Raw genomic sequence first — 56,569 nt, forward strand, 5'->3', positions numbered from 1 at the left:
GCGACGGTGAGCGAAGTCGCGCTACGCCGAGCGAGGTGGCGCGCCGACCGCCGTCGTCGGCGTCCGCGAGCCGGGCGTTGTCCACAGGTTCGGAGCTTCCCGAAGCTCTGTCCACAGATTTCGCGGCGGGCGGCACGATCGGGGGTCGGCTCCGGAGTGTGTGGCTGTGCGAAGACGAACGATCCTCATCGCCGCCGTGCTGGCCACGGTCGTGCTGCTCGGCGGCGGACCTCCAGCCGCCGCGGAGCCTCGGCTGCCCTCACCGGCGCAGTGGCCGCTGGCGGGCGCGGTGCGCCTGCTGGCCGGATTCGACCCGCCAGGTCAGACCTGGGGTGCGGGCCATCGCGGCATCGACCTCGCGGCGAGCCCCGGGCAGCCGGTGCTGGCCGCGGCGGACGGCTCGGTGAGCTACGCCGGGCGGCTGGCGGGCCGGGGCGTGGTGGTGGTCGACCACGGCGGCGTCCGGACGACGTACGAGCCGGTCGATCCGCTGGTCGCGGTCGGTGAGCGGGTCGCTGCGGGTGCGGTGCTCGGCCGGATCGGGCGCGGCGGACACTGCGCACAGACCTGCCTGCACTGGGGCCTCAAGGACGGCGAGCGCTATCTCGATCCGTTGCTGCTGATTCCCGGCGGAGGTGGCGGGACACTGCGGCTGCTGCCCGCCGACCAGGTCGCGGTCGCTCGGAAGCGGGCCGCCGAGCGCAAGCGGGAGGCCGCGGAGGCGGGCGCCGCGGTCGCCCGCATCGCCGACGTCGCGCCCGGAAAGCACAGCTTCGGCCGGCCGGTCCCGGGCGGCATCACCTCCCCGTTCGGGATGCGCCTGCACCCGGTGCTGCACGTCTGGAAGCTGCACGACGGCACCGACTTCGGCGCGGCCTGCGGCACGCCGATCCGGGCGCCATATCCCGGGCGGGTTGCATCGGTGGGCTTCAACCGCGGCTACGGCAACCGGCTGATGCTCGATCACGGCGTCGTCGACGGGCACCGGGTGCGCACCGGGTACAACCACGCCATCCGGTACGTCGTCACGCCCGGCACCGAGGTCCGGCGCGGCCAGTTGCTGGGTTACGTCGGCAGCACCGGCTATGCCACCGGTTGTCACCTGCACCTGATGCTCTGGCTGGACGAGCGGCTGGCGAACCCGATGGTCTGGTTCTGAGCGCCGATGGTCTGGTTATCAGCGGCGATGACCGGCTCAGGCGCGCGGGTGGGCCTGCTCGAAGGCCGCCTGGATCCGTTCGGCGGTGACGTGGGTGTAGATCTGGGTGGTCGCGAGCGAGGCATGCCCGAGCAGCTCCTGGACGCTGCGCAGGTCGGCTCCCCCCTCGAGCAGGTGGGTGGCCATCGCGTGCCGGAGCCCATGCGGGCCGAGGTCCGGCGCGCCGTCGACCAACCGCAGCGACCGGTGCACGACCCGCCGGACGACCCGCGGGTCGATCCGGGCGCCGCGCTCCCCGAGGAAGACCGCGGTTCCCGATGCCGGCCCGGCGATGCCGGGGCGGCCCGTGACCAGCCACGCGTCGACCGCGCGAATCGCCGGCTCGCCCAGCGGGACGGTTCGCTCCTTGCTGCCCTTGCCGAGCACCCGCACCGTCCGGCGGTCCCGGTCGAGGTCGTCGATGTCGAGCCCGCACAGTTCCGAGACCCGGACCCCGGCGCCGTAGAGCACCTCGAGGATCGCCACATCGCGCAGCCCGAGCGGGCCGCCCTGCTCGCGCGCCAGTGCGGCCGCCTCGGCGAACAGGCGGTCGGCGTCGCGCCGGTGCAGGGTGTCCGGCAGGGTGCGAACCGACTTCGGCGAGCGCAGGCTCGCAGCCGGGTTCGAGCCGGCCCGACCGGTCTCGTACGCCCATGCGCAGAACACCCGCGCGGCCGCGGCCCGCCGCTGCAACGTCGACCGTGAGGCGCCGCGGGTCTGCTGATTGGCCAGCCAGCTGCGCAGGTCGCGCACGGTCGCCGCGTCGAGGTCGGCCCGGCCGAGCCGCTGGAGGTGCAGCAGCAGCGAGGTCACGTCGGCGAGGTAGGCCCGGACGGTGTGCCCGGACAGGGCGCGCTCGTGGGCGAGGTGCTGCTCGTACGCGGTGAGCAGCGCGGCGTTCTGGGCACTCAGCTCGTCGACCGGCTCGGTTCCCACCCGACCACTGTGCGGGTGAGGGCCCGAGCGACCAAGCCGACGCGCGGTGATATCCAGGACGCTATGAGTGTCTTCGACCGCCTCGATCGACTGGTGATCGGCGGTTACACCGCCGAGCTCGACGGTGACGCGCCCGGCCTCGTGGTCCTGTCACCGCCGGAGCCGGGCGCCGGGCCGGGTGCTCGGCCGGACGTGACCGACGTGGCCCGGATCGCCGCGCCCAGCTACGTCATCGCGCACCCGGCCGAGCCGTGGGTGTTCAGCGCCGGGGAGACTGCACCGGCCGCGGTGCACAGCTTCGCCGTGGACGACGCGGGCAGGCTGACCGCACTGTCCGCACTGCCGACCGGCGGCGACTTCGCGTGTCACCTCGCCCTGAGCACAGACGCCGGCCACCTGCTGGTGTCCAACTACGGCTCCGGCTCGGTGAGCAGCTTCGCGATCGGCGACGACGGCACCCTCTCCGGTCCGCTCGACGTGCTCCGCTTCACCGGTACCGGGCCGGATCCCGACCGGCAGGAGGGCCCGCACGCCCACCAGGTCCTGGTCACCGGTCGCGGCCCGGCCGGTGACGAGCTGCTGGTCTGCGACCTCGGCACCGACCGGATCCACCGGCTCGGGCTGGACGCTGCGGGCCGGTTCCATCGCGCCGGCGGCCCGATCGAGCTGCCGGCCGGCACCGGTCCCCGGCACGCGGTGATCGTCGCCGACCTGCTGCTCGTCGCCTGCGAGCTGAGCTCGGAGCTGTGGGTGGGCCGCCGGACCGGCGACGGCTGGGAACAGGTGCAGCTCGTCGCGACCACGGCGTCGACGTCCAACCCGCGGCAGCCGTCCGGGATCGTGACGGACGGACGTACCGTCGCGGTGGCGACCCGCGGGCCGGACACGATCACGACGTTCGCGATCGGTCCCGACGGCGTACGTCGGCTGGCCGAGGTTCCCTCCGGCGGCGCGTGGCCGCGGGCCATCGAGCTGCGCGATCGACAGCTGTGGGTCGCGAACCAGAACGACGGGAACGTCACGGTCCTCGACTTCGCCGAGCCAGCGGATCCTCGCCCGCTCGCCACGTTCGCCGCCGCGTCCGCGACGTGCGTCCTGCTGCTGCCGGCCGATCCCACGTAGCGGCGGATCCCTTCCCGGTCGAGATAGGTTGAGCGCCGTGAGCGACGCCTCGACCGATGCCGATCCCGTGACCAGCGCGGACGATCTCCGCACCGGTGGCACCGTGCTGCCGATCACCCGCTGGGGAACGCCCGTGATGCACGCCCGCACCCGGCCGGTCACGACGTACGACGACGCGCTGCGGGCGCTGTGCCGGGACATGTTCGCCACCATGTACGCCGCCGAGGGCGTCGGCCTGGCCGCGACCCAGGTCGGCCTGGACATCGCCCTGTTCGTCTTCGACTGCCCCGACGACGACCAGGTCCGCCACGTCGGCGTGGTCTGCAACCCCCAGGTGACCCTGCCCGAGGGCAAGGACCGCAAGCTCGAAGCGGCGGACGAGGGATGCCTCTCGCTCCCGGGCGCGTACGCCGAGCTGGCCCGCCCGGACACGGCGGTCTGCCGCGGCGAGGACGCGTACGGCAACCCGGTCGAGATCGTCGGCACCGGTCTGCTGGCCCGCTGCCTGCAGCACGAGACCGATCACCTGAACGGGACCGTGTTCGGCGACCGGCTGGCCGGTCGGGCGCGCAAGAAGCTGTACGCCAAGCACGCCGAGCTCGCCGACCGCTACCCAGCCGACTGGCCGGTCAGCGGCATCATCGGCCCGCGCGGCGAGGACCACCCGCCCACCGACTGACCTCCCGCCCACCGACTGACCACCCGGGGCCCGCCGCCCTTGCCGCAACCCCGCACCGGAAACTGTGCGGCTGTTGCAGCGACGCGCCGGCGCCGGCTGCGAGAGCTGCACAGTTCCCGGGCGGGGGACGAACCGGGGGTAGCCCGCTGAGGACTCGAACGGCTCAGGGGTTCAGGGCATAGCAGGCGACGGCAGCCGCGGCGGCGACGTTCAGCGAGTCGATGCCGGCGTGCATCCCGATCCTCACCCGTACGTCCGCGGCCGCCGTCCAGCGCGCCGACAGGCCGGCACCCTCGGTGCCGAGCAGGATGGCGAGCCGGCGCGGCTCGGCCCGGACCTCGGCCGCGAACCGGGTCAGGTCGACGGCTCCGTCGGCAAGGGTCAGCGCGACCGTCTGCAGGCCCGCCTCGCGCAGCAGGTCGATCGCGCCCGACCAGTCGGCCAGCCTCGCCCAGGGCAGGCTGAAGACCGCACCCATGCTCACCTTGATCGAGCGCCGGTAGAGCGGGTCGGCCGCTCGCGGCGCAAGCAGAGCACCGTCCCAGCCAAGGCCTGCGGCGGCACGGATGATCGCGCCGACGTTGGTGTGGTCGACGACGTCTTCGAGCACCACCAGCCGGCGCGCCCCGAGCAGGGCGCCGACCGTGTGCCGCTCGACCCGGTGCAGCGACGCCAGCGCGCCGCGGTGGACGTGGAAGCCGGTGACCTGCTCCGCCAGGGCCTCGTCCGCGACGTACACCGGGACCTCGGGCCACCGCTCGAGCACCTCAGCGAGCCCCGGCAGCCACCGCTTCGCCAGCAGGAAGGACCGGGGCCGGTAGCCCGCCTCGACCGCGCGCCGGATCACCTTCTCGCCCTCGGCGATGAACAGCCCGTGCTCGCTCTCCAGCGACCGGCGCAGCGACGTCTCCCGCAACCGGACGTAGTCGCCGAGCCGCGGGTCGTCGGGATCGTCTACCGCGATGCGTCTCATGGCACCCGCGTCCCGCGATCAGCCCTGCTCGTCGCGGACCCAGGCGTCCATCCCGGGCCGGGAGAACGCCACCGATCCGCGCTGCGGCACCCGAACCGCGCCGCGGTCCTTGAGCATCTTCAGCGTCATGGTCAGCTCGCTCGGCCGCCGGCCCAGCGCGTCGGCCACCGCGGCCGTCCTCGCCTCCCCGCCGACCGCCGCCAGCGCGGTCAGATAGTCGCGGCCGGCCGGCGTCACCGATCGCCAGACGGAGCGATACTGCCGGGCCACGTTGAGCCGCGCCTGCTCCGCCCCGGCCCGGGCGAGGTCCAGGTCGATCTCCCGGCGCGAGCCCAACGCCTCCCAGATCGCGAAGCCGTACTCCTGGACGAAGCTCGGATAGCCCTCGGACAACTCGATCACGAAGTCCACCGCGTCGTCGGTCCAGCCCACGCCGTGCACGGCGGCCGGCTCCAGCAGGGCCTCCCGGGTCGCGTCGCGATCGAGGTTGCCCAGCTCGCGATACTCGAACAGCCGGTCGGAGTGGGTGATCGCCTCATCGATCGCGTCCTCGAGCTCCGGCAGCCCGGCCAGCACCAGCTGGAACGCCGGCCTGCGGAGCTGGTGCTGCACCCGGCACAGGCTGACCAGGCTCGGCAGGTCGCAGTCCTGCGCCTCGTCGACCAGGACGACCAGGCCCCGGCGCCGGGCTGCGAACGCGCTCGCCGTGGCCGAGATCAGGTTGAAGAACGCGATCTCGAGCGGTGGCCCGGGCGGCTCGTCCGGCAGGTCGCGCGCGGCACCGACCTCGACCGGGCCCACCCGGACGCCGAGTTCGACGATCTGGCCGTGCTTGTCGGTGAAGCTGGGCTCGGGCCGCTGCAGTCCCGAGATGACGTCGGTGAGATATGCCCGTACGGAGTCGGCACCTCCCGCCTGGACACTCGCCACCCCGAAGCCGCGGGTGCCCGCCTCCCGCTCGAAGTAGCGCAGCAGCGCGGTCTTGCCGACCCCGCGTACGCCGGTGAACGCCCGGCCGCGCATCGTGGTGTGGCCGAGGCCCTCGATGTCTGTCAGGCACCGCCGCCACCAGACCTGTGCCTCGGCTCGGCCGGGCAGCCGATACGGTTCGGTTCCCGCGCCGGGAGCGTACGGATTTTCCACGTCGCTCACCATAGCCCGCTTTATAGAGCCGATCGCTCTATAAGGGCGACCGCGACACCGGGACCGGATCGGGTGCTGGCTCCGCCGGGCAACCGGATCGGGTGCCGGCTCCGCCGGGCAACCGGATCGGGTGCCGGCTCCGCCGGGCAACCGGATCGGGTGCCGGCTCCGCCGGGCAACGCGCCGGGCTACGGTGAACGCTTGTGACGTCTCCACGGATGGGAACCCTGGGCTGGACGCCGGCCCGGGAGCGCGCCGAGCTTCTGGCCACGCCGACCGCCGCAGCGGTGAGCGCGCTCGGGCTCGAGTGCTGGGTCGCCGAGATCGACCCGGAGCTGGCCGACACGGCGGCGTTCTGCGCGGCGTACCAGGTTCCGCCGGAGAATTCGGCCAACTGCGTGGTCGTCGCCGGCCGGCGCGCCGAGGAGACCCGGACGGCCGCCTGCATGGTGCTCGCGACGGACCGGGCCGACGTGAACAAGACCGTCCGCAAGCACCTCGACGTCCGCAAGATCTCCTTCGCACCGATGGCCGACGCCGTGTCGCTGACCCGCATGGAGTACGGCGGCATCACCCCGGTCGGCCTGCCCGCCGACTGGCCGGTGCTGGTCGACGCCGCGGTCGCGGCGACCGACCTGGTGGTGATCGGCAGCGGCATCCGCGGCAGCAAGATCCTCATCCCCGGCGCCTCGCTCGCCGCCCTGCCCGCTGCCGAGACCCTCGCCCTCGCCCTCGGCTAGCGCCCTCACTCTCCGTCACCCATCCTCGCCCTCAACCTCACCCTCGCCACCCGGGACCGGAAACTGTGCTGCTGTTGCAGTCGCCACCGGCGTGTCGGTGCAGGATCTGCACAGTTTCCGGGGACGGGGCGGGGCGGCGGGCCGGGGCGGGGACGCGGGGCGGCGGGCCGGGGACGGGGCGGGGCGGCGGGCCCGGAGACGGGAAAGACCGGGCGCCGTCAGCGGAGCAGGTTGACGATGGCGACGACGCCGACGACAACTATGACCACGCGGTAGACGATCGGGGGCAGCTTCTTGCCGACCCGGCCGCCGACCTGGGCGCCGATCACCGAGCCGACGGCGATGGCGCCGGCGGCCCACCAGTTGACGTCGTACAAGAACACGAAGATCAGGCCGGCGACGCCGTTGACCAGCCCGGCCAGCACGTTCTTGATCGCGTTGATCCGCTGCAGGTGCTCGGCCAGCCCGATGCCGAGCACGCCGATCAGCAGTACGCCCTGGGCGGCCCCGAAATAGCCGCCGTAGACGCCGGTCAGCATCACCGCCAGCCAGAGCCAGATCGAGCCGTGCGGTGCGCTCTCGGTGATCCCGAGCCGTTCCCGGCGTGCCGCGATCCGGCGCGACAGGGCCGGCTGGACGATCACCAGCACGCAGCCGATCCCGATCAGGATGGGCACGATCGCGTCGAACGCCGACGACGGCAGCTTCAGCAGCAGCAGCGCGCCCACGACGCCGCCGACCAGGGACGCCGCGCCCAGCCGGATCAGCCGGGAGCGCTGCCCGCCGAGCTCACCTCGGGTCGCCAGCGCGCCCGAGACCGAGCCGGGCACCAGGCCGATCGTGTTGGAGACGTTGGCTGTGACCGGCGGTACGCCCAGCGCCAGCAGGGTCGGGAACGTCACCAACGTGCCCGACCCGACGACGGTGTTGATCAAGCCCGCAGCCGCCCCCGCCGCCAGCAGGGCAAGCAGGTCCAGCCAGCTCACCGCGGGCTACGCACCGGCCCTTCTTGCCCCGCCGCCGGCGTGGGCTGGGGTTCCGGCTGGACGTACCACGGCTGGCCGGGGCCGCCGTTCGCCGTCGGCGAGGCGCCGCCCGCCGGCCCGGCGTCCGACGCGTCCTCGCTGCCGACCGGCTCGGTCGCGGCCGGTCCGGGCTGACCGGTGCCGATCGCCGGCGATTCCCCCAGCCGCACGCCCGGCCGCGGCGCCTCCAACTCCTGGGCCGCCTCGATCGCTTCCTGCACGGTCTTGGCCGACTTGGCCTCTTCCTCGGCGAACTGCCGCTCGATCTCGGCCTGCACATCGATCCTGGGCGGTGCGGTGAACGAACCCGTGACCGCCTGCGGGATCGCCGAGCCGGCGACCTGTCCGACCGCGCTGCCGAGTCCCTCCAGCGCCTTGTTCAGCTCGCTCGGCACGATCCAGACCTTGTTGGCATCGCCGCGGGCGATGGTCGGCAGCATCTGCATGTACTGATACGCCAGCAACGCCTGGTCGGGCTGGCCGGCGTGGATGGCCTCGAATACCGTGGTGATGGCCTGCGCCTCGCCCTCCGCGCGCAGCATCTTGGCCTGCCGGTCGGCCTGGGCGCGCAGCACCGCCGCCTCCCGATCGCCCTGGGCTCGCAGGATCGCGGACTCCTTCTCACCGCCGGCGGCGAGGATTTGGGACTGCCGCTGGCCCTCCGCGGTCAACACGGCGGCTCGCTTGTCGCGCTCGGCCCGCGCGCCCTTCTCCATCGCGTCCCGGATGGTGGCCGGCGGCTCGATCGCCCGCAGCTCGACCCGGTTCACCTTGATGCCCCACTTGCCGGTCGCTTCGTCGAGCACCATCCGGAGCTGCTGGTTGATCTCCTCGCGGCTGGTCAGGGCCTGCTCCAGGTCGAGCCCGCCGATGATGTTCCGCAACGTCGTCATGGTCAGCTGCTCGATGGCCTGGACGTAGTTCTGCGCCTCGTACGCCGCCCGCACCGGGTCGATGATCTGGAAGTAGATCACCGAGTCGATGCTCACCATCAGGTTGTCCTCGGTGATCACGCCCTGCGGCGGGAACGGAACCACCGCCTCGCGCATGTCGATGTTGTAGCGGACCCGGTCCACGATCGGCACCACCAGGTGCGGACCGGGCTCCAGCACCCGGTTGAACTTGCCCAGCCGCTCCACCACGCCGACCCGCTGCTGGCGAATCACGCGCACGGAGCTGAACAGGATGTAGGCCAGGAAGACCAGCGCGGCTAGAGCGATGATCAGGCCGAAGACGGTGTCCACGATGTCTCCTCAGTCACAACGGTGGAGCTCGAGTGCATCACGGCAGGGGTTCGTTCGCCGGATAGACGACGGCGATCGGGCCGTCGATCTCGTACACCTCGATCTCGGTGCCCTTCTCGATGATCAGGCTGCGGTCGTACGGCCGGGCCGACCAGGTCTGCCCGTCGACCTTGATCTCTCCGTGGTCGCGGGTGATCTCGGCCGTGGCGACCCCGGTGCTGCCGACCATCTTGGCGGTCGACGAGCGGTAGCCCGGCATGGCGCGAACCCGCCTCATCAGCGTCGGCCGGAGCAGCAGCAGGCTCCCGATCGAGACGATGATGGCGACCAGGAACTGGAGCCACCACAGCCCGGGGGCGATCGCCGCGGTCGCCGCTCCGGCCAGCGCGCCGGCGGCCAGCATGATCAGCACCAGGTCGAGCGACATGATCTCGGCCACCGCAAGCAAAAACGCGAGGCTGAGCCAGATCGCCCAGGCGTGATCGCCCAGCCAGTCGGTCAAGTTCACTCCTCCATCGTGCCACCCCGGCCGCACGGCGCCAGGTCCAGCGCGCTCACGGCTCGATGACGGAGCAGCCCGGACGACGGCTCAGACCGCGCGAGCCGCCCATCGTCCGCCGTTTCGGGTCAGCGCGAGCCGCAGATCGAAGGTGGCTTCCAGGTTCTCGGCGGTCAGCGTCTCCTCCAGCGGTCCCTCGGCGACCACCTTGCCGTCGCGGAGCAGCAACGCATGGGTGATGCCGACGGGGATCTCCTCCACGTGGTGGGTGACCAGCACGCTGGCCGGCGCATACGGGTCGCGGGCCAGGTCGCCGAGCGTGCGCACCAGTGTCTCCCGGCCACTCAGGTCCAGGCCGGCGGCCGGCTCGTCGAGCAGCAGCAGCTCGGGGTCGGTCATCAGCGCACGGGCGATCTGGACCCGCTTGCGCTCACCCTCGCTGAGGGTCCCGAACGTGCGATCGGCCAGGTTGCCGATGCCCAGCGAGGCGAGCAGCTCGTCGGCGCGGGCATGGTCGAGCTCGTCGTAGGACTCACGCCAGCGCCCGATCACCGCGTAGGAAGCGGAGACGACGACGTCGTGCACGCGCTCGCTGCGCGGGATCCGCTCGGCCAGCGCGGCGGAGGTGATGCCGATCCGCGGCCGCAGCTCGAACACGTCGACCGTGCCGAGCACCTCACCGAGCAGCCCGGCGACCCCGCTGCTCGGGTGGATCTGTGCGGCCACGATCTGCAGCAGCGTGGTCTTGCCCGCGCCGTTCGGCCCGATCACGACCCACCGGTCGGCCTCCTCCACCCGCCAGCTGAGGTTGTCGATCAAGGTCGCGCCGCCCCGCACGATGCTCACGTCAGCCAGATCCACCACCGCCGCCATGGGAGAGAACCTATCGCCCGGCCCGACCCGCTCCTCGCGCCACACCGGCACAGGAGCCGGACGCCGGCTCGCGACAATGACCACCATGACCGCCCGCTTGACCAGCTTCGGCAACGACGGACTGCAGTTCGACGTACGCGACGACGGCCCGGCGGACGGCGAGGTGATCCTCGCGCTGCACGGCTTCCCGCAGACCTCGGCCAGCTGGCGGCTGGTGACCCCGTTCCTGACCGCGGCCGGTTTTCGGGTGCTGGCTCCCGATCAGCGGGGCTACTCCCCCGGTGCCCGGCCGCGGCGCGTAGGCGACTACGGGCTCGACCGGTTGGCCGGCGACGTGCTGGCCCTGGCCGACGCCGCCGGGGTCGAGAGATTCCACCTGCTCGGCCATGACTGGGGCGGCGGCGTGGCCTGGCAGCTGGCGGCCACCCATCCGGACCGGGTGCGTACGTTGTCGGTGGCCTCCACCCCGCATCCCCGGGCCATGATCGCGGCCATGAAGGGCCGCCAGGCGGTGCGCTTGTGGTACGTGGCGCTCTTCCAGCTGCCGCGGATCCCGGAACGCCTGCTGACCAGGCACGGCGGGGCTCGGGCGCGGGAGCTCGCGCGGCGCTCGGGGATGCCGGACCCTCAGCGGGTCGCCGACCTGTTCGCGCAGCCCGGGGCGGCCACCGCGACCATCAACTGGTACCGCGCGATGCGCACACCCGGCGTGCCGGCGCCCGGCGAGGTGCACATCCCGGTCCTGTACGTGTGGAGCGACGGCGACACGGCGCTCGGCCGGCGGGCGGCGGACCTCACCGCACGCTGGGTGACCGGGGACTACCGGTTCGTGGTGCTGACCGGTGTGTCGCACTGGATCCCGGATGAGCGCCCGCGCGAGCTCGCCGAGCTCGTCCTCGCCCGCATCGCCGGCTCCGCGGCCTAGGAAGCTCGTCCTCGTCGGAGGGGGCTCAGACCGCGGTGGCCAGCCGATCGGCAGCCGGGGCGATCGCGAGCGGGCAGCGCGCCAGCGTCAGCACGGCGGCGGCCACCGAGCGGCTCCAGCCGCCGCCGGCCGCGGCGTGCGGTCGACCGATCACCATCAGCGCAGCGTCGCGGGACGCCTGCACGATCAGCTCGGTCGGCTCCGCGGGGCAGATCAGCGTCCGGACCACGACATCTGGATGGTCGGCCTTCCAACCGGCCAGGATCTCGACCACGTCGCGTTCCTCGGCGGCGCGCCGAGCCGGCAGCGCGGTCAGCGGCCCGGCATGCAGGGCGAGGATCATCCGCCGGCGTCGTTCGGCCTCGTCGAACGCGAGCTCGAGCGCCTCGACCGCGGCCGTCTCGCCGTCCAGCGCCACCACGACCGGTGATCGAGCGGCGGACTCCCGGCCCGCGTCGGCGGGCACGACCACGACCGGGCACCGGACCCGGTCGACCAATCGCGAGCCCAGGCTCGGGTCCTGGACCCGCTCGCGCATTCCCAGGTGGTGCCGGCCGAGCACGATCAGGTCGGCGTTCCTGCCCAGTCGGGTGAGCAGGCCCAGCGGCGGTGCGTCCTCGACGACCGTCTCGATCGACATCGCCGCGGGCGCGACCAGCCCCGCGGCCGCGTCGAGCACCGCCTTCGTCGCCCGGCGGCGCCGGTCGAGCTCGGGCCCGCCGGGCGCCGCGGGCCGGACCGGCAGAGGTGCGTAGCCGTAGGCCAGGACCAGCGCCAGCCCACGGTCGGCGGCCTCCCGCAGCCCGAACCGGGCGGCGGCCACCGCGTCGGGCCGGTCGTCGACACCGACCAGGACATACGGGTCGGTCATCGGACTCACCGCACCACGGTGACCGGGCACCGCGCGTGGGTGACCGCGTGCAGGCTGACCGAACCGAGCAGCATGCCCGCGAACGCACCGTGGCCCCGCGACCCGACCACCAGCAGATCGGCACCCTCGGCCGCCTCGATCAATGCCGCGGCGATCGGGCTGGCATCGACGACCCGCGTTCGGACCCCGGCGACCCCCTCGCCCAGCACCGAGCGGACCGAGGAGTCCAGCACGGTCTGGGTGTCGTCGTTGGTGACGACGTCGGCGTTCCAGCCGAATCCACCCCACGGTGACGGGCTCACGGGCAGCATCACCCGGATGCCGACGACCAGCAGCTCCGCGCCGTGCGCGCGGGCCTCGTCGTGGGCCCAGCGCAGCGCCTTCTCACTCTCGGCGGATCCGTCGACTCCGACCACGACCCGCATCCAGTCCGCCATCTCGCACCGTCCTTTTCGTCGCTTCTCCTTCATGCTCGCCGCGTGGCCGCGGCCGGTGTAGGACCGAAGGTCACCGCTCGGGCCGCGAATGGTCGCGACTGTGCGCGTCTCGACGCCGACCCGGCATAAGGTGGCGCGGTGCAGACACTTGCCGTCCTCCCCGCGCTCCGGCTGACCGCCGCGCTGAACGCCCTGGTGGGCGATGCGGTGGTGTCGGGCGAGATGTGGATCCGCAGCGTGGTCGGACCGGAGGTCGCCCACCACGTCGTGGACCTCGACGACCTGCTTGCACTCGGTGGCGCCGGCTCGACCGCCCTGTCCGACGCGCTGCCCCAGCTGATCGCGGTCGAGCCGGAGCAGTGGATGCTGTCCCTGCCCGCGCCGGGTGCGCTCGGCGGTCTTCGCGGGCCGGCCGATCTCAACGTCGCCGCACTGGAGCAGGGCTCCGCGGTGGTGGCCGGCACCGCCGGGGTGGCCCTGGTCCCGTTCCGGGTCGGTCCGGCGATCCAGTGGCGGGTGTTCGAGGCCGAGCGGCCGCTGCTGCCGCCGAGCCCGTACGACGCCGAGCGCGAGCTGAGCGAGACCGTGCTGCGCGCGGCGGCCACATTGCAACGGCTCGACGTGGCGGCGGGCGACCGGCCGACCGATCACGGGCTCCGGCTGCCGACCGCGTACCCGAACCGGCAGCGGCTGGCCGCCGACCGCGCGGCCCGGTTGTATGCCGCCTGCGAGGTCGCGCTGGCCGACGACGGGGCGAGTCTCAGCTCGTACGAGGCGGACGTCCGCGCTCGCGAGCTGCGCGCCGTTCGCGACGCCGCGCGGACCGCCCTGTGTGCGGCCGTGACCTGGCGCCGCACGCCGGACGACACTGGCTCGGCAGCGGTCAGATCGCCGGCGCGCTCCGGCGAGCGGCGGATCTGACACCGTCCCGGCGACGGCGGTCCGCGGGCTGTCGCCGATCGACCTCGTACGCCGATCGTCGGCGCGGGAAACCGCTCTCCGCCGCGCCCGAGGTCGATCAGCGACACGGCGACGCACTGCGCGTCCGGCAGCACGCTGCGTCCGGGTTCCGTACAGTGTCCGCATGCAGGCGGCGGGCGCAGTCATCGCAATCGGCGGCGCGGAGTCCAAGCTCCGCCGGCGCAGCGTGTTGCAGGCGTTCGTGGAGGAGTGCGGCGGCCAGGGCGCGCGGATCGCGGTGATCCCGTCGGCGTCCTCGCTCGGACCCGAGGTCGTCGAGGTCTACCGGGCCGTCTTCACCTCCCTCGGTGCCGCCGAGGTGATCGAGCTCCGGCCGCGCAGCCGGGCCGAGGCCACCGCCGAGCTCGCGGCGCCGCTGGCCGACGTCTCCGGGGTGTTCATGACCGGCGGCAACCAACTGAAGCTGAGTGCGTTCATCGCCGGCACCCAGTTCGGCGACGCGATCGTCGCCGCCCATGCCCGCGGCGCGGTCGTCGGCGGTACGTCCGCCGGAGCCTCGATCCTGGCCGAGCACATGATCGCGTTCGGCTCGGGCGGCAGCACGCCGAAGCAGCGGATGAGCCAGCTCGCCGTGGGCCTCGGGCTGGTGCCCGGGGCCGTCATCGACCAGCACTTCGAGCAGCGCAACCGGTACGGCCGGCTGCTCTCCTTGGTGGCTCAGTCGCCGTCCCTGCTGGGCATCGGGATCGACGAGGACACCTCGGCGGTGATCAGGGACGGCGTCCTGCGGGTGGTCGGCAAGGGGTCGGTGACGATCGTCGACGGGCGGCACCTGGTCTCGAACGCGTACGAGGCCAAGCGGACCGCCCCGCTGCTCGTCTCCGGCGCGGTGCTGCACGTGCTGCCGGCCGGTTGCGCCTTCGACCTGGCCGGCCGGACCCTCGCGGTGATCTCCACCCCGGAGAAGGACGAGGAGGTCGCCGACCTGCGGGCGGCCGAGGCCGACCTGCGCGAGATGGCACGGGAGATCGCCGCCGAGGGCGTCTCCCCCACCGACTACGCCCGCCGCCTCCGCCGGTCCCGCCGCGCCTGAGACTCCCGCTCGCCGGCGGCCTCCCCCGAACCGCTGTCCCCTCCCCTCCCCGGAAACTGTGCAGCTGTTGCAGCGACACGCCGGCGGCGCCTGCAACAGCCGCACAGTTTTCCGGAGGTTCCGGAGGTTCCGGAGGTTCCGGAGGTTCCGGAGGAGGTGACCTTCGATTTCTCCACCGTCTCGGCGAGCGCCGGCGTCTTCGAGGGATACTCGGCTGGTGGGCGAACCTGCGCTGCTCCGGCGGATCCGGGAGTCGGTGATCGGGGACGACCAGGTGATGCACGGGCCGTACGGGCCTCGCCGGGTCACCTATGCCGACTACACCGCGAGCGGCCGGGCGCTGACCTTCGTCGAGGACTTCATCCGGCACGAGGTGCTGCCCCGCTATGCGAACACCCATACCGAGTCCAGCGGCACCGGCCTGCAGACCACCCGGCTGCGCGAGGACGCCCGGCAGCTGATCAGAACCGGCCTCGGCGCCGGCGACGATGTCGCGGTGATCTTCTGCGGCTCCGGCTCGACGGCCGCGATCGACAAGGCGATCGGGCTATTGAACCTGAGAATCCCGGCTGGTCTGGACGACCGTTACCACTTCTCCGACCAGATCCCGGCCAGCGAACGGCCGGTGGTCTTCATCGGGCCGTTCGAGCACCACTCCAACGAGCTCGGCTGGCGCGAGTCGATCTGCGACGTGATCACCATCCACGAGGACGCCGACGGCCACATCCATCTCGCCGCCCTCGAGCACGCGCTGGAGGAGTTCGCGGATCGCCCGCTCAAGATCGGCTCCTTCTCCGCGGCCTCGAACGTGACCGGCATCGTCACCGACACCCACGCGATCGCCGATCTGCTGCACCGGCACCGGGCGCTCTCCTTCTGGGACTTCGCCGCCGCCGCGCCGTACGTCGGCATCGAGATGGACCGGCACTGCCCCGCGCACGTCGACTGCTCGATGGATGCGGTCTTCCTCTCCCCGCACAAGTTCGTCGGCGGTCCCGGCACGCCGGGTGTGCTCGCGATCCGGAAGAGCCTGCTGCACAACCGGGTGCCGGTGGTGCCGGGCGGCGGCACCGTGGCGTACGTCAACCCGACCGACCACGACTACCTCACCGATCCCGAGCACCGGGAGGAGGGCGGTACGCCCGCGATCGTGGAGTCGATCCGGGCGGGCCTGGTGTTCCAGCTCAAGGCCGCCGTCGGGGTCGAGGTGATCCGCGCGCACGAGGAGGCCCTGCTGCGGCGGGCGGTCGAGGCCTGGCAACGGGTGCCCGAGATCGAGATCCTCGGCAACCTGGCCGCCGAGCGGCTCTCGATCGTCTCGTTCGTGGTCCGCCGGCTCGACCCGTCGGGACGGCCCGGGCCGTACCTGCACCACAACTTCGTGGTCGCCCTGCTGAACGATCTGTTCGGCGTCCAGTCCCGCGGCGGATGCTCGTGCGCCGGACCGTACGGCCATCGCCTGCTCGGCATCGACCTCGAGCGCTCGCACGCGTTCGAGCGGGAGATCAGCGGCGGCTGCGAGGGGATCAAGCCCGGCTGGGTGCGGGTGAACCTGAACTACTTCGTGTCCGACGCGGTGGTCGACTACCTGATCGCGGCGGTGACCTTCGTCGCCCGGCACGGCTGGCGGCTGCTGGGCGACTACACCTTCGATCCGGCCACCGGGCTGTGGCGGCACCGTCGCGGTCCGGTCGAGCCGCCGCTGCGACTGGGCCAGATCCGCTACGACTCCGAGACCGGCGAGATGGTCTATCCACACCACGACGAACCCGCGCCGGAGAGCGCCCTGGCCGGCTATCTCGCCGCCGCCGAGCAGATCGTTGCCGCCGCCGGTCAGCCGGCAGCCGATGCCGGCGGGCCGCTGGTCGAGCTGTCCGCCGACTTCGAGCAGCTGCGCTGGTTCGAGCTGCCGGCGATCTGCCTGCACCGCTGATCCCGCTCGGCACCCGGCGCCGAGGCGCCCGCTCGATTTTGCCATCCGTCGGCAGAATCTGGGCCACAATGGTGCCGACCACACAGTCGTCGTCTCCCCCGAAGGCCGACTCATGCTCTCGTTCCGCCGTCTCGTCGGCTCGATCACCGCGATCACGCTCGTCGCCGCAGGGCTGTCCGCACCCGCCTCATCCGCCGCCCCGGCGGGCACGGAGCATCGACCGGACCTGCAGACGATCATCCCGACCGATTCGTTCTCGGTGGTCGGCTCCGGGGCCGATCGGGAATTCCGCTACACCCATCTGATCTACGACGCCGGGCCCGGGCCGCTGGAGATCCAGCCGAGTTACGACCAGTCGATCGGCGGCTACCGGGGCCGGCAACGACTGTTCACCCACGACTCCGCCGGCACCTGGTCCCAGCTGCGGGAGGTTCGGGTTCCGGACGTGTTCGTGTACCACGCCGAACACGGGCACTTCCATTTCCCGCTCGCGAGCTTCGGTCTGTACGCGCTCGCGCCGGGCGGCGGTCCGGGCGCGGCCGTTGCCTTGTCGCCGAAGGTCGGCTTCTGCATCGACGACTCCTACATCTACAACGCCACCATCGAGCACAGCGGCACCTTCATCGGCTCGCGGAGCAGCTGCGCCGATCCGAGCGGGCTGCGCGGCATCTCCGTCGGAGGCGCCGACGAGTACGACTACCGCGACCCGGGCCAGGCCATCCCGATCGACGGCGTGCCGGACGGGACGTACTGGTTCAAGGCGATGAGCGACCCGAACAACGACATCATCGAAGCCGACGAGAGCAACAACGAGACCGACGTAAAGGTCACGATCCGGAACGGCTCGGTGACCGTCGGCCAGGTCGTCCACCCCGACACGACGCCACCGACCGGGGCGTTCACGACGCCGGCGAACGGTGCCGTGCTGTCGGGGACCGTCCGGCTCGGCGTGACCAGCCCGACGGCGAACGTCCGCCGGGTGGACTTCGTCGCCGACGGCGAGGTGATCGGCAGCTCGACCGCCTCGTCCGGACCGTGGACATTCGGCTGGAACACCGCGCACGTCGTCGACGGCGAGCACTGGCTGTCGGCGCGCATCATCGACAGCTCGGGGCGCACCGGGAACACCGGAGTCGCCGCGGTCTCGGTGTCCAACGCCGCGCCGCAGCCGGGGGCGGGCCTGTCGGTGATCCGCAGCGTGAGCGCGGACGGGCGCGACGCGCAGACCGCGGAGCTCGGCAGCGGCCTGGCCGCCGGCGACCAGCTGCTGGCGTTGGTCAGCTCCGACGGGCCGGCGGACGTAGCCCAGACCTCGGTCGTGTCCGGTGCCGGTCTGTCCTGGTCGCTGGTCCGCCGGGCGAACGGGCAGCCGGGAACCAGCGAGGTGTGGCGGGCGGGTGTCCCGGCCGGTGCCGGGGCGATCACCGTCACCGCCACCCCGCAACAGGGCGGCTACGACCAGTCACTGACCGTGCTGGCCTTCCACGGCGCGGCCGGCACCGGCAGCTCGGCCGGCGCCGGAGCGGCGTCCGGCACGCCCGGCGTCGCACTGAAGACCAGCCGGGCCGGGTCGTGGACGTTCGGTGCCGGCAACGACTGGAACCAGGCCGCGGGCCGCACGGCCGGCAGCGGCCAGGAGATTCGTCACCAGTGGCTCGACACCGGGGTGGGCGACACCTTCTGGGCCCAGTCGCGCACCGGGCCCTCCGGCGCGGCCGGCAGCGTCGTCACCCTCGACGACCCCGCACCGGCGGGAGCGCGCTGGAACCTCTCGGCCGTCGAGGTCGTGCCGGCCTCGGTGGACACGACGAAACCGGTCGTGAAGGTGACCGACCCCGAGCCCGGCGCCAGGGTCCGCGGGACGGTCAACATCGGCGCCACGGCGGCCGACAACACCGCGGTCAGCGCCGTACGTTTCTATCTCGACGGCAAGCAGATCGGTTCGCCTGACACCAGACCGCCGTACGCGCTCGCCTGGCGGACCACGACGGCAAGCAAGGGGCGGCACACGATCACCGCCCGGGCGACCGACAGCGCGGGCAACATCGGCGTCTCTCGGGGCGTCGCCGTCACGGTCGACAACTCCGGGCCGCCGCCGGCCAAGATCGTGATCGACAAGAAGTCCAGCAAGCACGGCCGGAGCAAGATCACCACCGGCACGATCACGACCAGGCACCGCGGTGAGCTGTTGCTCGCATTCGTGGCCTTCGACGGGCCGTCCCGGGCCACCCAGTCCGCGCGGGTGTCCGGCGCGCGGCTGCACTGGACCCTGGTCAAGCGGTCGAACACCCAGCACGGGGTGTCGGAGATCTGGTCGGCGCGGGTCACCAAGACGCTGAAGAAGAAGCGGATCACGGTCAAGGCCGCGCAGTCCGGCTACGACGGCATGCTCACCGTGATCGCCCTCCGCAACACCAGCGGCACCGGCGTCGCCGGCGCCGCCGGTGCTCCGAGCAGCGCGCCGTCGATCTATCTGCCGGCGGTCGCGGATGCGTCCTGGGTGTTCGCCGTGGGAAACGACTGGGATCGGGCGGTGGCCCGGGTCCCGGTCGCGGGCCAGCTGCTCCAGCACCAATGGCGGGACACCGGCGCGCGGAGCACGTTCTGGGTGCAGTCGCTGGCCAAGCCGACGAACCGCGCCGGACTGGTCACCATCGCCGACAAGGCGCCCACGACGGACCGCTGGAACTACACCGCCGTGGAGGTGCGCGCCGCCCCGGGCAAGCGTTGAGGGTCCTCCCGACTCGTCCCTGCGCCGCGGCGAGCGCCGGCGCCGACCACCTCCTCGACCGGGCGACCCGGGTGGAAGGATCGCTCCCAGACCGCGACCAGACTGCGAGCACTCGTGAGGAGCCCCAGGTGAGCGACAGCGCCGCACCGATCGATGAGTCCCCGGCCCCCCGTCCCGACCTGAAGATCGTCTCCAGCCGGGTCTATCGCGGACCGAACGTGTGGCACTACGAGCCGGCGATCCACCTGGTGGTCGATCTGGGCATTCTCGAGGACTTCCCCACCGACCAGATCCCGGGCTTCACCGAAGGCCTGCTGGAGCGGCTGCCCGGGCTGCGGAACCACACCTGCAGCCGGGGACGTACCGGCGGGTTCGTCGAGCGGCTGAACGAGGGCACCTGGCTGGGCCACGTCGCCGAGCACGTCGCGCTGCAGCTCCAGCAGGAGGTCGGCCACGACATGCGGCGGGGCAAGACCCGCCAGGTCAAGGGCGAGCGCGGCCGCTACAACGTGATCTACGCCTACTTCGACGAGGGCGTCGGGCAGGCTGCCGGCGAGCTGGCCGTCCGGCTGGTGAACGACCTGGTCGAGCACGATCCCGAGTTCGACTTCGACGCCGAGCTGGAGCGGTTCATCGTCCGCGGCGAGCGGTCGGCCTTCGGCCCCTCCACCCAGGCGCTGGTCGACGAGGCGGTCAGCCGGGACATCCCCTACATCCGGCTGAACACGTCGTCGCTGGTCCAGCTCGGCCAGGGCGTTCACCAGAAGCGGATCCGCGCCACCATGACGTCGAACACGTCCTCGGTCGCCGTGGACATCGCCAGCAACAAGGAGCTGACGCTCACCCTGCTGTCGGCAGCCGGCCTCCCGGTGCCGCGGTCGCAGTCGGTCCGCCGGGTCGACGACGCGGTCCGGCTGGCGAACCGGATCGGCTATCCCGTCGTGGTCAAGCCGCTGGACGGCAACCACGGCCGCGGGGTGATGCTGGACCTGCGCGACGACGACGCGGTGCGCTCCGCCTACCAGGTCGCCTACGACGAGTCCCGCAACGGCTGGGTGATCGTCGAGACGTTCGTCACCGGCAAGGACTACCGCTGCCTGGTGATCGACGGCAAGATCGCGGCCATCGCCGAGCGGGTGCCGGCGCACGTGATCGGCGACGGTACGTCCACGGTCACCGAGCTGGTCGAGCGCACCAATGCCGATCCCCGCCGCGGCGTCGGTCACGAGAAGGTGCTGACCAGGATCAAGGTCGACCAGGCCGCGATCGACCTGGTCGCCGACCAGGGCTATGCGATGGACGACGTCCCGCCGAAGGACACGCAGGTGTTGCTCACCCTGACCGGCAACATGTCCACCGGCGGCATCTCGATCGACCGCACGTTCGAGGCGCACCCCGAGAACATCGAGATCGCCGAGGAGGCGGCCCGGGTGGTCGGCCTCGACATCGCCGGCATCGACTTCATCGCGCCCGACATCACCCAGCCGGTGCGCGAGACCGGCGGCGGCATCGTCGAGGTGAACGCCGCGCCGGGCTTCCGGATGCACACCCACCCCACAATCGGCGATCCGCAGTACATCGCCAAGCCGGTGATCGACATGCTGTTCCCGCCGGGCGCGCCGAGCCGGATCCCGATCGTCGCGGTCACCGGCACGAACGGCAAGACCACCACCTCGCGGATGATCGCCCATATCTTCAAGGGGATCGGCAAGAAGGTCGGGATGACCTCCACCGACGGCGTCGTGGTCGACGAGCGCTTGATCATCCGCGCGGACGCCTCCGGCCCACGCTCGGCCAAGATGGTGCTGCAGAACCCGCGGGTCGACTTCGCGGTGTTCGAGGTCGCGCGCGGCGGCATCCTGCGCGAGGGCCTGGGCTATGAGCGCAACGACGTCGGCGTGGTGCTGAACGTGCAGCCCGACCATCTCGGCCTGCGCGGGATCGACACCCTCGAACAGCTCGCCGACGTCAAGGCCGTGATCGTGGAAGCCGTTCCCCGCAACGGGTTCGGCGTGCTCAACGCCGACGACCCGCTGGTCCGCGCGATGCGCCGGCGCTGCTCCGGCCGGATCATCTGGTTCACCATGTCCGAGCCGGGAAGCGAGATCAGGACGTCCGTCGACGATCACTGCCGGCGCGGCGGCACCGCGGTGGTGCTCGAGCACAGCGACAAGGGCGACATGATCATCGTCAAGCAGGGCCGCCGCTCGATGCAGCTGGCCTGGACCCATCTGCTGCCGGCCACATTCGGCGGCCGGGCGACGATGAACGTTCAGAACGCGATGGCCGCCGCCGCCGCAGCCTTCGCCGCCGGCGCCTCGCTGCACGACATCCGGCAGGGACTGCGGACCTTCTCCACCAACTACTACCTGGCACCGGGCCGGCTGAACGAGGTGCAGGTCGAGGGACGGACGGTCATCGTCGACTACGCGCACAACGCGCCGGGTCTGCGGATGCTCGGCGACTTCGTGGACAAGACCGGCGACGCGCTGGACGCGACCACCGAGCTCGGCCACATCACCCGGATCGGGGTGATCGCCACGGCCGGCGACCGGCGGGACTCCGACATGATCGAGCTCGGCGAGGTGGCCGCTCGCCACTTCGACGTGGTGATCGTCCGCGAGGACAACAACCCGCGCGGCCGGGCCCGCGGCAGGGTCGCCGAGCTGGTCGCCGAGGGGGTTCGCGGGGCGCTGGGCGACGGCGTCCGGTGCAAGCAGCTGGAGATCGTGCTGGACGAGCTGGAGGCCACCCGGCACGCGATCACCGTCTCCAACCCGGGCGACCTGATCGTGATCTGCGTGGATCAGACGGCCGCGGTGATGAGCGTGCTGGAGTCGTACGGCAAGCAGGCGCAGCCGGGCGCCCGGCCGCAGCGGGAAGGCGATCTGGACAACGCAGTCGCCGATCCCGACTTCATCCCGTCCAACCCCTGACCGCCCGCGCCACCCCCTCGGCCCCGCCACTCTCCTCGGAGGCGCGGCCCCTTCGGCTGCGCCAGTCCCCTCGGCCGCGCCACCCCCTCGAGGCGCGGACTCACCCGCTCACCCACTCCGGAAACTGTGCAGTTCTCGCAGCGACACGCCGACGCGCACTGCAACCACCGCACAGTTTTCCGGAGTGGGAGGGCCTGGCCACGGGGCGGGATCAGCCCGGCGGAGCCCCGGGCAAGGTCCGGTCCGAAGTCGCGCGGGTCAGGGACGATCGGCCCTGCCCGAGCGCGGCTGGGTGCGGAAGAGTCGAGGGTAGGAGAAGAGTCGCCGGATCGACTCAGGGGTCCCCGACGACGTACCCGGAACCGAGAGGGACCGGAAGGAGGATCTGAGATGACCAGCACAGCACGCGCGACGAGCGCCCGCGTCACCGACGTCGAGGAGAGCCCGCGCATCCTGGTCGGGGTCGACGACTCCGCGGAGTCCCGGGCGGCGGTGACCTACGTCACCGAGCTCGCCCAGCACACCCCGATCACCGAGATCGTGCTCGCCCATGCCTACGAGGGCTGGCCCACGGGCACCCACGACCCGACCGTCGACCGGCTCCATGCCGAGGCGGTGGAGCGCGCCCGGGGCCTGGTCGACGACCTGGCCGGGCGGATCCGCGCCGCCACGACGGTGCCCGTCCGGACGGTGCTCAGCACCGCGCGCCCGGCCCGGATGCTCGGCGTGATGTCCGACGAGGCCGATCTGGTGGTGGTCGGGCAGGACACCGCGGGCCTGATCGAGCGGATGACCCTCGGCTCGATCGCGGCCCGGTTAGCGTCCTCGGCGCACTGCCCGGTGGTGGTCGTTCCGGCACCGTGGCACGCCCGGCAGTTCGGACGGCCGCCGGTGGTGGTGGCCGTCAGCGGTGACGACACGTCACCGGCCCCGCTGGCCGAGGCGATCGCCGAGGCCAGGCGCAGCCGGACCGGCGTGCTCGCCCTGCACGCGATCCCGTACTTCGCCGACGCCGACGAGGTAGCTGAGCACGAGTCCGACCTCGACACGATCGTGACCACCGCCCGACAGGCCCACCCCGACGTCGAGATCACCTCCCTGGTGGTCCGCGGCGCGCCCGAGGAGCATCTCGTCCGGCTGTCCATCAACGCGTGCGCAACGGTGGTCGGCCGGACACATCAAGGCGGGCCGACCGCCTGGACGCGCTCGGTCGCCCATGCGGTGATGAAGCGGACACACTGCCCGCTGATCATCGTCCCGACCGCCTGACCACGCCCGAGGCATCGGGCCGAGACATCCGGGCGGGCCGGGGCTCAGGCGTGGTGCGCCGCCTCGTGGGCGGAATGACCCTCCGGCTCGATCTGGAAGGTGCAATGAGCGACGTCGAAGTGGTCCGACAGGCACTCGCCCAGCCGGTCCAGCACCTCCCCGGTCCGGCCGGCGGCCAGGCACGTCGCGTCGACCACGACATGAGCCGAGAGCACGGGCACGCCGCTGGTGATCGTCCAGGCGTGCAGGTCGTGTACGTCGACGACACCGTCGACCTCACAGATGTGCGTCCGGATCACCGCCAGGTCGATGCCGCGCGGGGTCGCCTCCAGCAGCACGTCGACCACGTCGCGCAGCAGCCCGAACGCGCGCGGCACGATCAGCGCGAAGATGAGCATCGAGGCGACGGAGTCGGCCCGGGTCCACCCGGTCAGCATGATCACGATGGCGGCGGCGACCACGGTCAGCGACCCGAGCAGATCGCCCAGCACCTCCAGATATGCCCCGCGCAGGTTCAGGCTCTCGTCCTTGCCGCCGCGCAGGATGAGCAGTCCGATCGTGTTGGCCACCGCGCCGACCACGGCGACGCCGAGCATCAGCCCGGTCGAAATGTCCTCGGGCTGGCTCCAGCGGTCGATGGCGCGGACCAGCACCCAGACGGCGACCGCGATCAGCAGGCACGCGTTGGCCAGTGCCGCGAGCACCTCCACCCGCTGCAGCCCGTACGTCCGGGCGGCCGTCGCCGGCCGGGCTGCGAGCACGCTGGCGACCAGCGCGATGATCAGGCCGGTCGAGTCGGTGAGCATGTGACCGGCGTCGGCGAGCAGCGCCAGCGAGCCCGACAGCAGGCCGCCGATGACCTGGATGACGAAGACCGCGGCGGTGATGGCGACCACCACGATCAACCGCTTGCGGTGGCGCCCGGTCGCCGTGGCCGGCCCGTGTGAGTGGCCGTGCGAGTGGCCGCCCGTCACGAGGCTTCAACCTCCGGCGCACGATGAGTCCGGCAGAGCGTCACCGCATCGCCGGTGGCGCCGAGCAGGCGTTCGGCCGCTCCGAGGAGCTCCAACAGCTCGTCGGGCACCGTCAGGTAGTACATCGACGAACGGCCGACGGTCCGGGATGCCACCAGCCCGCAGTCGCGTAGGCAGGCCAGGTGCGCGGAGGTGGTGCTCTGCGCCAGGCCGAGGTGCGCCGTCAGGTCGACCACCCGGTGCTCGCCGAGCACGAGGTGGCGCAGGATGGTGAGGCGAGCCGGGTCGGCCAGACTGCGGAACAGATACACCGCCGCGGACGGCGCCTCGGCGGACGCGTCCGCCGCCGACCCCAGGTCCGCCACCGCTCGATCCATCGTCATAGAACGATGAAATCGCTCCGCGTCGTTCCCGTCAAGGTGTTCTCGGCCACTCTCCCCACGACTGCTCCCCACGTGTTGACGCGAAAGTGCCGCTCGATCGCGGAATCGGGCTTGTTCGGGCCGGTTCCGGCCATCGAGCGGCAGATTCGCGTCAAAACCCGGTCAGATGCGGGCCGCGCGGACCTTCGCCCGGAGCGCGTCGGCGTCGTCGCGCACCCCGCCGTGCTCGGCGAGCCACCGGTCCAGCTGCTCGCGCTGCTCGTGCGCCATCAGGCCGACCACGTCTCCAGGTCGGGCCTGCGCCACCAGCCAGGCACAACCCTCGACCTCGCTGCCGAACTCGGGTACGTCCTCGATGCCCGCGTGGGCGAGCCCCTCGCCGATCAGCTCCGCCACCCGCGCTGTCGAGCGGCCGCGCAGGTACTCCGGTTTCTGCACGATCGCGACCACGTCGGCTCCGACCCCGGCCATCTCGCCGAGCCGGACGAAGACGTCGTCGCCCCGATCGCCCGCGGTGCCGACCCCGAGCAGGATCCGAGCACCCTGCGGGCGGATCCCGTTCAGGATCTCCAGCAGCGCCTCCAGGCCGGCCTCGTTGTGGGCCAGGTCGATCACCACCGACACGCTGGCGCCTCCACCCGCGGCCGAGCCGTCCAGCGGCACCGTCCAGATGTTCATCCGGCCCGGGTTCTCGGCCGGGGTGAACGAGGACAGCCCGTCGGCCACCTGCGCCACCGAGAAGCTCAGCGCCAGTGCCGCCGACGTCGCCGCGAGCGCGTTCTCGACGTTGACCCGGCTGAGCCCGGCCAGCGTCATCGGTACGTCGGCGACCTCGATCACCGGCAGCGGGTCGTTGCCCGGCCGCAGCACGGCGATCCAGCCGTCCAGCACCGTGGTCACCCGGCCACCGGCGTCGATCACCGCGCGCCCGTTCGGCGAGTCGGGGTCGCGGGTGAACACCCAGACCTGCGCCTTGGTGCCGAGCCGCATCGCGAACGTCCGCGGATCGTCGCCGTTCAGCACGCACCAGCCGGTCGGCTTGGTGATCTTGGTGACCACTGCCTTCACCTCGGCCAGCTGGTCGAGGGTGTCGATCCCGCCCAGCCCGAGATGGTCGGCGGAGATGTTGGTGACCACCGAGACGTCGTTGTAGGCGACGCCGATGCCCCGCCGCAGGATGCCGCCGCGCGCGGTCTCGGTGACGGCCAGCTCGATTCCCGGATAGGACAGCACCCGGCCCGCGCCGCTCGGCCCGGAGTAGTCCCCCGCCTCGACCAGCTCGCCGTTGATGTACACCCCGTCGGTGCTGGACCAGCCGACCGACTTCCCCGCTCGCCGGGCGATGTGGCCCAGCATCCGCGACGTGGTGGTCTTGCCGTTGGTGCCGGTGATCGCGACCACCGGGATCTTCGGCCAGAGCAGCCTCGGTGCGCCGCCGCGCGGTGCGGCGGCCAGCAACTCACCCGCCGCGGCCACGAGTTCCGGCACCGGCCGGTCGGCGCCGACGCCGTCGAGCACCAGGGCCACCGCCTGCGCCAGGGCCTCCGCCTTGCCCTCGTTCCGCCACGGATAGGCGACCACCAGCTCGCTGGTGGTCGAGCCCGGCCGGGAACGTACCGCCAGCCGGGTCACCCCGCCCGACCGGGCGATGCTGCGGACCAGGTGGGCGACGGCCCGGGCGGCGAAGCGCTGCCGGAAGGCGGAGTCGGCGGGACCGGGCCGGGCCCGGGACATCCCGACGTCCTCGGCGAACGCCCGACCCTGGGTCTCGGGCAGCCCGAGCAGGCCGGTCAGGTCGAAGGTGGCCTTCGCCGCCGGTCGCGGGAAATAGAGGTTCGGTCCGTCCAGCAGCCGGACCTCGAGCAGCGAGCCGGCCATCCTCGTACGCCGCAGGTCTGCTCAGGCGCCGGTGGAGTGCAGGCCGCCGTCGACGTGGATCATCTCGCCGGTCGTCTTCGGGAACCAGTCGCTGAGCAGCGCGACGACCGCCTTCGCCGTCGGCTCCATGTCCCTCGGCTCCCAGCCGATCGGCGCCCGCTCGCCCCAGACCTGGTTGAACTCCTCAGCCCCGCCGATCGCCTTCTTGGCCAGCGTCTCCAGCGGCCCGGCGGCCACGATGTTGACCCGGATCCCCTCCGGCCCGAGGTAGCGGGCGAGATAGCGGCTGGTGCTCTCCAGCGCCGACTTGGCCACGCCCATCCAGTCGTACACCGGCCAGGACACCCGCGCGTCGAAGGTCAGCCCGACGACCGACGCCGGACCGGTGATCAGCGGCTTGCAGGCCATGGTGAGCGACGCGAGCGAGTACGCCGAGACGTGCAGCGCGGTCGACACGTCCGACCACGGTGTGGACAAGAACTTCCCGCCGAGAGCGGTCTCCGGGTTGGCGAAGGCGAGGGAGTGCACGATCCCGTCGAGGGAGTCCACGTGCTTGCCCAACTCGTCGGCCAGTCCGGCGAGGTGGTCGGCGTTGGTGACGTCGATCTCCAGCAACGGCGGCACCGGATCGAGCTTCTTGATCACCCGGCCGGTCAGGCTCATCGCCCGGCCGAAGTTGGACACCACCACCGTGGCACCCTCCGCCTGGGCGATCCGCGCCACGTGGAAGCCGATCGAGGTGTCCAGCGTCACCCCGCTGACGAGGATCTTCTTGCCCTCCAGGATTCCCACTACTGTCCTCTCTCCTCGCTACCGCATCCAGATCCGCTTCGGCGGACGAAACTACTCAGTGACCCATCCCCAGCCCGCCGTCCACCGGAATCACCGCTCCGGTGACGTACGACGCCGCGTCGCTGATCAGGAAGTCCACCACGCCCGCGATGTCGTCGGTGCTGCCCATCCGGCCGAGCGGGATCTGCTCGGAGTATTTCTTCACCAGGTCCTCGCCGAGCTCGGCGGTCATGTCGGTGACGATGAAGCCGGGCGCGACCACGTTGGCGGTGACCCCGCGCGAGCCGAGCTCGCGGGCGAGCGACCGGGCCATCCCGACCAGCCCGGCCTTGGACGAGGCGTAGTTGACCTGTCCGGCCGAGCCGAGCAGGCCGACCACCGAGGAGATGAAGATCAGCCGGCCGAACCGGGCCCGCATCATCCCCCGGGTCGCCCGCTTGGCCACCCGGAACGAGCCGGTCAGGTTGGTCGAGATGACCGCGTCCCAGTCCTCGTCGCTCATCCGCAGGACGAGGGTGTCGCGGGTGATGCCGGCGTTGGCGACCACCACCTCGACCGGGCCGAGTGCGGACTCGACCTGGGTGAACGCGGCGTCCACCTGGGCGGCGTCGGTCACGTCGCACTCGACGCCGAGCACCCCGGCCGGTACGTCCCCGCTCCGGTAGGTCGCCGCCACCCGATGACCGGCCGCATGCAGCGTCTCGGCAATCGCACGGCCGATGCCCTTGCTGCCGCCGGTCACCAGGACCGTGCGGGACGAGGCGGACTCTGCGGATCGGGGCGTCGTCGTCACGGGCTTCAACCTACCGACCCAGTATCGCGTGTGGCGAGCAGGCGTAGGGTGAAACGGTGACGGGCAGAGGCGGTCAGTCCGCGGCTCACTCGGCCTGGCCGGTGACCGTGATCACCGACGCGCGCCCGGGCGCCAGCGAGGAGCAGTGGCGCCGGCAGAAGCGCTACATGATCACGATGGGCTTCCGGACCGCATGCTTCCTGGCGATGCTGTTCGTGCCTGGCGTGTGGCGCTGGGTGCTGTTCGCCGGCGCGGTCCTGCTGCCGTACGTCGCGGTCGTCTTCGCCAACCAGGTCGACAGCCGCGGCCGGTCGAGCCAGCCGGTCGAGCAGGGCGAGCCGGAGGATCTGCCGCAGCTGACCGCCGGCGACGAGCGGATCGTGCCGGGCGAGCAGGACGTCGAGGGCGAGGCCGCCGACGGGTCCGCCGGCTCGGCGCAGGACCGGTCGGGGCCGGCCGGGGCGGACTCGCCGCCGACGCCCGGCGACCGGCGGGTGGCGTGACCGACGCCCTGGAGGGTGTCGACCCGCTGCCGGCGGGACCGGACGGGCTGATCTGCTCGGCGAAGGGCTGCCGGGCCGAGGCGAAGCTCGATCTGCGCTGGAACAACCCGAAGATCCACACCCCGTCGCGGCGCAAGCACTGGCTCGCCTGCGCCGAGCACCAGGAGTCGCTGTCGGCCTTCCTCAGTGCCCGCGGCTTCCTCTGCGAGGTCGTACCGCTAGAAGGGTGACGCCGCCCCAACGCGGCGGCCTCGCCGGGTGATCCGCTCCCCGACCGCAGCCCGGAGCTTCTCGACTGACGACTTCGCGCGAGTTACTGCTACTTCGCGCGCCGTCGAGGGCGGGCGAAGTAGCGGTGGCCCGAGCGAAGTGGAGTCCGGGCGGCGGCGGAAGCACCGGCGAGTGGCAGGTCAGGGAGCAACCGGCCGCCGGTCAGGACAGGCGGATCAGCCGCCGATCGCCGACATCGGCCGGTCGGGTTGCAGGAAGCTGGGGTCGTCGATGCCGTGACCGGGCCGCTTGCCGCGGACGGCGAGCACCCAGCGGTCGGCGATCTCTTCGTCGGAGGCGCCCTCGCGCAGCGGCGCCCGCAGATCGGACTCGGTCCGGGCGAACAGGCAGTTGCGAATCTGCCCGTCGGCGGTCAGCCGGACCCGGTCGCAGGCGCCGCAGAACGGCCTGGTGACCGACGCGATGATGCCGACCCGGTGCTCGGTGCCCGCGACCCGGAACAGCTCGGCCGGGGCGCTGCCGCGACGGCGGGCGTCGTCCTCGTCCTCGACCAGGTCGACGGCGGTCGACAGCCGCTCCCGGATCTCGTCTGCGGTGACCATGTTCTCCCGCTGCCAGGCGTGCTGGGCGTCCAGCGGCATCTGTTCGATGAACCGGAGCTGGACGCCCTCCGCCATCGCCCAGCGCAGCAGGTCGGGTGCCTCGTGGTCGTTCACGCCGCGCATCAGGACTGCGTTGATCTTGACCGGCGTCAGCCCGGCCGCGCGAGCCGCGTTGACGCCCGCGAGCACGTCGGTCAGCCGGTCCCGCCGGGCGAGCCGCCGGAATGTCTCCCGCTGCAACGTGTCCAGCGAGATGTTGATCCGGTCCAGGCCGGCGCCGGCCAGCCCGCCGGCTCGCTCGGCCAGCCCGATCCCGTTCGTGGTCAGCGCGATCGTCGGTCGCGGCCGGAGCTCAGCGATCCGCTCGACGAGGTGTTCCAGCCCGCGCCGCAGCAGCGGCTCGCCGCCGGTCAGCCGGACGGTCTCGATGCCGAGCAGGCGGACCCCGATGTCGACCAGCCGCAGCGTCTCATCGTCGGTGAGCAGCTCGTCGCGGGCGAGCCACGGCAGACCCTCGGCCGGCATGCAGTACGTGCAGCGCAGGTTGCAGCGATCGGTCAGCGAGACCCGGAGGTCGGTCGCCACCCGGCCGTATCCGTCCGACAGCGCGCGCACCTTCGCGGTCGGCGACGCGTGCTCCCCGGTCGCCGCCGCGCTACGCACGCGAGGGAACGGCAGCAGGGCGGTCATTCCTTCACTCTAGGCGCCGATGGCGACACCCGCGACTCAGCGGACGAGATGGCCGGGCATCCGGGCCACGATCCGGTCCGGGTGGGTATAGACGTTCATGCTCGCGCCGCGGACGAACCCGACCAGGGTCAGCCCGGCGGCCGCGGCCAGCTCGACGGCCAGCGAGCTGGGGGCCGAGACGGCGACCATGATGCCGATGCCGGCGAGCACCGCCTTCTGGGTCAGCTCGTACGACGCCCGTCCCGACACCACCAACACGGTCTCGGTGAGCGGCAGCCGGCCCTGCCGGATCGCCCAGCCGACGACCTTGTCCACGGCGTTGTGCCGTCCCACGTCCTCGCGGACGCAAGCCATCGCACCGTCGGCGCTCATCAGGCCGGCGGCGTGCAGGCCACCGGTCTGGACGAACGCCCGCTGCGCCTCGCGCAGCCGTTCGGGGCCCGCCTCGACGACCTCCTGCGGCACTGGCTCGGCCGGTCCGAGAACGTACCGGCTGCGGCGCTGGAGCTGCTCGATGCTGTCGGTGCCGCAGATCCCGCACGCGCTGCTGGTCACCACCGGTCGCGCGCTGACCGCCTCCGGCGTCGCGGTCGCGGCCAGCCGGACGTCCAACACGTTGTAGGTGTTCCGCCCGTCGGCGTCGGCGCCGGCGCAGTAGCGGGCCGTGCTCACGTCCGCCGCGGTCGCGATGACTCCCTCCGCGTGCAGCAGGCCGTGGACCAGGTCCACGTCGTCGCCGGGTGTGCGCATGGTCACGACGAACCGCGAGCCGTCCAGCCGGATCTCGAGCGGCTCCTCGACGGCCAGCACCTCGATCCGCTGACGCGCGGAGTCCGGCCCGAGGTGCAGCACCGGATGTCTGGTTGTGACCCGCCCCATAGGATCATCCTGTCAGCCCGGACCAAGCGGCCGGGCACGGAAGCACGCGGGCAGCGCGATCGCGGAGGGCGAGACGATGGACATCGACACCTGGATCGAGCGGCTCTCCGCCGAACTCGGAGTCGCCGACATCCAGTTCGACAACGACGCCCTGCACACCGTGCTGGACCTTGCCCGCGACGCCGCGCACGAGGTCGAACGGATGGCGGCGCCGCTGACCACGTTCCTGATCGGGGTGGCGGTGGGTCGCGGCGAGACGCTCGGCGCCTCAGCGGCGAAGGCCACCGGGCTCCTGCTCGGCCTGAACGGGCCGGCGACACAGATCGACGGCGAGGCCGATGGCGACCCTGACCAAGCCGGCTGACGGGCCCGGCGCGGGAGCCGACGAGCCGAAGTCACCGCCGACACTGCGGCGACTGTGGCTGCGCTGGGTCCTGCTCGTGGTCTTCGTGGCCGTGCTCGGCACGGTGTTCGTCAACCTCGGCGAGTGGCAGCTGGACCGGCTGCACCAGCGCCAGGCCCGCAACGCCACGACGGTGGCGAACGAGCACGCCGCGGTGCGGCCGTACGCGGAGGTCTTCGACCATCCGATCGCCGACGCGGACACCTGGCAGCGGGTCCAGGCCACCGGCACGTTCGACGCCGGGCACCAGTTCGTCGTCCGCTATCGCAACAACGGCGACGACAGCGGGTACGAGATCCTCACCCCGTTGCAGACATCGACCGGAGCGGTGCTGGTCAGCCGCGGCTTCGTCACGCTGCCGGGCGGCCAGCAGATCCCGACCGCCGCACCGGCGCCGCCCAGCGGCCAGGTGCACGTCGTGGGGTACGTCCAGCGCAGCGAGAACGGCCGCAAGGGCGCGATCGTGCCGAACGGCAACCAGGTCCGGCTGATCAACTCGGCCGCACTGCAGCCGGCGATCCCCTATCCGATCGCCGACGGCTACATCAGCGCGATCACCGTCGATCCGCCGCAGAGCGGGGACTTCCAGCCGCTGGTGCTGCCCGAGATCTCCAACGGCCCGCACTTCTGGTACGCCGTCCAGTGGTTCATGTTCACCGGCATCGGCATCGCGGGGATCGTCGTGTTCATCCGCGGCGACCTGAAGGACCGCCGGCTCGCCCGTGAGGCGGCCGCCCGAGCCAAGGCACCCGGAGCACCCCCACCACCACCGGGAGCCAACAACGCCGGCTGACGCCCCGGCCCGGTGTTCATCTTCGCGCGACTTCGACCCACTTCGCTCGTCCAGCGCGACGCGCGAAGTGGGTGGAACTCGCGCGAAGATGCCGCTGGCCACGTGCCGCAGCCGCGCGGCCAGCACCGGACAGACCGGCGAGGAGCCGAGCCGAGCGACGCACGGGATACGCTCGGGCGCATGGACCTCGGGCTGACCGATCGGGTGTTCGTGGTGACGGCCGCCAGCAGCGGGCTCGGGCGGGCCACCGCCGGGGTGCTGGTGCGCGAGGGCGCCCGGGTGGTGCTGGTCGCGCGCCGGGAGGACGTGCTGGCCGAGGCGGTCGCCGACCTCGGTGACGACCGGGCGGCCGCGTTGACCGCCGATCTGGCCGAACCGGACACCGCCGCTCGGGTCTGCGACCTCGCCCTGGACCGCTGGCAGCGGCTCGACGGCGCGATGCTGAGCGTGGGCGGACCGCCGGCCGGCAGCGTGCTTGACACGACCGACGAGCAGTGGCGGGAGGCGTACGACTCTGTCTTCCTCGCCGCCCTGCGGCTGACCCGCGCGGTCGTCGCCCGGGGCACCGCGAGCGACCTGGCGATCGCCTGGGTGCTGTCGACCTCGGTCAAGTCGCCGATCCCGGGGCTGGCCGCCTCGAACGGCCTCCGGCCCGGCCTCGGCATGCTGGTGAAGCAACTCGCCGACGAGCTCGGACCGCAAGGGACCCGAGTGGTCGGGCTCGCCCCGGGCCGGATCGAGACCGAACGCGTGCAGCACCTCGACTCGTTGTTCCCCGACCCGGCGGCGGCCCGGGAGGCCGCGGAGCGCGCGATCCCGCTCGGCCGCTACGGCGAGCCGGAGGAATTCGGCCGGATCGCGGCATTCCTGCTCTCCCCCGCCGCCTCCTACGTCACCGGCTCGGTCATCCCGATCGAGGGCGGCGCCCTGCGCACCCTCTGACCGTCCGTGGGGATCGCTCAGATCGTCGACCTGCTCGCCTGCCCGCACTGCGCACACCCGCTGAACGCGGAGGAGGACGTACGCGCGGTGGTTTGCGCGAACGGGCACCGCTTCGATCTCGCCCGCCAGGGCTACCTCAACCTGCTCGCGGCCGCCCAGCCGCCGAACGCCGACACGGTCGCGATGGTCGCCGCCCGGGAACGGTTCCTGGCCGCCGGGACGTACGACCCGATCGCCGACGCCGCCCGTGACCTGCTCGGGCCGGAGCCGGCCCGGATCCTGGATGCCGGCGCGGGCACGGGACGCCTGCTGAGCCGGCTGCTCGACCCGAGCCCCGGCTCGCTCGGGATCGCACTCGACGTCTCCACCGCAGCCGCCCGGCGGGCCGCGCGGACCCATCTCCGACTCGGGGCCGTGGTCGCCGACGTCTGGCGCCGGCTGCCGGTGCGCGACGCCGCGGTCGACGCGGTGATCAGCAACTTCGCGCCCCGCAACCCGGTCGAGTTCGCCCGGGTGCTGGCGCCGGCCGGGCGGCTGCTGACGATCACCCCGACCGAGAAGCACCTGGCCGAGCTGCGCCGGACGTACGGGCTGCTGGACGTGCAGCCCGCCAAGGCCGGCCGGCTGGCCGCGGCGCTGTCCGAGCGGTTCGTGCCGCTCGCCGCCCACCGGCTGGACCGCCACGACCGCTGGGCCGCCCCGGTCGTCGCCGACGCCATCGCGATGGGACCCAACGCGTTCCACCCGACCCCGGAGCGGCCGGAACCGGCGGACGCCGAGGTGACCGTCTCGGTGGAGCTTCGGCTCTGGTCACGACGCGACCGGTAGCCGGCGGGGGCGATCAGAGCGCGGACTCGGCGAACTGGGTGCGATACAACTCGGCGTAGAGGCCGCCGGCGGCGAGCAGGTCGAGGTGACGGCCGCGCTGGACGATCCGGCCGTCGTCGACGACCAGGATCAGGTCGGCGTCGCGGATGGTGGACAACCGGTGGGCGATCACGATCGAGGTCCGGCCCTCCATCGCCGCGTCCAGGGCCCGCTGGACGGCGAGCTCGGACTCGGAGTCCAGATGGGCGGTGGCCTCGTCCAGCACCACGATCGGCGGCGCCTTCAGCAGCAGCCGGGCGATCGCCAGCCGTTGGCGCTCACCGCCGGAGAGCCGGTAGCCGCGCTCGCCGACCACCGTCTCCAAGCCGTCCGGCAGCGCGTCGACCAAATCCCCGATCCGGGCGGCGGCGAGCGCGGCCCGCATCTCGGCCTCGCCGGCGTCCGGCTTGGCATAGCTCAGGTTGGCCCGGATCGTGTCGTGGAACATGTGCGCGTCCTGGGTGACATAGCCGACGGCGGCGTGCAGCGAGTCCAGCCGCAGATCGCGTACGTCGGTGCCGGCCACCCGCACTGATCCGGTCTGGACGTCGTACAGCCGGGCGATCAGGTGGGTGATCGTCGTCTTCCCGGCACCCGAGCGCCCGACCAGCGCGACGGTCTGACCCGCCTCGACACGGAAGGAGATGTCGGTCAGCACGGCTGACTCCGGACGGGCGTCCAGGGCGGCGACCGACTCCAGGCTGGCGAGCGAGATCTCGGCGGCGGTCGGATAGCGGAAGCCGACCCCGGAGAACTCGACGCTCGCGTCCGGGCCGACCGGCACCGCCCCCGGGCGGTCGGCGATGCCGGGCGCCAGGTCCAGCACCTCGAACACCCGGTCGAAGCTGACCAAAGCGTTCATCACGTCGATCCGGACGTTGGTCAACGAGGTGAGCGGCCCGTACAGCTGAGCCAGCAGCCCGGTCATCGCGGTCAGGGTGCCGACGGTGAGCACGCCGCTGATCGCCAGCGATCCGCCGACGCCGTAGACCAGCGCCGCGGCCAGCGCGCTCAGCAGGCCGAGGGAGGCCATGAACACCCGGCCGTTCATCGCGATCCGGACCGACACATCGCGGACGGCGCCCGCCTTCTGGGCGAACCGATCGTGCTCCTCACCGGCCCGCCCGAACAGCTTCACCAGCAACGCGCCGCTGACGCTGAACCGCTCCGTCATGCCGGCGGCCAGGTCGCCGTTGAACTGCATCTGCTGCCGGGTCAGCCCGGCCAGCCGGGACCCGACCATCCGGGCCGGGATGAAGAAGATCGGCACCATGATCAAGGCGGCGACGGTGAGCTGCCAGCTCAGCACCAGCATCGCGCCCAGCACCAGCACGAGGCTGATGATGTTCGACAAGACGGTGGACAGCGTCGAGGTGAACGCCTGCTGGGCGCCGATCACGTCGGAGTTGAGCCGGGAGACCAGCTTGCCGGTCTGGGTCCGGGTGAAGAAGGCGATCGGCATCTGCAGCACGTGGTCGAAGACCTGCGTCCGCAGGTCGTAGATCAGGCCCTCACCGATCCGGGCCGAGCACCAGCGCTGGACCAGGCCGAGCACCGCCTGGACCACCGCCAGCAGCGCGACCACGGCGGCCAGCTCGATCACGACGGTGCGGTTCCCGGCCAACACGCCGTCGTCGATGATCGATCGTGCGAGCAGCGGCGGCGCCACCACCAGGGCCGAGGAGATGATCACCAGCACCAGGAAGAACAGGATCAGCCGGCGGAACGGGCGGGCGAACCGCAGGGTGCGGCGGAGCACGCCCCGGGAGAGCCGGTGATCGGTCAACTCCGGATCGCCGCCGGACATCCGGCGCATCAGCCCGGCGCCACCGCCGCGCATCCCACCACCCATGATCGACATGGACCCACCTCGTTCCTCCGCGCGAACCTGCGCGCCGGGTCAAACGTAGGCGGGCGCACCGACATTCCACCTCGACCGTGGTCGAGGTGGAGCCGATGCCGGGTGCAGCGGTCAGGACTTCTTCGCGGCCCTCTTGGTGGCAGCCTTCTTGGCGGGGGACGACTTCTTCGCCGCGGACGCCTTCTTGGCCGGTGCCGACTTGGCCGCCTTCGCCGGCGCCGCCTTGGCCGCCTTCGCCGGTGCGGACTTGGCCGCCTTCGCCGGCGCGGCCTTGGTCACCTTGGCCGCCTTGACCGGCGCGGCCTTGGTCGCCTTCGTGGCCGTGGCCTTGGTGGCGGTGGCCTTGGTGGCGGTGCCCTTCGTCGCCTTCTTGGCGGGCGCGGACTTGGTGGCCTTGGCCGTGGTCGCCTTGGTCGAGGTGGTCCCCGCGCTCTTGGTGGCCGTCGCCTTCTTGGCTGCGCTCTTCTTGACGGCACTCTGGTTGACGGCGGGCGACTGTGCGGCCGCCTTGGCCGGGGTAGCCTTCGCCGCCGGCGACTTCTTGGCGGGCGCCTTGGCCGGAGCGCTCTTGGTGGTCTTCTTCGCCGCGCCACGGGTGGCTCCGCCACGCCCACGCAGGGGCGCTCCGGCTTCCTTCAAAACTCCGTGGACGAACCCGTACGATCGGCCGGCGTCGTCTGCGATCTTCCGGATGCTGTCTCCCGCTGCGTACCGCTTCGCGAAGTTCGAAGCCAGTGTGCTGCGCTGCGCACCGGTGATCCGAGAGCCCTTGGCCAGCGTGGTAGCCGCCATCTTTCCTCCATCCTCGCAAGTCCCCGAGCTCGGGCGCTCGACGACGGGCCAGTTCCAATGATCGACTTGTCAAGATCATCTGGCAACGGCTGGAGCCGAGAAATGTGCGTCAATCGCAAGATCATCCGCAACGGGTGATCGGCAAGAACCCGGCTGACGGCCGACCCGGAGCCTCAGGCGAGGGCGATCAACTCGGCGTACTCCGGACTCCACAGGTCCTCCACGCCGTCGGGCAGCAGCAGCACCCGGTCCGGGTCGAGGGCATCGACCGCGCCCTCGTCGTGGGTGACCAGGACCACCGCACCGCGATACGTCCGGATCGCCGCGAGCACCTCGGCCCGCGATGCCGGGTCCAGGTTGTTGGTGGGCTCGTCCAGCAGCAACACGTTCGCGCTCGACACCACCAGCATCGCCAGCGCGAGCCGGGTCTTCTCCCCGCCCGAGAGCACACCGGCGGGCTTGTCCACGTCGTCGCCGGAGAACAGGAACGACCCCAGCACCTTGCGGACGTCGGTCTCGTTCAGCTGCGGCGCGGCCGTCTTCATGTTCGCCAGCACGCTGCGCCGGACGTCCAGCGTTTCGTGCTCCTGCGCGTAGTAGCCGAGCCGGAGCCCGTGACCCGGCACCACCTCGCCGGTGTCGGACGCCTCGATCCCGGCCAGGATGCGAAGCAGGGTGGTCTTCCCGGCGCCGTTCAGGCCGAGCACGACCACCTGGCTGCCCTTGTCGATGGCAAGATCAACACCGGTGAAGACCTCGAGCGAGCCGTACGACTTGGACAGGTCCGAGGCGGTCAGCGGCGTCTTGCCACAGGGCGCGGGTTCGGGGAACCTGATCTTGGCGACCCGGTCGGCCGCCCGCTCCGACTCCAGCCCGGACAGCAGCCGCTCGGCCCGGCGTGCCATGTTCTGCGCGGCGGTGGCCTTGGTCGCCTTCGCCCGCATCTTGTCCGCCTGCGCCATCAGCTGGTCGGCCTTGCGCTCGGCGTTGGCCCGCTCCCGCTTGCGGCGCTTCTCGTCGGTCTCCCGCTGCTGCAGGTAGCGCTTCCAGTCCATCGCATACAGGTCGAGCTCGGCCCGGTTGGCGTCCAGGTGGAACACCTTGGTGACCGTCGACTCCAGCAGCCCGGTGTCGTGGCTGATCACCAGGATGCCGCCGGCGTAGGTCTGCAGGAATCCACGCAGCCACACGATCGAGTCGGCGTCCAGGTGGTTCGTCGGCTCGTCCAGCAGCAGTGTGTCGGCGCCGGAGAACAGGATCCGGGCCAGCTCGACCCGTCGCCGCTGACCGCCGGACAGTGTCCGCAGCGGCTGGTGCAGCACCCGCTCGGGCAGGGCCAGATTGGCCGCGATCCGGGCCGCCTCCGATTCCGCCGCATAGCCGCCGGCCGCCGCCAGCTCCGCCTCGGCCCGGGCGTACTTCCGCATCGCCGACTCGCGGACCTCGTCGTCGTGATGGCCCATGTCGGTGCCGGCCCGGTCCAGCCGCGACAGCACGTGATCCAGCCCGCGAGCGGCGAGGATGCGGTCCTTGGCCAGCATGTCGAGGTCACCGGTGCGCGGATCCTGCGGCAGGTAACCGACCGGACCGCCGCGGGTCACGCCGCCTGCGGCCGGTTGGCCCTCACCGGCGAGCACCTTGGTCAGGGTCGTCTTGCCCGCCCCGTTGCGACCGACCAGACCCACCTTGTCCCCGGCCGCGATCTGGAACGAGGCGTGCTCCAGCAGCAGACGCGCCCCGGCACGTATCTCCAGATCCCTCGCGACCAACACGAGGGACCATGCTAGTTGGGACTGCCTAACGCAACGGCCATCGAGCCGCGCCCCGGACGCGGCCGGCACGTCCCGCCGAAATAAAACCTTCCGTCCGTACGACTGCATATGCACACTAACCATGGCAGTCGGCGCGGTGTCAGGCCGCATCCGATGAACGGGGCTTCTTTCACCGGATTCTCCGACTGTCTTCGACGGGCAGCCGATGACGGCCGACTCGGCTCGTTCGTCGACGTGCGCCGTCACGGAAAGGGTGGACGCCACGAGCATGAACGGGACCTCGAACTCCGACGACACCTCCGGAGATGTCGTCGAGCCGAAAGCGCCGCAGCCACCCAAGCGTGGGGCGTTCCCGACACCGAAATCGAAGATTGCCGACGCGCCCGAGTTCGTCCCGGACCCCGGCCCGGACGAGCCCGACTCGTCGAACACGGAGGAGAAACCAGATGACTGACCAGACCGATCAGGCCGCACGCGCACCGAAGCGCGGTGCCCTGCCGTCACCGCGCAGCGCGCTCGCCGCGGCCGTACCGCACGTCGCTCGGGTCGGCGCACCGCCGACCTTCCTGACCAGGCCCCAGCGGATCTCGATGTGGGGCAACGACGTCCACGGCGACTGCGTGACCGCCGAGGAGGCGTTCGCCAAGGCGTGCAACAACCCGGAGATCTTCGTCTCCGACGACGACGTGATCGAGTGGGCCAAGGAGCACGGCGTGCTCGAGGGCGCCTACCTCACCGACGTGATGAGCTGGATGCAGCAGTACGGCTTCGTCCAGGGGTCGCAGATGTACGTCGACGGCGGCCACTTCTCGGTGAACTGGAACGACGACGCGACGCTGCGCAGTGCGATCGCCCTCGGCCCGGTCAAGCTCGGCATCGCGGCCGACCAGATCGAGACCGCGTGGCAGTCCACCGGTGGCCGGACCGGCTGGTTCGGCACCGGATTCCATCCCGACGCCGGCGAGGACCACTGCGTCGCCCTGTGTGGCTACGGTTCGCTGACCTGGTTGGCGCAGCAGTTCGGCGTCTCGGTGCCGGCAGGAGTCGACGGCTCCCAGCCGGGCTATGCCCTGTTCACCTGGAATTCGATCGGCATCATCGACGTGCCGTCGATGCGTGCCATCACCCACGAGGCCTGGCTGCGCCAGCCGACGACCATCGTCGAGCCGACCGCCACCGGGGACACCATGGCGCCCGGTCAGATCCTGCTGCCGGGCGAGGCCGTGCACTCCGCGGACGGCCGCTACACCTTCGTCTACCAGGGCGACGGCAACCTGGTCCTCTACGACGGCGGCCACGCGCTGTGGGCGTCGAACACGTACGGGCGGCCCGCCGGCGTCTGCGTCATGCAGGGCGACGGCAATCTGGTGATCTACCCACCGAACGGGGGCAACGCGATCTGGTCGTCGGGCACCTACGGCAATCCCGGTAGCCATCTGGTCGTGCAAGGCGACGGCAACGTGGTCATCTACCAGCCGAACGGGCACCCGATCTGGTCCACCAACACCTGGCTGCCGACCGGGCCCACCGCGACCGGTGACACCATGCAGCCCGGCCAGGTGCTCAACCCGGGCAACAGCATCACCTCCGCGAGCGGACGCTACCGGTTCGTCTACCAGGGCGATGGCAACCTCGTCCTCTACGACGGCGGACAACCGCTCTGGGCGTCGAACACCAACGGCCGACCGGTCGGCATCTGCATCATGCAGGGCGACGGCAACCTGGTGATCTACGCCCGCGGCGGACACCCGATCTGGGCCTCCGGCACGAACGGCAATGCCAACAGCCGGCTGGTCGCCCAGGACGACGGCAACGTCGTGATCTACCAACCAGGCGGCCATCCCGTCTGGTCCACCAACACCTGGCTGCCCTCCGGTCCGACCGCGACCGGCGACACCATGCAGCCCGGCCAGGTGCTCAACCCGGGCAACAGCATCACCTCCGCCGACGGCCGGTTCCGGTTCGTCTACCAAGGGGACGGCAATCTCGTGCTCTATCAGGGCAACCAGGCGCCGTGGGCCTCCGGCACGAACGGTCGCGGCGTCGGCGTGTGCGTCATGCAGGGCGACGGCAACCTGGTGATCTATCTGCGCGGCGGGCATCCGATCTGGGCGTCGAACACCGACGGCAACCCGGGTAGCCACCTGATCGTCCAGAACGACCGCAACGTGGTGATCTACCGGCCGAACGGCAGCCCGGCCTGGGCGACCGGCACCAACATCTGAGGTTCGGCCGCACGCCTCATTAGGTGCCCTGAGCCTGTCGAAGGGCAGCACCGCGCTTCGACAGGCTCAGCGCACGTCCGGGCCAGCTCAGCGCGCGTTCGCGGCCAAGCTCAGCGCATCAGTCAACCGCGACCGACGCTGCGCGGCGGCGAGTGCAGGAGCGTGCGGTGAAACACGCCTTTCGTTTCACCGAACGCGACGAACGAGCCGCCCTGAAGCGCAGCGGAGCGCGGAGCGAGGGCTTGCCCGAGCGGAGCAATCAAACATTGAACCCCAGGGCGCGCAGCTGGTCCCGGCCGTCATCGGTGATCATCTCCAGGCCCCACGGCGGCATCCAGACCCAGTTGATCGCGAAGGAGGAAACCAGGCCCTCCAGCGCGGTCTGGGTCTGGTCCTCGATCACGTCGGTCAGCGGACAGGCGGCCGAGGTGAGCGTCATGTCGATGGTGACGGAGTTGTCGTCCTCGACGTGGAGGCCGTAGATCAGTCCCAGATCGACGACGTTGATCCCCAGCTCGGGGTCCACGACGTCCTTCAGCGCCTCGGTCAGGTCCTCCACGGTCGGCGCCGCGCTGAGTGCTTCGTCGAACTCGGGCAGTTCGTCCCGTACGAGATCGGATGGTCGCGTCTCGGTCATCAGTTCTCCTCACCGTCGGTCGTACTGGCTCGCAGCGCGGCGTCCTTGAACGCCGACCAGCCCAGCAGTGCGCACTTCACCCGGGCCGGGAACTTGGCCACGCCGGCGAACGCGATGCCGTCCTCCAGCCGGTCCTCGTCCGGTTCGATCTCGCCACGGCTCTGCATCATGGCGAGGAACTCCTCGTGCAGCGCCAGGCCCTCGGTGATCGGCTTGCCGATCACCAGATCGGTCATCACCGAGGTCGACGCCTGCGAGATCGAACAGCCCAGCCCCTCATACGACACGTCGCTGACCAAATCCCCATCAAGGCTGAGCCGCAGCGTCACCTCGTCGCCGCAGGTCGGGTTGACGTGGTGCACCTCGGCGCCGTACGGCTCGCGCAGTCCGCTGTGGTGCTTGGCCCGGTAGTGGTCAAGGATGATCTCTTGGTACATCTCCTCGATCTTCATCGGCGTCTCCCGAAGAAGTCCACGGTGTAGGTCAGCGCCTCGGCCAGCGCGTCGATCTCGGTCGTGGTGGTGTAGAGGTAGAACGACGCCCGAGTCGAGGACTGGATGCCGAACGCGTCGTGCAGCGGCTTCGCGCAGTGGTGGCCACCGCGCACGGCGACCCCTCGGGAGTCCAGCAGCTGACCCACGTCGTGCGGGTGGATCTGCTCCCCGGCCGGTGTCGCCAGCGTGAAGGACACCGCTCCCCCGCGGCTGACCAACTCCCGCGGGCCGAGAACGGCCAGGCCCGGGATCTGCTGCAGCACGTCCAAGGCGTAGCCGGTGATCTCCTGCTCGTGCCTGGCGACCGCGCTCATCCCGAGCTCGGACAGGTAGTCCACCGCCGCGCCGAGCCCGACGGCCTGGACGATCGGCGGCGTACCGGCCTCGAACCGGTGCGGCGGCGGCGCAAACGTCGAGCCGGTCATCTTCACGGTCTCGATCATCTCCCCGCCACCGAGGAACGGCGGCAGGTTCTCCAGCAGCTCATAGCGACCCCAGAGCACGCCGATCCCGGTCGGGCCGAGCATCTTGTGCCCGGTGAAGGCCAGGTAGTCCACCCCGAGCGCGGCCACGTCCACCGGCAACTGCGGAACGGCCTGGCTGGCGTCGACGATCACCGTCGCGCCGTAGGCGTGAGCCTGGGCCGCGATCGCGTCCACCGGGTTCACCGTGCCGAGCACGTTCGAGACGTACGCGATCGAGACGATCTTGGTGCGCTCGTTGATCAGCCCGTCCTCGGCCGCCCGCTCGACGTCCAGCCGGCCGTCGGAGGTCACGTCGAACCAGCGCAAGGTCGCGCCGGTCCGCTCGGCGGCGAGCTGCCACGGCACGATGTTGGAGTGGTGCTCCATCACCGAGATGACGATCTCGTCGCCCGGCCCGAGCTCCCGGGTCGCGGTGTAGGCCAGCAGGTTCAACGCCTCGGAGGCGTTCTTGGTGAAGACGATCTCCTCGGACCGCTGCGCACCGACGAACCGGGCCACCTTCGCCCGGGCGCCCTCGAACGCCTCGGTCGCCTCCGCGCCGAGCATGTGCATCGCCCGGGCCACGTTGGCGTTGTGATGGAGGTAGTGGTCCTCGATCGTCTCGACCACCGAGCGTGGCTTCTGCGAGGTGTTCGCGCTGTCGAGGTAGACCAGCGGTCGGTCCCCGACCATCCGCTCGAAGATCGGGAAATCGGCGCGGATGTGGTCCACGTCGTACGGGATCTCCCCCGCCGTCGGGCTGGTGCCGACGCCGGCCGGGGTGTCGACCTCGGCGACGTCGATCACCGCCGGGTACTCGGCCATCAGCTCTGCTCCGCCCCGGTGGTCTGCAGGGTGGCGGCCTCCAGCTCGGCGGCCTCGCGCGCGGCGCGGACGTACCGGTCGTAGCCCTCGGCCTCCAGCCGCTCGGCCAGCTCCGCGCCGCCCTCCTCGGCCACCCGGCCGGCGACGAACACGTGCACGAAGTCCGGCTTGATGTAGCGCAGGATCCGGGTGTAGTGGGTGATCAGCAGCACGCCGCGATCGCCCTGGTCGGTGAACCGGTTGACGCCCTCGGAAACCACCCGCAGCGCGTCGATGTCGAGGCCGGAGTCGGTCTCGTCCAGGATCGCGAACTGCGGGTTGAGCAGCTCCAGCTGGACGATCTCGTGCCGCTTCTTCTCCCCGCCGGAGAAGCCCTCGTTGACGCTGCGCTGGGCGAACTCGGGATCCATCTGGACCCGCGCCATGGCCGCGTTGACGTCTTTCACCCAGGTACGCAGCTTGGGCGCCTGCCCGTCGATGGCGGTCTTGGCCGTGCGCAGGAAGTTGGCGACCGACACCCCCGGGACCTCGACCGGATACTGCATGGCAAGGAACAATCCGGCGCGGGCGCGCTGGTCGACGGTCATCGACAACAGGTCCTGGCCGTCCAGGGTCACGCTGCCCTGGGTGATCGTGTATTTCGGGTGTCCGGCGATGGAGTACGCGAGGGTGGACTTGCCGGAGCCGTTCGGACCCATGATCGCGTGCGTCTCACCGCTGCGAATGGTGAGGTCGACACCGCGGAGGATCTCCTTGGTGCCGGACTCGGTCTCGACGGTGACGTGCAGATCGCGGATTTCGAGAGTGGACATGGGTTAGGACTCCTGTTGCTGAGCTGAGATTGCGTGACGATCGAGAGGCGCCGAGGTGTCGACGAGTACGTCGTCACCCTCGAGCCGGCAGCGATAGATGGGCACCGGCTCGGTGGCCGGCAGTCCGGTCGGCTCGCCGGTGCGCAGGTCGAACCGGGACCCGTGCAGATAGCATTCGATCTCGCCGTCGCCGACGTCGCCCTCCGACAGCGGGATGGCCGCGTGCGAGCACTCGTCGGCGATCGCGTAGAAGCGGCCGGCGCTGTTCACGATGGCCAGGTCGAGACCGTCGGCGTCGACGGCGACGGCGGTCTCGGGCGCGACCTCGGCCGCGGTACACACCCGGACGAAACTCATCGGTTCCCGCCCTCGGGCAGCCCGACGTTGATCGCCAGCTCGTCCTCGACGGCCTCCAGCAGCCGGGCCTCCACCTCGGGAATGCCGATCCGGCGGATGATGTCGGCGAAGAAGCCGTGCACGACCAGCCGGCGGGCCTCGGCCTCGGCGATCCCCCGGCTGCGCAGATAGAACAGCTGCTCGTCGTCGAACCGGCCGGTGGTGGAGGCGTGACCCGCACCCTCGATCTCGCCGGTCTCGATCTCCAGGTTGGGCACCGAGTCGGCCCGGCAGCCGTCGGTCAGCACCAGGTTCTTGTTGGACTCGTAGGTCGTGATCCCCTCGGCCACCTTGCGGATCAGCACGTCGCCGACCCAGACCGAGTGCGCGCCGCGGCCCTGCAGGGCGCCGCGGTAGTCGACGTTGCTCTTGGTGTGCGGGGCGTTGTGGTCGACGAACAGCCGGTGCTCGATGTGCTGGCCGGCGTCGACGAAATAGACCCCGCTCTGTTGCAGGTCGCCGCCGGGTCCGGCGTAGTCAGCGGTCTCGACCAGCCGGACCAGATCGCCGCCGAGGGAGGCGTTCAGCGTCTTCACGCTCGCGTCTCGGCCGACCCGGAGCGCCACCTGGCCGGCGTGCACCGCGTCGTCGGCCCACAGTTGCAGGCCGACCAGCTCCAGCTGCGCGCCGTCGCCGACCAGCACCGTGAGATAGCTGGCGTAGCGGGCCGAACCGTGGTGCTCCAGCACGATGGTGGCCTTGGCGAACGCACCGACCGTGATCACCACGTGGCCGTGCACCAGCCGCTCCGCGTCGTCTCCGGTCAGGGTGATCAGCACCGGGCGGTCCAGCTCGGCCTCCGCGGGCACGTCGAGGTGCACCGCGCCGCCCGCGTGGCTCACCGCCAGTGCCGCGATCCGGTCGCTCGGCGCGGGTCCGCCGAGTGCGATCGCCGCCTCGGTGGTGATCTCGGCGGTGGTCACCCCCGCCGGGGCGTCGATGACCCAGTCGAGGTGGCCGCCGTCACCTGCGGGCTCGTCGAGCAGGCCGGCGAGGCGCTTCAACGGCGTGAACCGCCAGACCTCCTCCAGGCCCTTCGGCTTGGGGTGGTCGGCGAGGTCGTACGACGGCACCGGGTGCAGGTGCGACGCGACCGTCTCGACGGCATCGGCCACATTCGGGGCAGCCGCGGGCCGGGTATCTACAGACACAGACATCTCTTTCTAGGTTGAGCTCGCGCGGGATGGCCGGGTCAGCCGACGGCGCCTTCCATCTGCAGCTCGATCAACCGGTTCAGCTCCAGCGCGTATTCCATCGGGAGCTCGCGGGCGATCGGCTCGACGAAGCCACGGACGATCATCGCCATCGCCTCGTCCTCGCCGAGTCCGCGGCTCATCAGATAGAACAGCTGGTCGTCGCTGACCTTGGAGACCGTCGCCTCGTGCGCCATCGACACGTCGTCCTCGCGGACGTCGACGTAGGGATAGGTGTCGGACCGGCTGATCTGGTCCACCAGCAGCGCGTCACACTTCACGATCGAGGCCGAGTGGTGCGCACCCTCCTGGACCTGGACCAGGCCGCGGTAGGACGTCCGGCCACCGCCGCGGGCAACCGACTTGGAGATGATCGAACTCGAGGTGTGCGGGGCGCAGTGCACCATCTTCGAACCCGCGTCTTGGTGCTGGCCCTCGCCGGCGAACGCGATCGACAGCGTCTCGCCCTTGGCGTGCTCGCCCATCAGGTACACCGCCGGGTACTTCATGGTGACCTTGGAGCCGATGTTGCCGTCGATCCACTCCATCGTCGCGCCCTCCTCGCAGGTGGCGCGCTTGGTGACGAGGTTGTAGACGTTGTTCGACCAGTTCTGGATCGTGGTGTAGCGGCAGCGAGCGCCCTTCTTGACGATGATCTCCACCACGGCGCTGTGCAGCGAGTCCGAGCTGTAGATCGGGGCGGTGCAACCTTCGACGTAGTGCACGTAGGCGCCCTCGTCGACGATGATCAAGGTCCGTTCGAACTGGCCCATGTTCTCGGTGTTGATCCGGAAGTACGCCTGCAGCGGGATCTCCACGTGCACGCCCTTCGGCACGTAGATGAAGGAGCCGCCGGACCAGACCGCGGTGTTCAGCGCGGCGAACTTGTTGTCGCCGACCGGGATCACGGTGCCGAAGTACTCCTGAAAGAGCTCCGGGTGCTCCTTCAACGCGGTGTCGGTGTCCAGGAAGATCACACCCTGCTTCTCGAGCTCTTCGTTGATCTTGTGGTAGACCACCTCGGACTCGTACTGGGCCGCGACACCGGCGACCAGCCGCGCCTTCTCGGCCTCCGGGATGCCGAGCTTGTCGTAGGTGTTCTTGATGTCGGCGGGCAGGTCGTCCCAGCTGGTCGCCTGCTTCTCGGTGGAGCGGACGAAGTACTTGATGTTGTCGAAGTCGATGTCGTCGAGCTCCGCACCCCAGGTCGGCATCGGCTTGCGGCCGAACAGCCGGTGGCCCTTCAGCCGCAGATCGAGCATCCACTGCGGCTCGTTCTTCAGGTGCGAGATGTTCGCCACGATCTCCGGTGTGAGACCGCGCTGAGCGGTCGCGCCGGCGACGTCGGAGTCGGCCCAGCCCCACTCGTAGCGGCCGAGGGCCTCCAGGTGCTGGTCCTGGGTCTGTCCGAGCCCCGGACCGGCCGGAGTCGTGGCGGCGGGATCTTGTATCTGGGTCACGAGTCGGACCTTTCGTCGGTTGTCGAGTCATGCAGGACGGGCCCGGTGGACGGGCGCGATTGCGGAACGTGAGTGGTGCAGACCCCGTCGCCGTGGGCGATAGTGGCCAGCCTCTGGACGTGGACCCCGAGCACCCGGGAGAAGGCTGCGGTCTCGGCCTCGCAGAGCTCGGGAAAGCGCTCCGCGACGTGGGCGACCGGGCAGTGGTGCTGACACAACTGCTCGCCGGCTCCGGCCGGCTGGGTCGACGCCGCGTACCCCTCGGCGGTGAGAGCGGCGGCCAGGGCCTGCACCGGGCTCACCTCGGGTCCGGCGGCCGTGACCGCTTGCGCATAGCGGGCTTCGATGCCGGTGAGCCGCTCGGCGGCGAACTCCTCAACCGCGGCCGAGCCGGCGGTGCGCTGCAGGAAGGACAGCGCGGTGATGGCCAGTTCGTCGTACGCGGTGTAGAACTTCGCCCGGCCGGCGTCGGTAAGGGCGAAGACCTTGGCCGGCCGTCCCCGACCGCGCGGGCCGTACACCCGCTGTTCGCGGGACTCCACCAGGCCCTGGTCCTCGAGCACGTCGAGATGGCGCCGGATCGCCGCGGCGGTCAGGCCGAGTCGCTCAGCCAGTGCGGCCGCCGTGGAGGGGCCATGGGTGAGGATCGAACCGGCGACCTGCTCCCGGGTGGAGGCGTCCCGCTCGACCAGGGCCGTTCCGCCCACGCCCGGCGCGCCCGCGGGGATCCGCGGGCGTGCGGCAGAGGTCGGAGCGGTTTTCACAACACCAGTGTGCTCTTATTCGAATGGCGCATTCAAATAAGGACAGCCTTAGTCGGATCTCGCGACAAACCGCAGCGTAGCGTCCCTCTGGTGAGACTGACCTACCGCATCGTGGCCTACACGATCTCCCTGGCCGTCGCCCTCCAGGCGGCCTCGATCGCGCTCGCGTTCTCCGGGCTTGCCGGCTGGGTGTTCGACGGCGGCGTGCTGGACCGCGCGGTGATGACCGGACCGGGCTATCCCGGCCAGGGCGGGTTCGGCTTCCATGAGGTGGTCGGCATGGTGGTCATCCCAATTCTTGGCGTGTTGCTGCTGGCCTTCTCCTTCTTCGTCAAGGTGCCCCGGGCGGTGGCCTGGTCGGTGATCGTGCTGGTGTCGATCGTTCTGCAGATCGCGTTCGCCGAGCTGGCCAAGCTGTCGTACGTGTTCGGCGCCGTGCACGGCCTGTTCGCGTTCGCCGTGCTCGCCTTCGCGACCGTCGCGGCCACCCGGGTCGCCCGCGCCGAGCCGCTCACCCCGGCAGCGACCGCCTGATGTCGGGTCCGAGGTCGGAGGTCGCCGCTCGCGCCGGTGCGCTGCTGCGGTTGCACCGCGACCCGGCGCTGCTCACCGTCGTCAACATCTGGGACGCGGTCTCGGCTGCCGTCGTGGCCGCCCGGCCGGGCACGACGGCGCTGGCCACGGCCAGTCACTCCATCGCCGCGTCCCGGGGATATCCCGACGGCGAGGTGATTGGGGTGGACGAGATGATCGAGGAGGTACGCCGGATCGTGGCTGCCGTCGACCTCCCGGTCAGCGCGGACCTGGAGGGCGGCTACGGCAATGCGCCGGAGACGATCCGCAAGGCGATCGGCGTCGGGGCCGTCGGGGCGAACATCGAGGACCAACTCAAGCCGCTGACCGAGGCGGCCCGGCAGGTCGAGGCCGTGATGGCCGCCGCTGAGGCCGAGGGCGTACCCGATTTCGTGCTGAACGCGCGGACCGATGCCTTCCTGCGAGCCGGCGATCGCGACCCGGCCGACGTGCTGGCCGATGCCACCGCCCGCGGTAGGGCGTTCCTGGACGCCGGCGCACCGGTGGTGTTCGTCCCGGGCAGGTTGTCCGAGCCGCAGGTGGCCCACTTGAGCGACGCCTTCGGACCGCAGCGACTGACCCTGATCGGGGTCCCGGGCAGCATCTCGCTGGCCCGGATGGCCGACCTCGGCGTGGCCCGGGTCTCCTACGGCCCGTGGTCGCAGCGGGTGGCCCTGACCGCGCTCGCCAGCCTGGTCGAGGCCGTCCACAACGGCAGCGGGCTGCCCGATGGCACCCGGGTGCTGAACTAGGGTCCCGCCGGACGCCTCAGGCGGCGAAGTAGGAGCCGCCCGCGAGGTCCTCCAGCAGGGTGGGCGCGGTCGGCGCCCAGCCAAATCGTGCCCGGGTCGCGGCGCTGGAGGCCGGCAGGTCGAGGGCGAAGAATCGCCCGATCCAGCCGAAGTGCTCGACCGCACGGTCGGGCTCGATCGACTCGACACGCAGGCCGAGACCGCTCCCGATCGCCTCCGCGATGTCGCGGGCCGGCACGCCCTCCTCGGCCACCGCATGCACGACCGAGCCGGCAGGAGCCGACCCCAGCGCACGCGCGACCAGCCGGGCCGCATCCACCACGTGTACGGCGGGCCAGCGGTTCGTTCCGTCCCCGATGTAGCCCGAGACACCGCGCTCCCGCGCCGCTCGTACGATCTGGGCGATGAAGCCGTGATCGCCCGCACCGTGCACCGTCGGCGCGAACCGCAGGGACACGCTGTGCACGCCGCGTTCCGCATAATCCATCGCCAGCGCCTCGCTGCCGCCGCGCGGCGCATCCGGGCCGCTGGGAGTGTCGCGGTCGTCCTCGGTGACCACCCGGCCGGGCGCGAATGCCACGCCGGAGGCGAACAGGAACGGCCGGTCGGACCCGAGCAAGGTCTCGGCGATCGTCTCGACCGACGCCCGCTCGGCCCGGTTGGAGTTGGCCGGATCGCTCCAGTCGTGCTTGTTGGCCAGATGGATGACCGCGTCGGCGCCCGCGGCGCCGCGGCGGATCGAATCGAGGTCGTCCAGATCACCGGCCAGAGGTGTCGCACCCGCGGACCGCAGCCGGTCGGCCGAGGCTTCGGAGCGGACCAGGCCGGTCACCTCGTGCCCATCGGCCAGCAACTCGGCGACCGTGGCCGAGCCGATCCAGCCGGACGCTCCCGTGACGAATACCTTCATCGTCGATCACTCTCCCGTACGTGCGATGTCAGGGTCTGTCATCACCATAGCACTCTTCATGTCATGCTCTGACATCACCTACCATCGGCTCATGGGACGCTGGGCGCCGGGCACGCGCGAACGCCTGCAACAGGTCGCGCTCGAACTGTTCCGCCGCGACGGGTACGACGCAACCACCGTCGCGGACATCGCCGGCGCCGCGGAGGTGACCGAGCGCACCTTCTATCGCTACTTCACCGACAAGCGCGAGGTGCTCTTCGACGGGCAGGATCAGCTGGGCGCTGCCTTCGTCGACGGAGTCGCCGGCGCGCCGACTGGGGCCACGCCGATGGAGATCGCCGCCGCCGGTCTGGACCATGCCGGCGCGTTCTTCACCGCCGAGCGGCGTGCCTGGTCGCGGGGGCGCCAGGCGGTGATCGAGTCCGACCCGGCCCTGCGCGAGCGCGAGCTGCTGAAGCTCGCCGCGCTGGCCGACCGGCTGGCCGACGCCCTCCGCGACCGCGGCATCACCGACCCCCAGGCCAGGCTCTGCGCCGACGCCGCCCTGTCGGTCTTCCGCACCACCTTCGCCCGCTGGCTCGCCGACGGTGAGGGCCGATCCTTCGGCGACCTGCAGCGCGAGACCCTGTCCACGCTGCAGTCGCTGTCAGCGCCGAACCAGACCTGAACGTCCCAGCCGGTCGGCGTGGCTGACCTGCTCGTCCTACTCGGCGACGATCAGGTAATCGGTGACGACGTCGGCCTCGAGATCGACGAGCTCGAAGAGCCGGTCCCAGACCGCGCTCGACTCGGGATGCTCGTTGTCGAACTGCTGCGCCTCCGCGGAGTGCTGATCGGGTTCGGGGAAGATCCGATCGCGATCCTCGACACTGTCGATCTCGAACACGACGGCGTACTTGCCGGCCCGCGCGCCCCGCTCGCCCTTGAGTATGCGGGTCGACCAGCCCGGGTACATCCGAACGCCGACGACCTCGGCACAGACCTGCTCGAAGGCAGCCGGATCCACTCCGGGCCGAAGTTCCAGGGCGTGCACGCCCACCAGTTTCGTCATCGCTCCTCCTCCGTTGGTCCCTTCCTGCAGTGTGATCGCACCGGCCAGGTGTCGCCTCGGACAAACGACCAGGATCCGACGCACGGCGTCGCGGCCGGCCCGCGGCGGCCGGCGCCGGGTCCGGGTATCACGCCCTGCGCGGCGTCCTCTTCAGCGCAGGACCGTACTGACGCGGCAACGTCGCCGTGCGGGAACCGGAGGGCCGATGTGGGCTAGACGGAGCGACCGTTCCGCGCCGGAGGATGCGGGAGCAGTGCTCGACGTCCGCCGTATTCGCCGTCACTTCGACTTCCCCGCGGCCGGGCGAGTCGTCACCAACAACGCTGCCAGCACGCAGCCTCCGCGCGAGCTGATCGGGCTCTACCGGGAGCTGGCCCGCTCGTACGAGAACGTGCACCGCGGCCAGTCGTCGGCCTCGCAACGGACGACCGACGCGTTCGAGGCCTCGTTCGACACCATCGCCGCCTGGATCAATGCCCCGAGCCGGCGCAGCATCGTCACGTACCGCAACACCACCGAGGCGATCAACGCGGTGATGTACTCCCTGCTCACCGAATTCCGCGACGGCGACAACGTCGTGACGACACTGATGGAGCACAACTCCGACTTCGTGCCGTGGTACGCCCTGAGCCGGGAGATCCTGCCCCGGCTGGGACGGCGCGTCGAGTGCCGGCTAGCCCGATTCGACCATGCCAGCGGTCGCCTCGACCTCGACCACCTCGCGGACCTGATCGACGACCGGACCAAGCTGGTCTGCGTCACCGGCGCGTCGAACTTCCTCGGGACGAAGCCGCCACTCGATCTGATCCGCCGGCTCAGCCGCGACAGCGGCTATGCCCAGCCGTCGGGCGAGAACGGCTCGCTGCTCCTGGTGGACGGCGCCCAATTGGTGCCGAGCAGTCCGGTGGACGTCGGAGCGCTGGACGTGGACTACCTCGCCTTCTCCTTCCACAAGATGCTCGCCCCGTTCGGCGTCGGGGTCCTGTATGCCAAGGAGCACCTGCTCGAAGCGTCACTGCCCTTTCTGTACGGCGGCGACATGATCGCCACCGGCCGGGTGAGCCCCGATCGGGTCGACTACAACGACCTGCCCTGGAAGTACAGCGCGGGCACGCCGAACATCCTGGGCACGATTGTCTCGGCCCAGGCCCTCCGGCTGACCCTCGACCTCGTGCAGGGCGGCCGACCGAGCTGGTTCGGCACCGAACGGCCCATCCCGTGGGAGACGGTCGCCTCGTGCATGGGCACGGTGTCCCGGCACACCGCGGCGATGACCGAGCTGGCCCGGAAGCGGCTCCGCGACGTCGTCGGTCTCCGGGTTTATGGGCCGCAGCCGGGCGTGGACCGCTCACCGCTGCTCGCCTTCAACGTCGACGGGTTCGATCCGTTCTGGCTGGCCGACGGCCTGAACGAGTTCGGGGTGGAGTCCCGCGCCGGCTGCCACTGCGCCACCCTGGCCCACCGCGATCTCGGTCTGATCCCGCCCGCCAGTTGCCGGCTGAGCTTCGCCCTCTATACCAATGCCGACGACGTCGAGCGCGCGACCGAGGCCGTTCGCTGCCTCACCTCGCGGGGCCGGCGGCGAACGCGAGCGCGGGCCGATGATGCTGGGGCACGAGGGCAACGCAGGTAGCGGACAAGCACCGCGGTGGTCGTCCGGCTCGACATCTTGGACTCGGGGCAGCTGGCCGTACGTCCGGGCCGGAGCAGCGGTGTGGCGGCCTTGCCCGGAGCACCGTCGAAGAGCATCCGTGCGGCCTAGGGGACGCACCGCGCTTCAGGATGGCGGTGATAACAATGGATTACATGACAACTGCGGCCGACCTGCACGGACCTGCGCATGTGGAGCGATACCTGGAGACCGACGGGGAGGACGGTTACTACTGGCGCAAGGGCACGACCACCTTGCTGCTGTTCACCAAGGGGCGGAAATCTGGCCAGACCCGCACCCACGCGCTGATCTTCCGGCCGTGGGGCGACTCGTATCTCGTAGTGGCGTCCAAGGGCGGCGCGGACCAGCCGCCGGCATGGTTCCGTAACCTCGAGGCCGATTCGGACGTCGAGGTCCAGATCAAGGGCGACCGGTTCCGGGCCCGGGCCAGGGTGGCGACGGCCGAGGAGAAGCCGGCGATGTGGGCCGAGATGGCGAGCGTCTGGCCGGACTACGAGAACTACCAGACCAGGACGTCCCGCGAAATTCCCGTCGTGGTGCTCGAACGTGTTAGGTGACTCTCGGCGTTGACGCGAACCTGCCGCTCGATCGCGGATTAGGGCCGGTTCCGGCCGCTGGAGCAGTTCGAGCGGCAGATTCGCGTCAACCGTGCTTGTGTGAGGACCGCCGACGGACGATGGCGATCACCGCGAGCAGCACCAGGCCGAGACCGAGGACGACCGGACCGTAGCGCTTCAGCAGGACGGGCGCGACGGTGGCGAGCAGGTTCACCTCGTCGGCTGCGGGCTGCTGACTCGGGGCGCCGGGCCGAGGCGGCGGCGACGAGGTGCGCGGCGGTGCTGGTGGCGATGGTGGCGGCGGCTGGTGCGACGGGACGGGCTCCGGCGCCGGCGCTACCGGGGGCTCTGAGCGTGACTCCCCCTGCCCGGCGGCGCCTCCTGGCTCGGCCGAACCAGGTGCCTCGTCTGAACTATCGACGTCGGTGGCCCCGGATGGCTCGGTTGACCCGGGAGGTTCGGACCCGGGAGGTTCGGACCCAGGCGTTTCGGACCCGGGCGGCGCGGCGGGCACCTCGGGTTCGGGCGCCGACTCAGCGGCGGCGAAGCGGCCGGAGACGCAGGCGACGAACTGGGCCAGCAGCTTGTCGCTGACGTCGGAGATGACGCCCCGGCCGAACTGCGCCGGTTTGCCGGTGATCGCCAGATCGGTGACCACCTCGACGTCGGTCCCGTCCGCGCCGGCGGCGAACGAGGCGGTCACCGTGGCGGTGGCCGTGCCGTTGCCGCGCTTGTCCTTGCCGCGTGCCTCGATCACCACCCGGTGGGCGTCCTCGTCCCGCTGCACGTAGTGGCCGGTTCCGTTGTAGAGCAGGGCGATCGGGCCGAGCTTGACCTTGACCGACCCGGCGAACTCGTCGCCCTCGACACTGCTGAGGGTGGCGCCCGGGAAGCAGGGCGCCAGCCCTTCCAGATCGTTGAACGCGCGCCAGGCCTCGTCCAGCGGCGCCGGCACGCTGAACCGGTGCGTGAGATCCATCGGCTCGCCCGCTATCGGCCGGCGGCCGACAGCACCGCCCGGCGAGCCAGCACGGCCGCCAGCTGGCGCCGGTACTCCGGGTCGCCGTTGAGGTCGGTCGGCGGTGCCGTGCCTTCGGCCACGCCGGTCAGGGCGGCGGCGACGGAGTCCGCGTCGGCGCGTACGCCAGCCAGCGCCTGTTCCGCCGCGCGGGCGCGGATCGGCGTCGAGCCCATATTGGTCAGCGCGATCCTCGCCTCGGCGATGCTGTCGCCGTCGGTCCGGACCGTGGCTGCGACGCCGACGATCGCCCACTGTTGGGACACCCGGACGAACTTCTCGTACGCCGAACCCCAGCCGGTGTGCTTGGGCACCCGGATGTCGGTCAGGATCTCGTCCTCGCCGAGTGCGGTGGTGAAGATGTCGGTGAAGAAGTCAGCTGCCGCCACCGTGCGTCGGCCGCCCGGACCGGCAAGGGTGAGCACGGCGTCCAGCGCCAGGACGGGCGCGGGGATGTCGCTCGCGGGGTCGGCGTGGGCGCAGGCCCCGCCGAGGGTGCCGCGATGCCGGACCTGCGGATCGGCCACCGTGGCGACGCACTCGGCGAGCAGCGAGGCGTGCTCGCGCACCAGCGGATCGGCGACGACCTCGAAGTGCGGCGTCATCGCGCCGATCACGATCGCGTCGCCGTCGTCCCGGACGCCGCGCAGGCTGTCGATCTTGGCCAGGTCGATCAACAGCTCGGGTGCGGCCAGCCGGAGCTTGAGCACCGGGAGCAGGCTCTGGCCGCCGGCGATGATCTTGGCGTCGTCGCCGCCCTGGGAGAGCAGGGTCAGCGCCTCGTCCACCGTGGCAGGGGCGACGTAGTCGAACGCGGCCGGGATCATGCGGCACCGCCTTCGGAGTCGAAATGAGGTTGAGCTTCGGTCGGCGTCGGCGCGGTAGCACCGTGGATCGCCTTCCAGACCCGCATCGGCGAGCAGGGCATCACGATGTCGGTCACGCCGAGGGGCCGCAGTGCGTCCAGGACTCCGTTCACGATCGCCGGCGTCGACGCGATCGCACCGGCCTCGCCGACGCCCTTCGCACCGAGGTCGTTGGTCAGCGCCGGGGTGGTGGTCCGATCGGTGACGAAGTCGATCAGATCGGCCGCCGACGGGACCAGATAGTCCACGAACGATCCGGTGGTGAGCGTCCCGTTGTCGTCGTAGACGGCCTCCTCGAACAGCGCCTGGGCGATGCCCTGGGCCAGGCCGCCGTGCACCTGACCCTCGACGATCAGCGGGTTGACCACGTTCCCGACGTCGTCGACCGCGACGTACTTGCGGATCGACACCTGGCCGGTTTCGGTGTCGACCTCGATCGCCGCCAGGTGGGTGCCGTGCGGGAAGGACCAGTCGACCGGGTCGTACGCTGCCGAGGAGTCCAGGTTGGGTTCGACCCCGTCCGGTAGGTCGTGTGCCTGCAGGGTGGCGAACGCGATCTCGGCCAGCGCCTTGCCCTGATCGGTGCCCTTGACCCGGAACTGACCGCCGCTGAACTCGAGGTCGTCGGGGTTCGCCTCCAGCATGTGGGCGGCGATCGGCTTCGCCTTCTCGATCACCTTCTCGGCTGCCTTCAACACCGCCATGCCGCCGACCACCAGCGACCGCGATCCGTACGTGTCCAGGCCGCGCTGGGAGACCTGGGTGTCCCCGTGCAGCACCTCGATGTCCTCGAACGGGATGCCGAGCTTGTCGGCCACGATCTGGCTGACCGTGGTCTCGTGCCCCTGGCCGTGCGGGCTCGTGCCGGCCACTACCTCCACCTTGCCGGTCGGCAGCATCCGCACCTGGGCGTGCTCCCAGCCGCCGGCCAGGTAGTTCAGGTTGCCCAGCACCCGCGACGGCGCCAGCCCGCACGCCTCGGTATAGGTGGAGACCCCGATTCCCAGCTGGACCGGATCCTTCCGGGCCCGCCGCTCGGCCTGCTCGGCCCGCAACGCGTCGTAGCCGAACAGCTCCTTGGCCTTGTCCGTGGCCGCGGCGTAGTCGCCCGAGTCGTAGGTCATCCCGCCCACGGTTCGGAACGGGAACTCCGACGCCTCGATCCAGTTCTTGGCGCGCACCTCCAGCGGGTCCATC

Annotated in this window: 56 protein-coding genes (1 of these 56 only partly in view); 24 read left to right on the forward strand and 32 right to left on the reverse strand. The window is 71.2% G+C overall.

Annotated elements, in window-relative coordinates; genetic code table 11:
- Nucleotides 1-166: 166 nt before the first annotated feature.
- Entirely contained in the window at nt 167-1,159 is a 993-nt protein-coding gene (locus ABD747_RS15475) for a M23 family metallopeptidase (protein WP_344806121.1), read from the forward strand.
- Nucleotides 1,160-1,195: 36 nt separating this feature from the next.
- On the opposite strand, the gene ABD747_RS15480 is transcribed toward ABD747_RS15475, so the two are convergent.
- The gene (locus tag ABD747_RS15480; protein WP_344806123.1) at nt 1,196-2,134 is read right to left on the reverse strand and encodes a tyrosine recombinase XerC; all 939 of its coding nucleotides are present in this window, start codon (nt 2,132-2,134) and stop codon (nt 1,196-1,198) included.
- Between the two features lie 63 nt (nt 2,135-2,197).
- Between ABD747_RS15480 and ABD747_RS15485 the strand changes: the two genes are divergently transcribed.
- Together ABD747_RS15485 and def are read left to right on the forward strand one after the other, a co-directional pair.
- Nucleotides 2,198-3,256 (forward strand): lactonase family protein, encoded by a 1,059-nt coding sequence (locus ABD747_RS15485; RefSeq protein ID WP_344806125.1) that lies wholly within the window; start codon nt 2,198-2,200, stop codon nt 3,254-3,256.
- A gap of 37 nt (nt 3,257-3,293) precedes the next feature.
- On the forward strand, nt 3,294-3,935 hold the full coding sequence (def, locus tag ABD747_RS15490; RefSeq protein WP_344806127.1) for a peptide deformylase: 642 nt from the start codon (nt 3,294-3,296) through the stop codon (nt 3,933-3,935).
- Nucleotides 3,936-4,098: 163 nt separating this feature from the next.
- On the opposite strand, the gene ABD747_RS15495 is transcribed toward def, so the two are convergent.
- Both ABD747_RS15495 and ABD747_RS15500 read right to left on the reverse strand, forming a co-directional pair.
- On the reverse strand, nt 4,099-4,908 hold the full coding sequence (locus ABD747_RS15495; RefSeq protein WP_344806129.1) for a TrmH family RNA methyltransferase: 810 nt from the start codon (nt 4,906-4,908) through the stop codon (nt 4,099-4,101).
- Between the two features lie 18 nt (nt 4,909-4,926).
- On the reverse strand, nt 4,927-6,051 hold the full coding sequence (locus ABD747_RS15500; RefSeq protein ID WP_344806131.1) for an ATP-binding protein: 1,125 nt from the start codon (nt 6,049-6,051) through the stop codon (nt 4,927-4,929).
- A gap of 218 nt (nt 6,052-6,269) precedes the next feature.
- On the opposite strand from ABD747_RS15500, the gene ABD747_RS15505 reads away from it, so the two are divergent.
- Entirely contained in the window at nt 6,270-6,791 is a 522-nt protein-coding gene (locus ABD747_RS15505; RefSeq protein WP_425562547.1) for a YbaK/EbsC family protein, read from the forward strand.
- Between the two features lie 218 nt (nt 6,792-7,009).
- On the opposite strand, the gene ABD747_RS15510 is transcribed toward ABD747_RS15505, so the two are convergent.
- The 4 genes from ABD747_RS15510 to ABD747_RS15525 form a co-directional block, all read right to left on the reverse strand.
- On the reverse strand, nt 7,010-7,777 hold the full coding sequence (locus tag ABD747_RS15510; protein ID WP_344806135.1) for a sulfite exporter TauE/SafE family protein: 768 nt from the start codon (nt 7,775-7,777) through the stop codon (nt 7,010-7,012).
- Nucleotides 7,774-9,060, reverse strand: coding sequence for an SPFH domain-containing protein (locus ABD747_RS15515; protein ID WP_425562541.1), 1,287 nt, complete (start codon nt 9,058-9,060; stop codon nt 7,774-7,776). Before ABD747_RS15515 ends, ABD747_RS15510 begins: the two co-directional genes overlap by 4 nt.
- Before the next feature lie 37 nt (nt 9,061-9,097).
- Nucleotides 9,098-9,562, reverse strand: coding sequence for an NfeD family protein (locus tag ABD747_RS15520; RefSeq protein WP_344806682.1), 465 nt, complete (start codon nt 9,560-9,562; stop codon nt 9,098-9,100).
- Nucleotides 9,563-9,649: 87 nt separating this feature from the next.
- On the reverse strand, nt 9,650-10,432 hold the full coding sequence (locus tag ABD747_RS15525) for an ABC transporter ATP-binding protein (protein WP_344806137.1): 783 nt from the start codon (nt 10,430-10,432) through the stop codon (nt 9,650-9,652).
- An 85-nt stretch (nt 10,433-10,517) separates the two neighbouring features.
- Between ABD747_RS15525 and ABD747_RS15530 the strand changes: the two genes are divergently transcribed.
- On the forward strand, nt 10,518-11,357 hold the full coding sequence (locus ABD747_RS15530) for an alpha/beta fold hydrolase (RefSeq protein WP_344806139.1): 840 nt from the start codon (nt 10,518-10,520) through the stop codon (nt 11,355-11,357).
- A 25-nt stretch (nt 11,358-11,382) separates the two neighbouring features.
- On the opposite strand, the gene ABD747_RS15535 is transcribed toward ABD747_RS15530, so the two are convergent.
- Both ABD747_RS15535 and ABD747_RS15540 read right to left on the reverse strand, forming a co-directional pair.
- Nucleotides 11,383-12,228 (reverse strand): universal stress protein, encoded by an 846-nt coding sequence (locus ABD747_RS15535; protein WP_344806684.1) that lies wholly within the window; start codon nt 12,226-12,228, stop codon nt 11,383-11,385.
- A gap of 5 nt (nt 12,229-12,233) precedes the next feature.
- The gene (locus ABD747_RS15540; protein WP_344806141.1) at nt 12,234-12,665 is read right to left on the reverse strand and encodes a universal stress protein; all 432 of its coding nucleotides are present in this window, start codon (nt 12,663-12,665) and stop codon (nt 12,234-12,236) included.
- Nucleotides 12,666-12,803: 138 nt separating this feature from the next.
- Between ABD747_RS15540 and ABD747_RS15545 the strand changes: the two genes are divergently transcribed.
- The 6 genes from ABD747_RS15545 to ABD747_RS15570 all read left to right on the forward strand — a co-directional run bounded on the left by ABD747_RS15545 (nt 12,804) and on the right by ABD747_RS15570 (nt 23,548).
- Nucleotides 12,804-13,586 (forward strand): hypothetical protein, encoded by a 783-nt coding sequence (locus ABD747_RS15545; protein WP_344806143.1) that lies wholly within the window; start codon nt 12,804-12,806, stop codon nt 13,584-13,586.
- A gap of 163 nt (nt 13,587-13,749) precedes the next feature.
- A complete protein-coding gene (locus ABD747_RS15550) occupies nt 13,750-14,679 on the forward strand; it encodes a cyanophycinase (RefSeq protein ID WP_344806145.1) in 930 nt (309 codons plus the stop codon).
- Between the two features lie 217 nt (nt 14,680-14,896).
- Complete coding sequence (locus ABD747_RS15555) at nt 14,897-16,612, forward strand: aminotransferase class V-fold PLP-dependent enzyme (RefSeq protein ID WP_344806147.1); 1,716 nt, start codon at nt 14,897-14,899, stop codon at nt 16,610-16,612.
- A 112-nt stretch (nt 16,613-16,724) separates the two neighbouring features.
- Nucleotides 16,725-19,343 carry an Ig-like domain-containing protein gene (locus tag ABD747_RS15560; protein ID WP_344806149.1) on the forward strand — a complete coding sequence of 873 codons (2,619 nt, stop codon included), beginning with the start codon at nt 16,725-16,727 and terminating at the stop codon, nt 19,341-19,343.
- 128 nt (nt 19,344-19,471) lie between these two features.
- Nucleotides 19,472-22,279: a cyanophycin synthetase gene (cphA, locus tag ABD747_RS15565; protein ID WP_344806151.1), complete on the forward strand. Its 2,808-nt coding sequence runs from the start codon at nt 19,472-19,474 to the stop codon at nt 22,277-22,279.
- A gap of 390 nt (nt 22,280-22,669) precedes the next feature.
- Entirely contained in the window at nt 22,670-23,548 is an 879-nt protein-coding gene (locus ABD747_RS15570; protein ID WP_344806153.1) for a universal stress protein, read from the forward strand.
- Between the two features lie 44 nt (nt 23,549-23,592).
- Here ABD747_RS15570 and ABD747_RS15575 read toward each other — a convergent pair whose 3' ends face one another.
- From ABD747_RS15575 to fabG, 5 genes are all read right to left on the reverse strand, one after another.
- Nucleotides 23,593-24,522, reverse strand: coding sequence for a cation diffusion facilitator family transporter (locus tag ABD747_RS15575; RefSeq protein ID WP_344806155.1), 930 nt, complete (start codon nt 24,520-24,522; stop codon nt 23,593-23,595).
- On the reverse strand, nt 24,519-24,905 hold the full coding sequence (locus ABD747_RS15580) for an ArsR/SmtB family transcription factor (protein ID WP_425562542.1): 387 nt from the start codon (nt 24,903-24,905) through the stop codon (nt 24,519-24,521). The genes ABD747_RS15575 and ABD747_RS15580 overlap by 4 nt, the downstream gene beginning before the upstream one ends.
- A 162-nt stretch (nt 24,906-25,067) precedes the next feature.
- Entirely contained in the window at nt 25,068-26,783 is a 1,716-nt protein-coding gene (locus ABD747_RS15585; protein WP_344806157.1) for a Mur ligase family protein, read from the reverse strand.
- A 21-nt stretch (nt 26,784-26,804) separates the two neighbouring features.
- Nucleotides 26,805-27,575 (reverse strand): enoyl-ACP reductase FabI, encoded by a 771-nt coding sequence (gene fabI, locus ABD747_RS15590; protein WP_344806159.1) that lies wholly within the window; start codon nt 27,573-27,575, stop codon nt 26,805-26,807.
- A 55-nt stretch (nt 27,576-27,630) separates the two neighbouring features.
- A complete protein-coding gene (fabG, locus tag ABD747_RS15595; RefSeq protein ID WP_344806161.1) occupies nt 27,631-28,368 on the reverse strand; it encodes a 3-oxoacyl-[acyl-carrier-protein] reductase in 738 nt (245 codons plus the stop codon).
- A gap of 56 nt (nt 28,369-28,424) precedes the next feature.
- Between fabG and ABD747_RS15600 the strand changes: the two genes are divergently transcribed.
- Both ABD747_RS15600 and ABD747_RS15605 read left to right on the forward strand, forming a co-directional pair.
- Nucleotides 28,425-28,871: a DUF3099 domain-containing protein gene (locus ABD747_RS15600; protein ID WP_344806163.1), complete on the forward strand. Its 447-nt coding sequence runs from the start codon at nt 28,425-28,427 to the stop codon at nt 28,869-28,871.
- A complete protein-coding gene (locus ABD747_RS15605) occupies nt 28,868-29,101 on the forward strand; it encodes an acetone carboxylase (RefSeq protein WP_344806165.1) in 234 nt (77 codons plus the stop codon). Before ABD747_RS15600 ends, ABD747_RS15605 begins: the two co-directional genes overlap by 4 nt.
- Before the next feature lie 216 nt (nt 29,102-29,317).
- On the opposite strand, the gene moaA is transcribed toward ABD747_RS15605, so the two are convergent.
- Complete coding sequence (moaA, locus tag ABD747_RS15610; protein WP_344806167.1) at nt 29,318-30,394, reverse strand: GTP 3',8-cyclase MoaA; 1,077 nt, start codon at nt 30,392-30,394, stop codon at nt 29,318-29,320.
- A gap of 36 nt (nt 30,395-30,430) precedes the next feature.
- Nucleotides 30,431-31,273 (reverse strand): formate dehydrogenase accessory sulfurtransferase FdhD, encoded by an 843-nt coding sequence (gene fdhD / locus ABD747_RS15615; RefSeq protein WP_344806169.1) that lies wholly within the window; start codon nt 31,271-31,273, stop codon nt 30,431-30,433.
- Between the two features lie 76 nt (nt 31,274-31,349).
- On the opposite strand from fdhD, the gene ABD747_RS15620 reads away from it, so the two are divergent.
- From ABD747_RS15620 to ABD747_RS15635, 4 genes are all read left to right on the forward strand, one after another.
- Nucleotides 31,350-31,637: a DUF6457 domain-containing protein gene (locus ABD747_RS15620; RefSeq protein WP_344806171.1), complete on the forward strand. Its 288-nt coding sequence runs from the start codon at nt 31,350-31,352 to the stop codon at nt 31,635-31,637.
- A complete protein-coding gene (locus tag ABD747_RS15625) occupies nt 31,612-32,469 on the forward strand; it encodes an SURF1 family cytochrome oxidase biogenesis protein (protein WP_344806173.1) in 858 nt (285 codons plus the stop codon). Before ABD747_RS15620 ends, ABD747_RS15625 begins: the two co-directional genes overlap by 26 nt.
- A gap of 180 nt (nt 32,470-32,649) precedes the next feature.
- A complete protein-coding gene (locus tag ABD747_RS15630) occupies nt 32,650-33,411 on the forward strand; it encodes an SDR family oxidoreductase (RefSeq protein WP_344806175.1) in 762 nt (253 codons plus the stop codon).
- 6 nt (nt 33,412-33,417) lie between these two features.
- Nucleotides 33,418-34,239 (forward strand): putative RNA methyltransferase, encoded by an 822-nt coding sequence (locus ABD747_RS15635; protein WP_344806177.1) that lies wholly within the window; start codon nt 33,418-33,420, stop codon nt 34,237-34,239.
- 13 nt (nt 34,240-34,252) lie between these two features.
- On the opposite strand, the gene ABD747_RS15640 is transcribed toward ABD747_RS15635, so the two are convergent.
- From ABD747_RS15640 to ABD747_RS15650, 3 genes are all read right to left on the reverse strand, one after another.
- Entirely contained in the window at nt 34,253-36,139 is a 1,887-nt protein-coding gene (locus ABD747_RS15640; RefSeq protein WP_344806179.1) for an ABC transporter ATP-binding protein, read from the reverse strand.
- Nucleotides 36,140-36,250: 111 nt separating this feature from the next.
- On the reverse strand, nt 36,251-36,931 hold the full coding sequence (locus ABD747_RS15645; protein WP_344806181.1) for a helix-turn-helix domain-containing protein: 681 nt from the start codon (nt 36,929-36,931) through the stop codon (nt 36,251-36,253).
- Nucleotides 36,932-37,104: 173 nt separating this feature from the next.
- Nucleotides 37,105-38,703 carry an ABC-F family ATP-binding cassette domain-containing protein gene (locus ABD747_RS15650; protein WP_344806183.1) on the reverse strand — a complete coding sequence of 533 codons (1,599 nt, stop codon included), beginning with the start codon at nt 38,701-38,703 and terminating at the stop codon, nt 37,105-37,107.
- Nucleotides 38,704-38,908: 205 nt separating this feature from the next.
- Here ABD747_RS15650 and ABD747_RS15655 point away from each other — a divergent pair, with 205 nt between their 5' ends.
- The gene (locus tag ABD747_RS15655) at nt 38,909-39,157 is read left to right on the forward strand and encodes a hypothetical protein (protein WP_344806185.1); all 249 of its coding nucleotides are present in this window, start codon (nt 38,909-38,911) and stop codon (nt 39,155-39,157) included.
- The gene (locus ABD747_RS15660; protein ID WP_344806187.1) at nt 39,150-40,928 is read left to right on the forward strand and encodes a hypothetical protein; all 1,779 of its coding nucleotides are present in this window, start codon (nt 39,150-39,152) and stop codon (nt 40,926-40,928) included. Before ABD747_RS15655 ends, ABD747_RS15660 begins: the two co-directional genes overlap by 8 nt.
- A 259-nt stretch (nt 40,929-41,187) precedes the next feature.
- Here ABD747_RS15660 and ABD747_RS15665 read toward each other — a convergent pair whose 3' ends face one another.
- The 8 genes from ABD747_RS15665 to ABD747_RS15700 form a co-directional block, all read right to left on the reverse strand.
- A complete protein-coding gene (locus ABD747_RS15665; RefSeq protein ID WP_344806189.1) occupies nt 41,188-41,565 on the reverse strand; it encodes a metal-sulfur cluster assembly factor in 378 nt (125 codons plus the stop codon).
- Nucleotides 41,565-42,017 carry a Fe-S cluster assembly sulfur transfer protein SufU gene (sufU, locus tag ABD747_RS15670; RefSeq protein ID WP_344806191.1) on the reverse strand — a complete coding sequence of 151 codons (453 nt, stop codon included), beginning with the start codon at nt 42,015-42,017 and terminating at the stop codon, nt 41,565-41,567. The genes ABD747_RS15665 and sufU overlap by 1 nt, the downstream gene beginning before the upstream one ends.
- A complete protein-coding gene (locus ABD747_RS15675) occupies nt 42,014-43,267 on the reverse strand; it encodes a cysteine desulfurase (RefSeq protein WP_344806688.1) in 1,254 nt (417 codons plus the stop codon). Before ABD747_RS15675 ends, sufU begins: the two co-directional genes overlap by 4 nt.
- Before the next feature lie 80 nt (nt 43,268-43,347).
- Nucleotides 43,348-44,160, reverse strand: a complete 813-nt coding sequence (sufC, locus tag ABD747_RS15680; RefSeq protein WP_344806193.1) for a Fe-S cluster assembly ATPase SufC — start codon at nt 44,158-44,160, stop codon at nt 43,348-43,350.
- Between the two features lie 3 nt (nt 44,161-44,163).
- On the reverse strand, nt 44,164-44,517 hold the full coding sequence (locus ABD747_RS15685) for a non-heme iron oxygenase ferredoxin subunit (protein ID WP_344806195.1): 354 nt from the start codon (nt 44,515-44,517) through the stop codon (nt 44,164-44,166).
- Nucleotides 44,514-45,713, reverse strand: coding sequence for a Fe-S cluster assembly protein SufD (gene sufD, locus ABD747_RS15690; RefSeq protein ID WP_344806196.1), 1,200 nt, complete (start codon nt 45,711-45,713; stop codon nt 44,514-44,516). The genes ABD747_RS15685 and sufD overlap by 4 nt, the downstream gene beginning before the upstream one ends.
- A gap of 35 nt (nt 45,714-45,748) precedes the next feature.
- Nucleotides 45,749-47,137: a Fe-S cluster assembly protein SufB gene (gene sufB, locus ABD747_RS15695; protein ID WP_425562548.1), complete on the reverse strand. Its 1,389-nt coding sequence runs from the start codon at nt 47,135-47,137 to the stop codon at nt 45,749-45,751.
- A 68-nt stretch (nt 47,138-47,205) separates the two neighbouring features.
- Nucleotides 47,206-47,937 carry a helix-turn-helix transcriptional regulator gene (locus ABD747_RS15700; RefSeq protein ID WP_344806690.1) on the reverse strand — a complete coding sequence of 244 codons (732 nt, stop codon included), beginning with the start codon at nt 47,935-47,937 and terminating at the stop codon, nt 47,206-47,208.
- Between the two features lie 126 nt (nt 47,938-48,063).
- Between ABD747_RS15700 and ABD747_RS15705 the strand changes: the two genes are divergently transcribed.
- Together ABD747_RS15705 and ABD747_RS15710 are read left to right on the forward strand one after the other, a co-directional pair.
- Entirely contained in the window at nt 48,064-48,507 is a 444-nt protein-coding gene (locus ABD747_RS15705; RefSeq protein WP_344806200.1) for a hypothetical protein, read from the forward strand.
- Nucleotides 48,507-49,298 (forward strand): isocitrate lyase/PEP mutase family protein, encoded by a 792-nt coding sequence (locus ABD747_RS15710; RefSeq protein ID WP_344806202.1) that lies wholly within the window; start codon nt 48,507-48,509, stop codon nt 49,296-49,298. Before ABD747_RS15705 ends, ABD747_RS15710 begins: the two co-directional genes overlap by 1 nt.
- Before the next feature lie 16 nt (nt 49,299-49,314).
- Here the strand turns inward: ABD747_RS15710 and ABD747_RS15715 are convergent, their stop codons facing one another.
- Nucleotides 49,315-50,208: an SDR family oxidoreductase gene (locus tag ABD747_RS15715; protein WP_344806204.1), complete on the reverse strand. Its 894-nt coding sequence runs from the start codon at nt 50,206-50,208 to the stop codon at nt 49,315-49,317.
- Nucleotides 50,209-50,299: 91 nt separating this feature from the next.
- Here ABD747_RS15715 and ABD747_RS15720 point away from each other — a divergent pair, with 91 nt between their 5' ends.
- Entirely contained in the window at nt 50,300-50,875 is a 576-nt protein-coding gene (locus ABD747_RS15720) for a TetR/AcrR family transcriptional regulator (RefSeq protein ID WP_344806206.1), read from the forward strand.
- 36 nt (nt 50,876-50,911) lie between these two features.
- Here ABD747_RS15720 and ABD747_RS15725 read toward each other — a convergent pair whose 3' ends face one another.
- The gene (locus ABD747_RS15725) at nt 50,912-51,259 is read right to left on the reverse strand and encodes a hypothetical protein (protein WP_344806208.1); all 348 of its coding nucleotides are present in this window, start codon (nt 51,257-51,259) and stop codon (nt 50,912-50,914) included.
- A gap of 253 nt (nt 51,260-51,512) precedes the next feature.
- Between ABD747_RS15725 and ABD747_RS15730 the strand changes: the two genes are divergently transcribed.
- Complete coding sequence (locus ABD747_RS15730; RefSeq protein ID WP_344806210.1) at nt 51,513-52,892, forward strand: aminotransferase class V-fold PLP-dependent enzyme; 1,380 nt, start codon at nt 51,513-51,515, stop codon at nt 52,890-52,892.
- Nucleotides 52,893-53,065: 173 nt separating this feature from the next.
- Nucleotides 53,066-53,488, forward strand: coding sequence for a nitroreductase family deazaflavin-dependent oxidoreductase (locus ABD747_RS15735; protein ID WP_344806212.1), 423 nt, complete (start codon nt 53,066-53,068; stop codon nt 53,486-53,488).
- Between the two features lie 85 nt (nt 53,489-53,573).
- On the opposite strand, the gene ABD747_RS15740 is transcribed toward ABD747_RS15735, so the two are convergent.
- The 3 genes in view from ABD747_RS15740 to ABD747_RS15750 are tightly spaced (at most 11 nt apart) and all read right to left on the reverse strand, a layout consistent with a single transcriptional unit that may run on beyond the window.
- Nucleotides 53,574-54,467: an SRPBCC family protein gene (locus ABD747_RS15740; protein ID WP_344806214.1), complete on the reverse strand. Its 894-nt coding sequence runs from the start codon at nt 54,465-54,467 to the stop codon at nt 53,574-53,576.
- An 11-nt stretch (nt 54,468-54,478) separates the two neighbouring features.
- On the reverse strand, nt 54,479-55,333 hold the full coding sequence (locus ABD747_RS15745; RefSeq protein WP_344806216.1) for an FAD binding domain-containing protein: 855 nt from the start codon (nt 55,331-55,333) through the stop codon (nt 54,479-54,481).
- Nucleotides 55,330-56,569, reverse strand: the 3' portion of a protein-coding gene (locus ABD747_RS15750) for a xanthine dehydrogenase family protein molybdopterin-binding subunit (protein ID WP_344806218.1). Its footprint extends 1,190 nt past the window's final position; 1,240 of the gene's 2,430 nt are visible here — the last part of the coding sequence; its start codon lies off the right edge, out of view; its stop codon occupies nt 55,330-55,332. Before ABD747_RS15750 ends, ABD747_RS15745 begins: the two co-directional genes overlap by 4 nt.

Origin of the sequence: Microlunatus ginsengisoli (assembly GCF_039537205.1) — a bacterium.
In the GTDB taxonomy this organism is placed as follows: domain Bacteria; phylum Actinomycetota; class Actinomycetes; order Propionibacteriales; family Propionibacteriaceae; genus Microlunatus; species Microlunatus ginsengisoli.

Coding starts and splice junctions, on each gene's coding strand:
- ABD747_RS15485 (WP_344806125.1), top strand. CDS start 2,198: ATGAGTGTCTTCGACCGCCTCGATCGACTGGTGATCGGCGGTTACACC.
- ABD747_RS15495 (WP_344806129.1), bottom strand. CDS start 4,908: ATGAGACGCATCGCGGTAGACGATCCCGACGACCCGCGGCTCGGCGAC.
- ABD747_RS15505 (WP_425562547.1), top strand. CDS start 6,270: ATGGGAACCCTGGGCTGGACGCCGGCCCGGGAGCGCGCCGAGCTTCTG.
- ABD747_RS15525 (WP_344806137.1), bottom strand. CDS start 10,432: ATGGCGGCGGTGGTGGATCTGGCTGACGTGAGCATCGTGCGGGGCGGC.
- ABD747_RS15530 (WP_344806139.1), top strand. CDS start 10,518: ATGACCGCCCGCTTGACCAGCTTCGGCAACGACGGACTGCAGTTCGAC.
- ABD747_RS15535 (WP_344806684.1), bottom strand. CDS start 12,228: ATGACCGACCCGTATGTCCTGGTCGGTGTCGACGACCGGCCCGACGCG.
- ABD747_RS15540 (WP_344806141.1), bottom strand. CDS start 12,665: ATGGCGGACTGGATGCGGGTCGTGGTCGGAGTCGACGGATCCGCCGAG.
- ABD747_RS15550 (WP_344806145.1), top strand. CDS start 13,750: ATGCAGGCGGCGGGCGCAGTCATCGCAATCGGCGGCGCGGAGTCCAAG.
- ABD747_RS15560 (WP_344806149.1), top strand. CDS start 16,725: ATGCTCTCGTTCCGCCGTCTCGTCGGCTCGATCACCGCGATCACGCTC.
- ABD747_RS15570 (WP_344806153.1), top strand. CDS start 22,670: ATGACCAGCACAGCACGCGCGACGAGCGCCCGCGTCACCGACGTCGAG.
- ABD747_RS15580 (WP_425562542.1), bottom strand. CDS start 24,905: ATGACGATGGATCGAGCGGTGGCGGACCTGGGGTCGGCGGCGGACGCG.
- ABD747_RS15585 (WP_344806157.1), bottom strand. CDS start 26,783: ATGGCCGGCTCGCTGCTCGAGGTCCGGCTGCTGGACGGACCGAACCTC.
- moaA (WP_344806167.1), bottom strand. CDS start 30,394: ATGACCGCCCTGCTGCCGTTCCCTCGCGTGCGTAGCGCGGCGGCGACC.
- fdhD (WP_344806169.1), bottom strand. CDS start 31,273: ATGGGGCGGGTCACAACCAGACATCCGGTGCTGCACCTCGGGCCGGAC.
- ABD747_RS15620 (WP_344806171.1), top strand. CDS start 31,350: ATGGACATCGACACCTGGATCGAGCGGCTCTCCGCCGAACTCGGAGTC.
- ABD747_RS15625 (WP_344806173.1), top strand. CDS start 31,612: ATGGCGACCCTGACCAAGCCGGCTGACGGGCCCGGCGCGGGAGCCGAC.
- ABD747_RS15630 (WP_344806175.1), top strand. CDS start 32,650: ATGGACCTCGGGCTGACCGATCGGGTGTTCGTGGTGACGGCCGCCAGC.
- ABD747_RS15640 (WP_344806179.1), bottom strand. CDS start 36,139: ATGTCGATCATGGGTGGTGGGATGCGCGGCGGTGGCGCCGGGCTGATG.
- ABD747_RS15645 (WP_344806181.1), bottom strand. CDS start 36,931: ATGGCGGCTACCACGCTGGCCAAGGGCTCTCGGATCACCGGTGCGCAG.
- ABD747_RS15655 (WP_344806185.1), top strand. CDS start 38,909: ATGACGGCCGACTCGGCTCGTTCGTCGACGTGCGCCGTCACGGAAAGG.
- ABD747_RS15660 (WP_344806187.1), top strand. CDS start 39,150: ATGACTGACCAGACCGATCAGGCCGCACGCGCACCGAAGCGCGGTGCC.
- ABD747_RS15665 (WP_344806189.1), bottom strand. CDS start 41,565: ATGACCGAGACGCGACCATCCGATCTCGTACGGGACGAACTGCCCGAG.
- sufU (WP_344806191.1), bottom strand. CDS start 42,017: ATGAAGATCGAGGAGATGTACCAAGAGATCATCCTTGACCACTACCGG.
- sufC (WP_344806193.1), bottom strand. CDS start 44,160: ATGTCCACTCTCGAAATCCGCGATCTGCACGTCACCGTCGAGACCGAG.
- ABD747_RS15685 (WP_344806195.1), bottom strand. CDS start 44,517: ATGAGTTTCGTCCGGGTGTGTACCGCGGCCGAGGTCGCGCCCGAGACC.
- sufD (WP_344806196.1), bottom strand. CDS start 45,713: ATGTCTGTGTCTGTAGATACCCGGCCCGCGGCTGCCCCGAATGTGGCC.
- ABD747_RS15710 (WP_344806202.1), top strand. CDS start 48,507: ATGTCGGGTCCGAGGTCGGAGGTCGCCGCTCGCGCCGGTGCGCTGCTG.
- ABD747_RS15715 (WP_344806204.1), bottom strand. CDS start 50,208: ATGAAGGTATTCGTCACGGGAGCGTCCGGCTGGATCGGCTCGGCCACG.
- ABD747_RS15720 (WP_344806206.1), top strand. CDS start 50,300: ATGGGACGCTGGGCGCCGGGCACGCGCGAACGCCTGCAACAGGTCGCG.
- ABD747_RS15725 (WP_344806208.1), bottom strand. CDS start 51,259: ATGACGAAACTGGTGGGCGTGCACGCCCTGGAACTTCGGCCCGGAGTG.
- ABD747_RS15735 (WP_344806212.1), top strand. CDS start 53,066: ATGACAACTGCGGCCGACCTGCACGGACCTGCGCATGTGGAGCGATAC.
- ABD747_RS15740 (WP_344806214.1), bottom strand. CDS start 54,467: ATGGATCTCACGCACCGGTTCAGCGTGCCGGCGCCGCTGGACGAGGCC.
- ABD747_RS15745 (WP_344806216.1), bottom strand. CDS start 55,333: ATGATCCCGGCCGCGTTCGACTACGTCGCCCCTGCCACGGTGGACGAG.